At 45.7% G+C, this 57,671-nt stretch carries 54 protein-coding genes (2 of these 54 cut by a window edge); 20 read left to right on the top strand and 34 right to left on the bottom strand.

The window, feature by feature from the left end:
* The 3 genes in view from MKX59_RS26255 to MKX59_RS26265 are tightly spaced (each overlapping or abutting the next) and all read right to left on the bottom strand, a layout consistent with a single transcriptional unit that may run on beyond the window.
* Positions 1-472, bottom strand: partial view of an ABC-2 transporter permease gene (locus tag MKX59_RS26255; protein WP_209940819.1) — the 5' portion only. Its footprint begins 296 nt before the window's first position; 472 of the gene's 768 nt are visible here — the first part of the coding sequence; the start codon lies at positions 470-472; the stop codon falls past the left edge of the window.
* Complete coding sequence (locus tag MKX59_RS26260) at positions 469-1,182, bottom strand: ABC transporter ATP-binding protein (RefSeq protein ID WP_023986611.1); 714 nt, start codon at positions 1,180-1,182, stop codon at positions 469-471. Before MKX59_RS26260 ends, MKX59_RS26255 begins: the two co-directional genes overlap by 4 nt.
* Positions 1,179-1,592 carry a GntR family transcriptional regulator gene (locus MKX59_RS26265; protein WP_023986610.1) on the bottom strand — a complete coding sequence of 138 codons (414 nt, stop codon included), beginning with the start codon at positions 1,590-1,592 and terminating at the stop codon, positions 1,179-1,181. Before MKX59_RS26265 ends, MKX59_RS26260 begins: the two co-directional genes overlap by 4 nt.
* Positions 1,593-1,804: 212 nt before the next feature.
* Between MKX59_RS26265 and MKX59_RS26270 the strand changes: the two genes are divergently transcribed.
* On the top strand, positions 1,805-2,350 hold the full coding sequence (locus MKX59_RS26270) for a hypothetical protein (protein ID WP_160788852.1): 546 nt from the start codon (positions 1,805-1,807) through the stop codon (positions 2,348-2,350).
* A gap of 260 nt (positions 2,351-2,610) precedes the next feature.
* Positions 2,611-3,156: a GNAT family N-acetyltransferase gene (locus tag MKX59_RS26275; protein ID WP_028541950.1), complete on the top strand. Its 546-nt coding sequence runs from the start codon at positions 2,611-2,613 to the stop codon at positions 3,154-3,156.
* 51 nt (positions 3,157-3,207) lie between these two features.
* Here the strand turns inward: MKX59_RS26275 and MKX59_RS26280 are convergent, their stop codons facing one another.
* Positions 3,208-3,540, bottom strand: a complete 333-nt coding sequence (locus MKX59_RS26280; protein ID WP_013308359.1) for a hypothetical protein — start codon at positions 3,538-3,540, stop codon at positions 3,208-3,210.
* Positions 3,541-3,727: 187 nt separating this feature from the next.
* On the opposite strand from MKX59_RS26280, the gene MKX59_RS26285 reads away from it, so the two are divergent.
* Positions 3,728-4,546 (top strand): alpha/beta fold hydrolase, encoded by an 819-nt coding sequence (locus tag MKX59_RS26285; protein WP_075153571.1) that lies wholly within the window; start codon positions 3,728-3,730, stop codon positions 4,544-4,546.
* A 109-nt stretch (positions 4,547-4,655) separates the two neighbouring features.
* On the opposite strand, the gene MKX59_RS26290 is transcribed toward MKX59_RS26285, so the two are convergent.
* From MKX59_RS26290 to MKX59_RS26300, 3 genes are all read right to left on the bottom strand, one after another.
* Entirely contained in the window at positions 4,656-4,871 is a 216-nt protein-coding gene (locus tag MKX59_RS26290) for a cold-shock protein (protein ID WP_013308357.1), read from the bottom strand.
* A gap of 131 nt (positions 4,872-5,002) precedes the next feature.
* Complete coding sequence (locus tag MKX59_RS26295) at positions 5,003-5,203, bottom strand: cold-shock protein (RefSeq protein WP_007428290.1); 201 nt, start codon at positions 5,201-5,203, stop codon at positions 5,003-5,005.
* A 386-nt stretch (positions 5,204-5,589) separates the two neighbouring features.
* Positions 5,590-8,025 carry a LamG-like jellyroll fold domain-containing protein gene (locus MKX59_RS26300; RefSeq protein WP_076295737.1) on the bottom strand — a complete coding sequence of 812 codons (2,436 nt, stop codon included), beginning with the start codon at positions 8,023-8,025 and terminating at the stop codon, positions 5,590-5,592.
* A gap of 429 nt (positions 8,026-8,454) precedes the next feature.
* Between MKX59_RS26300 and MKX59_RS26305 the strand changes: the two genes are divergently transcribed.
* The 7 genes from MKX59_RS26305 (at position 8,455) to MKX59_RS26335 (ending at position 15,049) form a co-directional block, all read left to right on the top strand.
* Positions 8,455-8,799, top strand: coding sequence for a DUF805 domain-containing protein (locus MKX59_RS26305; RefSeq protein ID WP_023986605.1), 345 nt, complete (start codon positions 8,455-8,457; stop codon positions 8,797-8,799).
* A gap of 153 nt (positions 8,800-8,952) precedes the next feature.
* The gene (locus tag MKX59_RS26310) at positions 8,953-10,548 is read left to right on the top strand and encodes a spore germination protein (protein ID WP_076295736.1); all 1,596 of its coding nucleotides are present in this window, start codon (positions 8,953-8,955) and stop codon (positions 10,546-10,548) included.
* 36 nt (positions 10,549-10,584) lie between these two features.
* The gene (locus MKX59_RS26315) at positions 10,585-11,790 is read left to right on the top strand and encodes a Ger(x)C family spore germination protein (protein WP_023986603.1); all 1,206 of its coding nucleotides are present in this window, start codon (positions 10,585-10,587) and stop codon (positions 11,788-11,790) included.
* Between the two features lie 74 nt (positions 11,791-11,864).
* A complete protein-coding gene (locus MKX59_RS26320) occupies positions 11,865-12,116 on the top strand; it encodes a hypothetical protein (RefSeq protein ID WP_023986602.1) in 252 nt (83 codons plus the stop codon).
* A 15-nt stretch (positions 12,117-12,131) separates the two neighbouring features.
* Positions 12,132-13,283: a GerAB/ArcD/ProY family transporter gene (locus MKX59_RS26325; protein WP_023986601.1), complete on the top strand. Its 1,152-nt coding sequence runs from the start codon at positions 12,132-12,134 to the stop codon at positions 13,281-13,283.
* Positions 13,255-14,394, top strand: a complete 1,140-nt coding sequence (locus MKX59_RS26330) for a GerAB/ArcD/ProY family transporter (RefSeq protein ID WP_308457640.1) — start codon at positions 13,255-13,257, stop codon at positions 14,392-14,394. The genes MKX59_RS26325 and MKX59_RS26330 overlap by 29 nt, the downstream gene beginning before the upstream one ends.
* Before the next feature lie 256 nt (positions 14,395-14,650).
* The gene (locus MKX59_RS26335; RefSeq protein WP_023986599.1) at positions 14,651-15,049 is read left to right on the top strand and encodes a hypothetical protein; all 399 of its coding nucleotides are present in this window, start codon (positions 14,651-14,653) and stop codon (positions 15,047-15,049) included.
* 127 nt (positions 15,050-15,176) lie between these two features.
* Here MKX59_RS26335 and pyk read toward each other — a convergent pair whose 3' ends face one another.
* On the bottom strand, positions 15,177-16,592 hold the full coding sequence (pyk, locus tag MKX59_RS26340; RefSeq protein ID WP_023986598.1) for a pyruvate kinase: 1,416 nt from the start codon (positions 16,590-16,592) through the stop codon (positions 15,177-15,179).
* A 179-nt stretch (positions 16,593-16,771) separates the two neighbouring features.
* Here pyk and MKX59_RS26345 point away from each other — a divergent pair, with 179 nt between their 5' ends.
* On the top strand, positions 16,772-17,560 hold the full coding sequence (locus MKX59_RS26345; RefSeq protein WP_023986597.1) for a helix-turn-helix domain-containing protein: 789 nt from the start codon (positions 16,772-16,774) through the stop codon (positions 17,558-17,560).
* 98 nt (positions 17,561-17,658) lie between these two features.
* Here MKX59_RS26345 and MKX59_RS26350 read toward each other — a convergent pair whose 3' ends face one another.
* The 7 genes from MKX59_RS26350 to MKX59_RS26380 form a co-directional block, all read right to left on the bottom strand.
* Positions 17,659-18,063: a hypothetical protein gene (locus MKX59_RS26350; RefSeq protein ID WP_023986596.1), complete on the bottom strand. Its 405-nt coding sequence runs from the start codon at positions 18,061-18,063 to the stop codon at positions 17,659-17,661.
* 103 nt (positions 18,064-18,166) lie between these two features.
* Positions 18,167-18,754, bottom strand: coding sequence for a hypothetical protein (locus MKX59_RS26355; RefSeq protein WP_028541942.1), 588 nt, complete (start codon positions 18,752-18,754; stop codon positions 18,167-18,169).
* Between the two features lie 374 nt (positions 18,755-19,128).
* Positions 19,129-20,547 (bottom strand): sucrose-specific PTS transporter subunit IIBC, encoded by a 1,419-nt coding sequence (locus tag MKX59_RS26360; RefSeq protein ID WP_081326318.1) that lies wholly within the window; start codon positions 20,545-20,547, stop codon positions 19,129-19,131.
* Positions 20,548-20,614: 67 nt separating this feature from the next.
* Positions 20,615-22,090, bottom strand: coding sequence for a glycoside hydrolase family 32 protein (locus MKX59_RS26365; protein ID WP_028541940.1), 1,476 nt, complete (start codon positions 22,088-22,090; stop codon positions 20,615-20,617).
* A 184-nt stretch (positions 22,091-22,274) separates the two neighbouring features.
* Positions 22,275-23,297 carry a LacI family DNA-binding transcriptional regulator gene (locus MKX59_RS26370; RefSeq protein WP_023986592.1) on the bottom strand — a complete coding sequence of 341 codons (1,023 nt, stop codon included), beginning with the start codon at positions 23,295-23,297 and terminating at the stop codon, positions 22,275-22,277.
* 166 nt (positions 23,298-23,463) lie between these two features.
* On the bottom strand, positions 23,464-24,306 hold the full coding sequence (locus MKX59_RS26375) for an aldo/keto reductase (RefSeq protein ID WP_023986591.1): 843 nt from the start codon (positions 24,304-24,306) through the stop codon (positions 23,464-23,466).
* A gap of 31 nt (positions 24,307-24,337) precedes the next feature.
* Positions 24,338-25,534, bottom strand: coding sequence for an MFS transporter (locus tag MKX59_RS26380; protein ID WP_328801474.1), 1,197 nt, complete (start codon positions 25,532-25,534; stop codon positions 24,338-24,340).
* Between the two features lie 187 nt (positions 25,535-25,721).
* Here MKX59_RS26380 and MKX59_RS26385 point away from each other — a divergent pair, with 187 nt between their 5' ends.
* Entirely contained in the window at positions 25,722-26,087 is a 366-nt protein-coding gene (locus tag MKX59_RS26385) for a winged helix-turn-helix transcriptional regulator (protein WP_013308345.1), read from the top strand.
* A gap of 77 nt (positions 26,088-26,164) precedes the next feature.
* Here MKX59_RS26385 and adhP read toward each other — a convergent pair whose 3' ends face one another.
* The gene (gene adhP / locus MKX59_RS26390; protein WP_023986589.1) at positions 26,165-27,181 is read right to left on the bottom strand and encodes an alcohol dehydrogenase AdhP; all 1,017 of its coding nucleotides are present in this window, start codon (positions 27,179-27,181) and stop codon (positions 26,165-26,167) included.
* Positions 27,182-27,398: 217 nt separating this feature from the next.
* On the opposite strand from adhP, the gene MKX59_RS26395 reads away from it, so the two are divergent.
* On the top strand, positions 27,399-28,235 hold the full coding sequence (locus tag MKX59_RS26395) for a carbonic anhydrase (RefSeq protein ID WP_053324430.1): 837 nt from the start codon (positions 27,399-27,401) through the stop codon (positions 28,233-28,235).
* Positions 28,236-28,346: 111 nt separating this feature from the next.
* Here the strand turns inward: MKX59_RS26395 and MKX59_RS26400 are convergent, their stop codons facing one another.
* Positions 28,347-29,633: a Gfo/Idh/MocA family protein gene (locus MKX59_RS26400; protein WP_075153566.1), complete on the bottom strand. Its 1,287-nt coding sequence runs from the start codon at positions 29,631-29,633 to the stop codon at positions 28,347-28,349.
* A gap of 137 nt (positions 29,634-29,770) precedes the next feature.
* On the opposite strand from MKX59_RS26400, the gene MKX59_RS26405 reads away from it, so the two are divergent.
* Positions 29,771-30,607 carry a helix-turn-helix transcriptional regulator gene (locus MKX59_RS26405; RefSeq protein ID WP_068938343.1) on the top strand — a complete coding sequence of 279 codons (837 nt, stop codon included), beginning with the start codon at positions 29,771-29,773 and terminating at the stop codon, positions 30,605-30,607.
* Positions 30,608-30,686: 79 nt separating this feature from the next.
* Here MKX59_RS26405 and MKX59_RS26410 read toward each other — a convergent pair whose 3' ends face one another.
* The 5 genes from MKX59_RS26410 to MKX59_RS26430 form a co-directional block, all read right to left on the bottom strand.
* A complete protein-coding gene (locus MKX59_RS26410) occupies positions 30,687-31,790 on the bottom strand; it encodes a hypothetical protein (RefSeq protein ID WP_023986585.1) in 1,104 nt (367 codons plus the stop codon).
* 433 nt (positions 31,791-32,223) lie between these two features.
* Positions 32,224-32,952, bottom strand: a complete 729-nt coding sequence (locus MKX59_RS26415; protein ID WP_023986584.1) for a LytR/AlgR family response regulator transcription factor — start codon at positions 32,950-32,952, stop codon at positions 32,224-32,226.
* Between the two features lie 414 nt (positions 32,953-33,366).
* Positions 33,367-34,665 (bottom strand): ABC transporter substrate-binding protein, encoded by a 1,299-nt coding sequence (locus MKX59_RS26420; RefSeq protein ID WP_069080544.1) that lies wholly within the window; start codon positions 34,663-34,665, stop codon positions 33,367-33,369.
* 218 nt (positions 34,666-34,883) lie between these two features.
* Positions 34,884-37,556 (bottom strand): pyruvate, phosphate dikinase, encoded by a 2,673-nt coding sequence (ppdK, locus tag MKX59_RS26425; RefSeq protein WP_340859413.1) that lies wholly within the window; start codon positions 37,554-37,556, stop codon positions 34,884-34,886.
* Between the two features lie 271 nt (positions 37,557-37,827).
* A complete protein-coding gene (locus tag MKX59_RS26430; protein WP_254349129.1) occupies positions 37,828-38,385 on the bottom strand; it encodes a GNAT family N-acetyltransferase in 558 nt (185 codons plus the stop codon).
* Between the two features lie 177 nt (positions 38,386-38,562).
* Here MKX59_RS26430 and MKX59_RS26435 point away from each other — a divergent pair, with 177 nt between their 5' ends.
* Together MKX59_RS26435 and MKX59_RS26440 are read left to right on the top strand one after the other, a co-directional pair.
* Positions 38,563-39,438, top strand: coding sequence for a hypothetical protein (locus MKX59_RS26435; protein ID WP_231517208.1), 876 nt, complete (start codon positions 38,563-38,565; stop codon positions 39,436-39,438).
* On the top strand, positions 39,431-40,045 hold the full coding sequence (locus MKX59_RS26440) for a hypothetical protein (protein ID WP_068938347.1): 615 nt from the start codon (positions 39,431-39,433) through the stop codon (positions 40,043-40,045). The genes MKX59_RS26435 and MKX59_RS26440 overlap by 8 nt, the downstream gene beginning before the upstream one ends.
* Before the next feature lie 70 nt (positions 40,046-40,115).
* On the opposite strand, the gene MKX59_RS26445 is transcribed toward MKX59_RS26440, so the two are convergent.
* The 9 genes from MKX59_RS26445 to MKX59_RS26485 all read right to left on the bottom strand — a co-directional run bounded on the left by MKX59_RS26445 (position 40,116) and on the right by MKX59_RS26485 (position 49,837).
* Positions 40,116-40,571: a hypothetical protein gene (locus MKX59_RS26445; protein WP_028541927.1), complete on the bottom strand. Its 456-nt coding sequence runs from the start codon at positions 40,569-40,571 to the stop codon at positions 40,116-40,118.
* Positions 40,572-40,620: 49 nt separating this feature from the next.
* Positions 40,621-41,583, bottom strand: coding sequence for an ABC transporter ATP-binding protein (locus MKX59_RS26450; protein WP_319640919.1), 963 nt, complete (start codon positions 41,581-41,583; stop codon positions 40,621-40,623).
* Positions 41,576-42,613 carry an ABC transporter ATP-binding protein gene (locus tag MKX59_RS26455; RefSeq protein WP_071559474.1) on the bottom strand — a complete coding sequence of 346 codons (1,038 nt, stop codon included), beginning with the start codon at positions 42,611-42,613 and terminating at the stop codon, positions 41,576-41,578. The genes MKX59_RS26450 and MKX59_RS26455 overlap by 8 nt, the downstream gene beginning before the upstream one ends.
* 59 nt (positions 42,614-42,672) lie before the next feature.
* On the bottom strand, positions 42,673-43,518 hold the full coding sequence (locus MKX59_RS26460; RefSeq protein ID WP_013308329.1) for an ABC transporter permease: 846 nt from the start codon (positions 43,516-43,518) through the stop codon (positions 42,673-42,675).
* Positions 43,519-43,522: 4 nt separating this feature from the next.
* The gene (locus MKX59_RS26465; RefSeq protein WP_023986565.1) at positions 43,523-44,473 is read right to left on the bottom strand and encodes an ABC transporter permease; all 951 of its coding nucleotides are present in this window, start codon (positions 44,471-44,473) and stop codon (positions 43,523-43,525) included.
* A 72-nt stretch (positions 44,474-44,545) separates the two neighbouring features.
* A complete protein-coding gene (locus tag MKX59_RS26470) occupies positions 44,546-46,165 on the bottom strand; it encodes an ABC transporter substrate-binding protein (RefSeq protein ID WP_340859414.1) in 1,620 nt (539 codons plus the stop codon).
* A gap of 156 nt (positions 46,166-46,321) precedes the next feature.
* Entirely contained in the window at positions 46,322-46,684 is a 363-nt protein-coding gene (locus MKX59_RS26475; RefSeq protein WP_023986563.1) for a DUF1304 domain-containing protein, read from the bottom strand.
* A gap of 130 nt (positions 46,685-46,814) precedes the next feature.
* Positions 46,815-48,326: a methyl-accepting chemotaxis protein gene (locus MKX59_RS26480; protein ID WP_340859415.1), complete on the bottom strand. Its 1,512-nt coding sequence runs from the start codon at positions 48,324-48,326 to the stop codon at positions 46,815-46,817.
* Positions 48,327-48,583: 257 nt separating this feature from the next.
* On the bottom strand, positions 48,584-49,837 hold the full coding sequence (locus tag MKX59_RS26485; protein ID WP_023986561.1) for a cation:dicarboxylate symporter family transporter: 1,254 nt from the start codon (positions 49,835-49,837) through the stop codon (positions 48,584-48,586).
* A 211-nt stretch (positions 49,838-50,048) separates the two neighbouring features.
* On the opposite strand from MKX59_RS26485, the gene MKX59_RS26490 reads away from it, so the two are divergent.
* Both MKX59_RS26490 and MKX59_RS26495 read left to right on the top strand, forming a co-directional pair.
* The gene (locus MKX59_RS26490; protein ID WP_340859416.1) at positions 50,049-51,353 is read left to right on the top strand and encodes a sensor histidine kinase; all 1,305 of its coding nucleotides are present in this window, start codon (positions 50,049-50,051) and stop codon (positions 51,351-51,353) included.
* A 5-nt stretch (positions 51,354-51,358) separates the two neighbouring features.
* Entirely contained in the window at positions 51,359-52,288 is a 930-nt protein-coding gene (locus tag MKX59_RS26495) for a response regulator (protein WP_023986559.1), read from the top strand.
* Positions 52,289-52,491: 203 nt separating this feature from the next.
* On the opposite strand, the gene MKX59_RS26500 is transcribed toward MKX59_RS26495, so the two are convergent.
* On the bottom strand, positions 52,492-52,995 hold the full coding sequence (locus tag MKX59_RS26500) for a MarR family transcriptional regulator (protein WP_340859417.1): 504 nt from the start codon (positions 52,993-52,995) through the stop codon (positions 52,492-52,494).
* 319 nt (positions 52,996-53,314) lie between these two features.
* On the opposite strand from MKX59_RS26500, the gene MKX59_RS26505 reads away from it, so the two are divergent.
* Entirely contained in the window at positions 53,315-53,812 is a 498-nt protein-coding gene (locus MKX59_RS26505; RefSeq protein ID WP_023986557.1) for a DinB family protein, read from the top strand.
* A 203-nt stretch (positions 53,813-54,015) separates the two neighbouring features.
* The gene (locus MKX59_RS26510; RefSeq protein ID WP_068938350.1) at positions 54,016-55,215 is read left to right on the top strand and encodes an MFS transporter; all 1,200 of its coding nucleotides are present in this window, start codon (positions 54,016-54,018) and stop codon (positions 55,213-55,215) included.
* A gap of 23 nt (positions 55,216-55,238) precedes the next feature.
* On the opposite strand, the gene MKX59_RS26515 is transcribed toward MKX59_RS26510, so the two are convergent.
* Complete coding sequence (locus MKX59_RS26515; protein ID WP_068938351.1) at positions 55,239-56,060, bottom strand: endonuclease/exonuclease/phosphatase family protein; 822 nt, start codon at positions 56,058-56,060, stop codon at positions 55,239-55,241.
* Between the two features lie 5 nt (positions 56,061-56,065).
* A protein-coding gene (locus MKX59_RS26520) for a PTS transporter subunit IIBC (protein WP_068938352.1) crosses the window boundary here: on the bottom strand, positions 56,066-57,671 show its 3' portion. Its footprint extends 59 nt past the window's final position; the window shows 1,606 of its 1,665 coding nt (coding positions 60-1,665); its start codon lies off the right edge, out of view; its stop codon occupies positions 56,066-56,068.

A 57,671-nucleotide genomic window follows, 5' to 3' on the forward strand; every position in this document is an offset into this window, starting at 1 on the left:
CAAACCAGTTCAATCCAGCTATAATAAAGGACGCTGCATCCGCAAACGTATAAGGCTGGATGGTGGATGAGATGAACAGCGCGTACAGAGAACCTACCACAAACAGGGACAAGGTCACGACCACGGCTTGTAAAATAGCAGCAATCCATTTGGCGCTAATCAGCCACATACGCGGATAGGGCAGAGTCAGCCACCATCCGTAGGTGTCATTCTCCCATTCTCTTCTCAGACTTCCCGCACCCATGAAAATGATCATGTACGGCAAACCCAGGGTGACATACCACAGCCTTGTCAATTCGAGTTGGTTATGAAGCGCGAAATACAAGGAAATAACGAACGCCGCAATTAGAAATAATGAGAAATACACAAGTCTCCACGATCTCGGTAGTCGATTGCGGCTCTGCTTTCTCCAGCTTCCTTTATTTCGAAATTCATGGCGTATCAAATCTTTGAACAGCCCTGATGAATTCACGCCTTCCACTCCTTTTTGTACAAATTGCGGAACACCTGATTCAGCGAGCCATGCTCTGCACGCAGATCATCCGAATCACCAGACCATATGACCCGTCCGCGGTCCATCATGACCGTGTAGTCAAACAAGCCTTCCACTTCCTGAATATCATGCGTGCTAATGAGTATAGACTGCTGGCGACCCTCCAAATAATCAATAATCCCGGCCACGATCGCTTCTCTGGAGAGGACATCAATGCCCGCAAACGGTTCATCCAGGATCATGAGCGGAACCTCACGCGCCAGACATAAAATCAGTAGCACACGTGCCTCCTGTCCGCGACTCAACCCGGCCATTTTCAACTCCAACTCTACGTCCATATGATCAGCAAGTTTATAGGCATCTTTTATATTGAAGCCAGGCAAAAAGGATTCCCCCCACTCCAGTGTCTGCTGCACCGTATGATTAGGGTACCAGCGAGCCCGGTCAGGCAGATAGGATATGCCACGATTGGTTTCCCAACCTGGCTTTTGCCCCAATACCTGAAGCTCGCCCCCATCCGGCCGAATTAATCCGGTGATTGCTCGAAAGAAGCTGGACTTCCCACAGCCATTGGGTCCAAGCACCCCTACAATGCGTCCCGCCGGAATGACGACATCCAAGTGGTCCAGCGCTTTTTTACTTTCATATTGCTTCGTCAGATGACTCGCAACCACAATAGATTCCGTCATGCCCCTTCGCCTCCTCCCTCGTCATTTCCGTCCTGTTTGCTTCGTATATACTGCTGTACATCTTCCCACGATAACCCCAGGCTGCTCATCTGTCCGAGAAACTGATCTATATACGTTATAGCCAATTGTTCCCTAAAGCTGGCAATCCGTTCACTGGACGAAGTAACATAAGTGCCTAACCCGCGCCGCTTCTCAGTCAATCCGTCCCGCTCCAGCTCCTGATACGCCCGCATCACAGTATTCGGATTCATGCGTAGTTCCTGCGCCAGATCACGAACAGATGGCATTTTGCTTCCCATTTCGATCTCCCCTTTAGCAATGGAGCTTCGTACTTGATTTAATATTTGCTCATATAATGGCTGGCTGAAGTCAATTAAAAACCGGAACGAGCCAACCCGTTGTTCTTCCATGGGTGTTTCCCCCTAATCGGCTGCATCTATCGTGCCTGTAGTGTATTATATCACTTAATACACGTAATACAAGTACCATCTTACTAAAATGTTAGTCATGCTTCCAAATTTCATTCAGTAAATGCTCAGCTTGCACTCAGATAGCATTCAAGTTGATGCCTTATGATGTATCACGTACCAAACAAACCATAACCGAAAGGTGGAAAATGAAGATGAAGAGCACCAAGAAAGCAATTTTGGCCGGAACGATGGCCTTGGCATTTTTAGGAGGCGGTGCACTATACTCCACAAGCGCAGCCCATGCTGCTTCAACTACACCTGAGAAGGCTCCCATTGCAGACAAAGCACAAGCACCTAAGGGTAACCCCGGAGATGCTAACGGCCCTAAAATGGCAGGAGGAAACTATGCTGAGAACAAAGCTCTCCTGAAATTATTGAAATTGTCCTCCAGTCAGTTGGATACACAGTTGAAAGCAGGTAAATCCCTTGCTACAATCGCCAAAGCACAAGGTGTGAGCGTAAATTCCGTTATTGATGTGATGGTTTCAGATATGAAAGCGAAACTGGCTACGGAAAAACAAAACGGCAAGATTACAGCAACTGAATATAACCAACGTGTCTCTAATCTAAAAAAAATGATGACAGATATGGTGAATGGCGTAAAACCCTCCAAACCACCAGTAGATGGCGGTAAAGCGGATGCAGGTAAAGCTCCTGCTCAAGGTGATGCAGCCAAGGCTCCTGCTAAGCAGAAATAGCTACAGCTCCCGTTTTCCAAGAAGCCGTAGCTCAATAAGTCGCATTCATAAGAACCATTTGTTAATCTGGCACATCCACCCATGTATAATAAATCTCAATCCGGCTTCCCTGTACGGATTGAGAAATCAATAAGCTTGTCCCCTGCTGCTGATACAACAGGAGGGGACAAGCTTATTTGTCATGTAAACAAGATAATATGTGGTAGACTAACATGATCCAGAGGTCATTTTTCACTAAAATTCATAATAAGGAGAATGTAATGAAAATAAATAAACAGGAATTTGAGATACGAGGAATGAGCTATACGATCAGATCTGCCATGATTCAAGATGCGAAGAATTTGTCTGAAATCCGTTTGCTGATTGATGGAGAGACTGAAAATTTAGACAGAGAGAAGGGAGAAGCGTTTATAAGTACATCCGGTTTTGAACAGCTCATTGAATCAGATACAGAGAATAACAGAAACCTATTTTTAGTTGCGGTAGTTCATGATAAAATCGTCGGCTTTTCAAGATGTGAGGGCCATGTTCTGAGCAGATTCTCTCATAAAGTTGAATTTGGCGTATGCGTACTAAAGGATTTTTGGGGTTATGGGATCGGGACGAATCTTTTAAAAAAATCTATTTCTTGGGCTGACTCCAATGGCATCAAGAAAATAACTCTACAAGTTTTGGAAACGAATGATAAAGCCATTGAGCTCTATAAAAAACATGGATTTGAGATCGAAGGGTTATTAAAAAACGATAAGGTTCTTTCAGATGGAAAATACTACAACACCATAATCATGGGGAGATTTCATAAATAAAAAAAGACCCTGTTCAACAGGATCTTTCATCTTTGTATCGCCACACATCCCCTAGTAGCGATAATCATCATAAGGATTGCGATTACGATACTGATCACGCGGCTGCTGGGCTGCGGTAATCATCAAAAATATGCCTGAGATCAAATGCATCAACCAGCCCACAATCGGAATCCATCCAATAACCGAGGTCACGATCCCTAAAATAGATCCATAATAAGACTCTCTATTCGTCACCGATAGCACCAACGTAACAATGTGGAAAATCAGCATAAAGAACAATATAGTATACGCGGAATTTACGACGAGCAGCCCGCCCAAAACGGGAATAGCTAAAAACAGCTCCAATCCGCCTGTAATCCATTTTAATGTTTTTGATGGTGTCATTGTTCCACTCTCCCGATGCTGTTTCATTCCATAATTATATCCCATCCCTATCTAGGATGACATACATTTTTTAACATAATATATGCTTATATCGTGACAGTCTCATCCCTTTTTCGAATGAGCTAAGCCCTGGCTACATATATGTGAGAGAGAATGAAATTTCGTGATTTCTAAAGGGGTGAACACGATGGGATATTATATTGAGGTGGAACGCGGCGTGAAGCTGTATGTCGAGGATATTGGAGAAGGCATCCCTGTTCTGATGGTTCACGGCTGGCCGCTGGATCACCGAATGTACGAATATCAGGCCGCCTTGTTGCCTGCTTACGGGTATCGCTGTATTCAGGTTGATCTTAGGGGGTTCGGCAAGTCTGATCGACCATGGTATGGATACAATTATGATCGATTGGCGGACGATCTGCTGGCTGTTATGCAGGCGCTTCAGTTAAACCAGGTACGGCTGATCGGTTTTTCGATGGGGGGAGCTGTGGTCACACGCTACATGAGCAGGCACCGGGGATTTGGCGTCAATCAGTTGATCTTGATCGGAGCAGCTACGCCCCGATTCACCCCAACCAGCGACTTCCCTTACGGTACTCCTGTCACAGAGGTAGATAAACTCATCAAACAAGCCTATACAGATCGTCCACAACTGGTAACTTCTTTTGGCGAGATGTTGTTTGCGAATCCCGTTAGCCAGAGCTTACGCGATTGGTTACGTGATCAGGGTTTCGCGGCTACAGTTCATAGCATGGCTTGTACTTTGTATTCACTGCGTGACTCTGATTTGCGCGCTGACCTACCATGTATACACGTGCCTACTTGGATTCTACACGGCAAGCTGGATCGGGTCTGTCCTTTCCCCCTGGCTGTCCAAACTCAAAAAGGAATTGCCGGATCAAAGCTTATTCCTTTCGAACGAAGCGGGCACGGTGTATTTTACGAAGCGCTACCCGAATTTAATTCTATCTTACTGAGCATACTAGCCCCATCCTCCACACCATAATTGAAAACCTGTTCATTCTTATGTATAATTCATATTTATAAAAAACAAAAAAGACGCCTCAGCGCCGTTAATGGCTATGGGGCATCTTTCACTACAAACATTTATCCGTTTAGGATTGTTTGGTATGATTAAAGCTCGTATTATTTAAAACAGCCAGCTTTTTCTCGCCCTTCACCATGGCAGAACCGCAAATGGGGCATGTCGGCTCGACAGAAAAAGCGAAGTTATCCCGCATCCAGCCGTTACATGTATCGCTGGCGCAATTCCAGACAGTTGTAATTTCCTCAGGAATCTCATCCATTGGCTTTTTCCGTGAATTGTACATAAACATCCCTCTTTCTTCATGATTTATAAAGCGATAAGATGTAATCAGTTCAAAAACGGTCTTGTGAACAGATAAAAACAAATGCCCCAAACGCTATGTTCGGGGCATCTGAAGTAGGCTGTAATTTTAAATTACAGTTTTACAACGTTCTCAGCTTGTGGTCCACGGTTTCCTTCAACTACGTTGAATTCTACGCGTTGGCCTTCGTCCAAAGATTTGAAACCTTCGCCTTGGATTGCGGAGAAATGTACGAATACGTCGCTTCCACCTTCAACCTCGATGAAACCGAAACCTTTTTCTGCGTTAAACCATTTAACTGTACCTGTTTGCATGGAATTACCTCCAAAATGTATTTATATGACCTTTATTTTTGACAAATAAAAATTCACATATTGCACAAGGTTATTTCAACCTAAAACAATAACCCTCTACAATATGTGAATCTCAGGTCACAATTTCAATATACTCATATTACCATAAGTGTATTGAAAACGCAAGCACTGGTGAATTTAATTTATGCAGAGTGCTTATGTCTTCTATTGCTGCTTCAAAGCTGTGTTCATTCGGCGGGAGTGAGTCATTAACGCCTACTTAAAACATTATATCCGCAGTTGCTTCCTATTATACCAGCAATCAAGAAATAAATATACAAAACATTGTGCAGGAGACGAACTTCTTACTAAAAGCTCATCTCCTGCGTTTATTTGCTCATTTTGAATTACAATTCTGCCAGTGCTTTAATTTCCTCTGCTGTCAGCGCTTTGTTATACATTTGAACTTCATCCAGGCTGCCATTGAAGTAAGCATCGGCGGCAAAGCGGCTTTTGCCGAGATAAGCCTCACTCGTCAGCAACTCATTGGGATTAAAGGTAATGCTGTCATTAACGGCTACTTCCTCACCATTTACATACAGCTTTCCTGTATTCCCTTCCAGTGTAACCGCTACATGCGTCCACTGGTTTAGAGGTAATGATGATTTGGAAAGCAAGCTTTGATCCGTACCCTCATGGATTGTAAACTGGAGCACACCGTTTCCTTGGGAAGGGGTAAGAAACATATGCCGGGCTTGGCCGTTGCCGAAGTCAAAAATCCGTTGCCAAGCTGCACCGCCCTTCCAGTTCACCCAAGCGGAAAAGGTAAAATCCTTCGCATCTGTTACTGTATTTGGTAGTTGCACGTAACCATCCTTACCGTTTAGGACAAGCGCACCGCCAAGCTTCCCGTCTTTATCCCATGCAGCACCACCATAGGTCTTACCATCGAATTGATTGTATGTGCTGTCGACAACCGAAGTTCCTTGATCTTCACTCCACGAATAGCGTGCGAGCTGAGGACCTCGGGCCTGCCCGGGAACAATGGCTGTAAAGTTTTTCTTAGCTGTGGCTTTGTCCTTTTTGATGGTCGCTGTCAATGTAACTGTTACAGGCTGAGAGCCGGCTTCTGGACGGTATACTTCACCTGTCACAGAAATATTCTCCGGGTGGGTGGATTCCCATGAAATAGTGGTATCTTGTGCTGCTTGAGTAGGTAGCGTCAGATTATAAAGAACATTGCTCGTATCGCCCAGGCTCAGATCCTTCTGCACAGCAGCTACAATTTTGCTGGCCTTCAGGTCAGGCTTTAGCGAACCCCATACCGCAACACCCTTGGAGGACAACGCGGTAAAAGCAAGCGTCTTGGCACCTGTGTCTGGATCACGGTGCCGCAGGAATACACCTTTGTACTTCGTGCCCTCTGCTGTAATTTCCAGCTGATTGCCTGCCCCCAACTTCCATGTACCGTTCACTCCACCAGACAGCTTGCCGCCACTATCCAGACTGACGTTAACGGCTTGCTTAATATTTGCCGAAATTTCCTTCCCGTGATTTACATACGAATATTGACCGAGGACATCCTTTTCTGACAGCTTTTTCAGTGAATCTTCATCTCCCGAATAACGATAAGGAGCAACCACAGGCCAACCGTCAGCGTTCATGAACATTTCATGTACCCGCACTTCAAACTGTTCGCCTCTCCCCGGGAAACGGGAATGGAAAATGACAAAATGCTTTTTCGTCTTGGGATCATAATAAGCCGAGTTGTGTCCGGGTGACACATAACCTGCACCCAGTCCAGTACCCGGATCACCAATTTCTCTTGGAATCAGGTAATTACCTATCAGTTTGACACCGTATGGTTCAATGGAAGCGTCATCAAAAAGTGGTTTATCAGGATTCGCCTTGACCTTGATCATATCATTGCCTTCAGCATCGTAGAAAGGACCATCCGGTGTTTTGGACCGAGCCACCCGCAAGTTGTATCCGCCATCCGCTGACAATCCACCATAGGACAGGAACAAGTAATAGTAGTCCGTTTGCGGACTGTATTGTATGTACGGCCCTTCCATACGAGCATGATTACCGCCTGTCAGCTTTTTACCGTAGCCTTGACCAGGGAGCGGCTTCCCTGTTTTTTCATCCATCTGCATAATGAAGATGCCTCCTGAGTAAGAGCCATATACCATCCACAACTTGCCGTTTTTATCATAAAAGGTGTCCGGGTCTACGGCATTTGGATGCTTGGTTGCGTCATAGATCGTCCCATCCTCACTCGGTTGGTCCCACATGCCGGATTTTAGAAAAATGCCTTTATTCTTATAAGGCCCTTCAATTTTATCAGCAACTGCTAGGCCCATTGCTGAACGCGGTGAGTCACCCTTGCAAGCGTTATAATACATATAGAACCTGCCATCTGCCAGTTGAATGACATCAGCTGCCCACAGGGTGTCTGTCTGTGCCCAATCCAGTGCTTCCTTTAATTCTTCTTTGACGTTGGGAATCAATGCATTACCATTCGCCACTCCTGTAGCAATCGTATCCCAATTCATGAGGTCTTTGGACTTGGCAGCCGCCAGATGTGAGCCGAAAATGTAAAATGTGTCTTTCACTTTCAGGATGGATGGATCATGTACGGAAGTCTCCTTGAAAGAGACAGCCTTTTTACTTTGAATTGAAAAGTTTTCTAGGTCTTGAGCTTGAAGGGAAGTTTGCCCCACATTTTGAATTCCATCTGTATCTGAATTGAGTGTTTGCTCGGCGCCTACCAAAGAAGCAGGCAACAACAGTGCACCTGCCAGTGAAGCTGCCGTTACTTTACGAACAAATGATTGCTTCATAAATCAATCTCCTCTCGTTTTGAACATCCCTGATAACATAAAAAAATATTGAGAAAGCGGTCAGGATTATGTTTGTATTAACTTCTTCAGCCTCGAATTTAATGTTGCTCATCCCTCCTATTCATCATTAAAGCGCTTTCACTTGATTTGAAAATAAAAGCACCTTCTGTTAAGAAGGACGTTTCAAACCTAGCGGTTAACCGTACCTCTATATTATTCAATGGATATGGAAAATTCAATATGTAATTTTATATTTTTATAAATTATTCATCGAATTATTAACATTAATAAATGTATTGCGTAAATTTCTAGTTTAAAGTTATAATTTTACAAGTAAAATTTTATATGTTTCCTGCCGATATACCTAAAAGGACAATTTTACGGATACTGTAAAGAACCGTTTAGATTTTATAAGGAGGTGAAAAATATATGCAATGGTATTTAAATGCATTAAAAAACTATGTAGGATTCCAAGGTAGAGCAAGACGTACAGAGTATTGGATGTTTATCCTATTTAGTGTAATCGTTAGCTTTGTAATCAGTCTGATCGATAGTCTTGTTGGCTTATCACCGATATTGACTTACATTTATTCTTTGGCTGTCCTGCTGCCATCCTTGGCCGTCCTGGCCCGTAGACTGCATGATACAGGCAGAAGCGGATGGTGGATTCTAATCGCTCTGATTCCTCTGGTAGGGTCAATTATTTTGATTGTATTCACATGCCAAGACAGTCAGCCTGGCGACAATAAGTATGGGAAAAACCCTAAATTGTAATGGTTGTAGATGTCTAAAACCTCTTTCACTTTTGTGAAGGAGGTTTTTTTCATATCTGTATCTCCCCCATCGAAATTTCAGCAGTAAGTTTATCTGGAGACCCCTGCGTCCATACTGGATTAAAAAGTATCCTCAAAGAGAGGGAGAACGTTCATGCGTTTTCGGAAAAGAACCCCCCCTAACAAAGTTAAAAAGCCGCCAGTCCAGCACAGCGAAAGTAAGTCTGAGCATTCAGGAGAGCAGCTCAGTGCGAATATCGGAAGCAATCTTCAGCAAATCAGACAAGCACTCGGTAACAGCACTGACATCATCATAAGAGAAGTTCGTATCGGCAAAGATGGTGACCAGCTCATTGCAATTCTCTATACGGACGGTTTGGCGGACAAAAATATAGTCTCCGACTTCATTATGGAATCGATGATGCTGGATAGTAGCTTGTCCAGAGACGTAGAGTGCAGGCTCCAGAACTCCTCTAGTGTCATGCAAGTATTGAAAGATTATGCCCTAACCATTGGAAGCATCCGGGAGATTATCGACTTTGAAACCTTATATAACGCGCTGTTGTCCGGGGATGCTGTCATTTTGATTGACGGTGAGACACAGGGAATAGTAGCCAGCGCACGTGGATGGAAGGATCGCGGTGTCACCGAGCCTGCCTCGGAAAATGTCGTCCGTGGGCCGCGGGAAGGATTTTCTGAGACACTGCGCACGAATACGGCATTGATTCGGCGTAAGATTAAAGATCCGAATTTGTGGCTGGAAACCAAACAAATCGGTCGTGTAACCCAGACCGAAGTCGCTGTCATGTATATCAAAGGGATCGTGAACCCTAAATTGGTCGAGGAAGTGCATGAGCGATTGAATCGCATTGATGTAGACGGCATTCTCGAAAGCGGTTATATCGAGGAGTTAATCCAGGACGAAACTTTCACCCCTTTTCCAACAGTATATAACTCCGAACGTCCAGACGTCATCGCCGCCGAGCTGTTGGAAGGAAAAATCGCGATCCTGGTGGATGGGACCCCGTTTGTGCTTGTCGTACCTGCGCTGTTTGTTTCCTTCCTGCATGCGGCGGAGGATTATTATCAGCGTGCGGACATCAGCAGCTTCATCCGGGTTCTTCGTTACACCGGAGTTTTTATCTCCCTGTTAGGTCCGTCCCTATATATTGCCATCACTACGTTTCATCAGGAAATGCTGCCGACCTCACTGCTGATCGGTCTGGCAGCACAGCGGGAGGCCGTTCCCTTCCCCGCCTTTATCGAAGCACTCATGATGGAATTAACTTTTGAAATATTGCGGGAAGCTGGAGTTCGTATGCCGAAGTACATCGGGGCAGCCGTCTCTATCGTAGGCACACTCGTCATCGGGCAAGCTGCCGTCGAGGCGGGCATCATATCTGCAGCAATGGTTATTGTCGTATCGATTACGGCGATTTCAAGCTTTGTTCTCCCTGCCTATAATATGTCCATCGCTTTTCGTATGCTGCGGTTCCCCTTGATGGGACTTGCCGCTTCCTTTGGGCTGTTCGGGATTATCGTTGGAGGCATTGCCCTGGTCCTGCATATGTGCAGCCTTCGTTCGTTCGGTGTTCCCTATATGACTCCTTTTGCACCTCTAATACCGACGGACACCAAAGACACCATATTTCGGTTTCCTCACTGGATGATGACTTCACGTCCACGGTTAGTCGATCAGAAGAATGTCAAACGTCGAAACAGCGCTCCACCTCGCAAATCAAGGGAATAAAAGAAAAGAGAAACAGTCGGAAAGGAGTGGATAATCATGAAGCGGAAGATAGCGATTCTGTGCCTGATTCTTGCACTCGTTTTACTTCTGACGGGCTGTTGGAATCGCAGGGAGTTGAATGAACTTGCCATCGCCGTTGGTATGGGGATTGATAAACAAGGAGATCAATTCCGGGTCTCTCTCCAAGTGGTGGATCCTGGAAAAGCATCGGCCAAAAAAGGAGCAGGCGGTGGTGCTCCAGCCACCTTGTATACAGAAGAAGCGGATACCATATTTGAAGCGATCCGAAAAATAACAACGATTAGCCCCCGGAGAATGTATTTTTCTCATCTGCGTATATGTGTAATCGGTGAATCGATGGCCACCGAAGGAATGGCGAAATCTTTAGATTTACTCTCCAGATATCATCAATTCCGCACTGATTTTTATATTGTAGTGTCCAAGGGCACTAGTGCGGAGGATACGTTAAAAATTATGACACCTTTAGATCCGATTCCCGCAAACGACCTTTTCTCCTCTCTGGAAACATCACAAAAAAACTGGTCACCCAGTACGACAGTAACTTTGGATGAATTGGTATCAGCACTCACCAGTGAAGGAATGCAGCCTGTCTTGACAGGACTCCGAATCGTTGGCAATAAAGAAACGGGAGAAACAAGCGGCAATGTGCAAGAGATCGCCCCATCCGCCCGATTACAGTATTCCGGACTTGCTGTATTTAGAAAAGATCGATTAATCGGGTGGTTAAATGAAACTGAAAGTAGAGGCTACAATTTCATCCGCGGCAAAGTGCAGAGCTCTGTCGGCTTTGTAGCTTGCCCCAGAGGCGGCAAAGTCGTTTCGGAAATCATTCGTACCCAAACAACTATAAAAGGGAACGTTTATAGGGGGGAGCCCCAGGTCAATATAAAAATGCAGGTTGAGGCCAACGTGGGAGAAGTCGAGTGTAATGACCTGGATCTGACCCAGGTGGGGACGATTTATGACATTGAGAAGAAAGAGGAAGAAAAGATAGAAGAGATTATGAAAATGGCTGTCAGAAAAGCTCAAAAATCATACAAAGCTGACATTTTCGGATTCGGTGAAGCCATTCACCGCGCTGACCCGAGAACCTGGAAATCCATTAAAAAAAATTGGGATTATGAGCACTTTGCAGAATTACCCGTAAATATCAAGGTCAATTTCAAGATTCGGCGCTTGGGCACGATTGGCAGCTCATTTTTGAATGATATTAAGGAGTAAATCCCTTGTCAGATACGGCGGGGGATCTGGCTCCTGTATAGAACCTTACCCTACAAAAGAAGGTGTTTCCCAAGATGCTATCTCATATGGTGAAAGTTCTGGGCATATTACTAACCGCTGCTGCAATCAGCTTGATCGAGGTCCCCTACATGTGGAAAAAGGGGTTAAAAAAAGAGCTTTGGTTATTCTCCATCCTTCTCCTTTTTGCCGTCGGAATTTGCTGCGCCAAGGCATTAAACTGGCTTATTCCAACTCCTCTGGATTGGATAACAGCGGTATATAGACCTTTCAGTGATTTCCTGACCCATATCGGTCTAATAAAATAAGACGAGGTGAAATAGGTGCCCGCACAGATCAAAATCTCAGCACGCCAAATTATGATATTAACGGCTCTATTTACGATCGGGAGTGCAATCCTCATCATTCCTTCAGGCATGGCGTTGGTAGCCAAACAAGATGCGTGGATTGCCGCGCTCGTCGGGGTCGGGGCCGGGCTCCTTGTCTTGTATTTGTACAGCAAGATTGCAGCTCTGTATCCAGAGATGACTCTGATTGGGATTATGGAAACCCTGCTCGGAAAATGGTTAGGCAAAGCCGTCGGTCTTCTGTTTTTCACCACACTTTTCATCAATGCTCCCGCTCCCGTTTTATTTTATTTAGGGAATTTTATGACTACTCAAATGATACCAGAAACACCAATTCTAGCGGTAAATATCCTTTTTGCGCTTATTATATTGTTGGCTGTTCGGCTGGGCCTGGAAGTGCTGGTCCGTTCTGCCGAACTGATGTTTCCGTTATTTACTCTTCTTTATATTTCTTTTACAGGTTTAGTGGTGTCCAATATTAAATTAGAAAACATTCAACCTGTATTAGAGGCGGGATTGGGACCTATTTGGCCTGCTGCCCTGTCCTTTGTTAGCACTGTGTTTATACCTCATATTATTCTGCTCATGATCTTCCCGGCTTCTGTAAATCGTTCCGATCAAACCCGTAAAGCTTTTTTCATAGGCAGCCTAATTGGCGGATTAATGTTGGTCGTGGTGGTTGCACTGGCAGTTTTTGTATTAGGTCCTGATTTAACGGCAAGAAATATTTATCCTAGCTATGCGTTAGCCAAAAAAATTAACATCGGCAATTTTTTACAGCGTATCGAAGCAATTATGGCTACCATGTGGTTTATTTCACTCTTTTTCAGAATCACGCTGTACATGCACACTACTGTGACAGCAATAGCCCAAATCTTTCGTTTGAAAAACGACCGGCAACTGGTGCTTCCTCTCGGGATGATTTTAGTCATCATGTCCGTCATCGTGTATCCCAATGTCCCATATCAACAAATCTATGATACAAAGACGTGGGTTCCTTATTCACTATCAATCGGGTTGTTTCTTCCCTTACTGCTGCTCAGTATACATGCCCTGAAAAGGTTGGGGACAAAGAAGAATAACAAGCCGGATGATAAACGTGAAGATAGAGGTGAAGATGGTGCCTAAGCAAGTTAAAATCTCCACACGGCAATTGTTGATCTTAACGATATTATTTACAATCGGCACTGCAATCCTCGTCATCCCTTCCGTTATGGCCGCCACTGCTAAACAGGATGCATGGATCGCAGCACTCGTCGGAGTGGGCTCCGGGCTGCTGTTGATATGGCTGTACAACACGATTACCATCCTGTATCCACAGATGACCCTGATTGAAATCATGGAGACCCTTTTGGGCAAGTGGTTGGGGAAGTCTGTTGCTCTGCTGTTTATGGTTATGTTTTTTCTGGGGGGTCCTGCTGCGGTGTTGTATGATTCGGGGAATTTTTTGACTACTCAAATGATGCCGGAAACGCCGATGCAAGCGGTCAACATCCTCTTTGCGCTCATTGTATTGATGGGCGTGCGCCTGGGACTGGAAACGGTAGCCCGTTCTGCTGAACTATTGTTTCCCTTGTTCATTTTGCTGTATACAGCTTTTGTCATTTTAGTCGTATCCAATATCAAACTGGAGAACGCCCAACCGATGCTGGAGAAGGGAGGCGGACCCGTTTGGTCTGCCGCCTTGTCCTTTATTAGTATTGCGTTTCTGACCCATATTGTTTTTCTAATGATTTTTCCGTTTGTCGATCAGCCCGATCAAGCGCGCAGGGCTTTTTTAACAGGGGGACTGATTGGCGGGTTGATTCTGGTTGTGGTCATTGTATTGGCCGTTTTGGTTTTCGGCCATGAATTAACAGCAAGAAGTATGTATCCGAGCTATTCATTAGCCCAAAAAATAAACATTGGAAATTTTCTTCAGCGTATTGAAGCGATCATGGCCGCTATGTGGTTTATTTCGCTCTTTTTCAGGCTGGCTCTGTATATGCAATCGATTATGATAGCCATTAGCCAAATCTTTAATCTAAAAGATGATCGTCCGCTGATCTTCCCTATCGGAATGATCCTGATCGTCATGTCGGTGATCATATACCCAAATGTCCCATACCAGCAATCCTGGGATGCAAAAATATGGACACCTTTTTCCTTATCTATGGGCCTTTTTCTGCCTCTGCTGCTGCTCTGTATGCATGGGATACGAAAAATCTGGTCAAAGAAAAAAATAGGGACCGAAGGATAGATCACATCCATCGTACGAGCCCTCCTACGAGCATCGATGAAATTTTTTTGCTGTTACCTGTTTACATCCTCCTCTTTTAGTTTATTTTAAACGAGTATTAAGCTGGCGCTAAGATTGGGTGTGTATGATGTATATTAGAATCTGGTAATTACATAAAGCCGGATCGGCTAAAGGCATAAACATTACTCCCGTTGGATATCCATATAAGGCTCCACCCTGGCAGAAATTGAATGAAACACAAAGGAGATTTACACTTATGAATCGAAAACGAATTATGGTCATTTGTACACTGTTGCTGGCGTTATCTATTGGGCAGTCTTCTACTTGGGGAAGTCGGGCTAATGCTGCTACACTGGCTCCAGAGAGAGCCCCTCAGGTACAGGATAATGAAGCTTCCAAGGATGATGAACTTTTGAAAACACTGGGCGCATCCTCGGATGAGCAATTGTATGATGCGTTATATAACGGTCAAACCTTGGCAGATATTGCACAATCCAATAAACAGGACGCACAGGCTGTTGTTGATTTACAGGTAGCTCAGTTAACGGAGCAGTTGGATCAACGACTGGCCAATAAGAGCATTACGCCTGAGCAATACGAAGCCCATAAGGCAGAATTGACACAGGTCGTTGCTAAAAGTGTGTTCGGGCTGTAAGCAGTGACACACTTGGCCCGCTTTACGCCGTAGTCCATGACCCCTCAGAGGTGCTTCCGAATTCATGTCAAAAAGGCGCTCCCCGATGGGATGAGCGCCTTTTGGCTTGTCTATATTTTGTTTTAACTTACACTTGATATACTCGGATCAAGTTCGTAGTACCTGCCTCAGCGACTGGAACACCTGCCGACAGAACTACAGTATCCCCTTTATGGATATAACCTGCATTCAGCGCGTTACGGATGGAGGATTCGAACATTTCATCCGTTGTAGCTACTTTATCCCCTTTGATCGGGAACACACCGGATAACAGGCAAATTTTAGCGAATACCGTGTTATTCGGAGTAACCGCAATAATAGGTGCCTTCGGACGATATTTGGATACCATACGTGCCGTGAATCCGCTGGCAGTCGACGTAATAATCGCTTTCGCATCCAGTTCCAGGGACGAACTCACCGCTCCCTGACTAATCACTTCCGTAATGTTGGTGCTTTGACGTGCTCTGCGCTTATCGAACTGCTCCTGATAATCGAATTGTGATTCTGCTCTGGCAGCTACAGCGGCCATGGTCCGTACAGACTCGACAGGATATTTACCTGCAGCAGATTCGCCCGACAGCATAACAACATCGGCTCCTTGCATAACAGCATTAAACACGTCACTAACTTCGGCTCTCGTCGGACGTGGGTTCACCTGCATGGATTCCAGCATGTGGGTAGCTACGATAACGGGCTTGCCGACCAGATTACACTTGTCTATCATTTCTTTTTGCATCACAGGCACATCTTGAATCGGCACTTCGACGCCCAGATCGCCACGGGCTACCATAATGCCATCGGAAGCTTCGATAATATCATCCAGGTTTTCCATGCCTTCAGCATTTTCGATTTTGGAATAAATTTGTACATGCTCAGCATGATGTCCCTTCAAAATCTCACGGATTTCACGGATATCGTCGCCTTTACGCACAAAAGAAGCCGCAATAAGCTCAACGCGCTGCTCCACCCCAAATTGGATGTGCCTCACATCTCGCTCCGTCACGCCTGGAAGGGTTGTATGAATCCCTGGCAGGTTTACACCTTTTCTCGGCTTCAAAATACCGCCGCTTACAATATTACAAATCATTTCCGTACCCTCGATGGAGGTTACAGTCAGATCAACCAAACCGTCGTCAATGAGAATGCGGTCGCCTGGTTTGATGTCCTTCGGCATATCCGGGTAATTCACTGAAATACGATGCTCGTCCCCTAGAATCTCTTCTGTGGTCAGAATGAGCTGGCTACCTGGTTTCAACAGACAAGATGCCTCTCTCAGCTTGCCAATCCGTATTTCTGGTCCTTTAATATCCATCATGACAGGTATAAAGGTATTCATTTCCTTCGCAGCCTGCCGCACATTTTCGATACGTTTAACGTGATCTTCCAGTTCACCGTGAGCCATATTCAAGCGGGCTACAGTCATACCAGCCTGAATCATTTCTTTTAACAAATGAATGGAGTCACAGGCAGGTCCCATAGTACAAATAATTTTCGTTTTAAGCATAGTAATGTCATCCTCCTGAATGTCTTTACTGTATGGTTTTCTATTCCACTTTGCTTCTCTATCTACATTAAACTTATATGGCTCTATTCTACCTGTACCCGTGCACCAAGACTATGAACTATAGTATGATGAATGTACTACAGTATAATGAATATTGAAGACATCGGGGAGTGAGTTTCGTGATTACATTGGTGGATATACGGCAGGACAACGGTGTGGACTGGTATGAAAAGGCTAGTGCAAATAGCGACAACGATGACTTACTGTTCATTTTGGTCACCTTTGGCAAATGTGTATATTGGGTGAACGATTGCAAATTCATTCTCGGTAAGGGTGAAACACTGCTTTTACCCGGTCATCTGGATTACTATGGCAAGAGCATTCCTACGCTTTTTCATACCAAGTATGTGATACATTGTCGCAAAACATGTACGAACAGCACACTTCCCATACTGAATACTGACAAGCCGTTGTTGATCAAACCTGGATGCTACGATATGCTGCATGAACGGATCAAATCGATGTACTTTCAATGGACTGAACACCCTAGCTACTACACCATGATGGCTGACTGTCTGCTGACCGAGGCCATGATATATATGAATCAGGAATGGGACAAAGGCGCCATTTCTTGCGATCGAGAGCGACATGTAGAACATATGAAACAGTATATCCAGAACCATTACCGGGAAAAGGTAACCAAGGAGGAGCTTGGCGACGCCATCCGTAAAACCCCCAATTATGCCGCGACGCTGCTGCGTGAGGTAACACGCCAAACGATCAGTGAGCATGTACATACACAACGTATTAAAACCGCCATCTACATGCTGACCGAGTCCCGGCTAACGATTCGTGAAATTTCGGAGTATGTGGGATATAGTGATGTTTCCTATTTTCATCGAATCTTCAAACGGTTGACAGGCTGCTCGCCGTCCGAATTTCTGGATGAACGTTCCTCAATCGTTTAGAACTACAGAAATAGGATTATGGGAAGATGATACGAAGCAATTTTAAATTTGAAGCTAGAAAAAAGAACGCTCATTTTTTCGAGCGTTCTCTGGGAAAATTAGTTTTCTTCCTCTTTTTTTTCGTAGGTGAAATTTCTTAAAATGACCTGCTTTGTTTTAGTAGTTATTTCTTCCCCCTTATTATCCAAATTTGCAACCTGATCGCTTTGAAACTTGTTTGGAACCTTAACGGGATAAAAATCTCCGTGCTCAGTTAACAGGACATGGGGTTGTTTAGATTGAGCTAGATGAGTTAGTTCTTTCTTTCTCTCTGGTGAGAGCCAGTTAGAATCATCGGTTGCCTTAGTCTCAGTTTTGGTTACACTGGTTTTAGAATCGCCGGTTACTTTAACCTCAGTTTTAATTTCATTAGCAAAAGTTTGGCTTTGAATGACGGTTATAACCCCTCCGATAAGAACAGTTAGACCTAAAACAACAACACTTGTTCTTAGTCGCTTGTTCACACGCACACACCTCCCTTCCCAAAAGATGTATTACGTATTTTAAAAAATATTAGTATTATAACGAGTTCATAAAAAAACATAATAATCGTTAAATAAAATAGTATTAAAACGTAACGTATCCATTTCCTGAAATCGTATAATCATTGAGGTTAAGTACCATTACCTGATATTGTCCAAAACCTGGAGCTTTAATTTGAAAATCCCTATTTTCATCTGTATATCTTCCATAAACGGCAAAAACCTCTCCCAGATAATTTTTGTTCACGAGCAGGTAACCTACTTCAGGGCTAGACCAAGAACTACCATCTGCCCATTGTACTACATGGAAATTCAGGATAGCTGCGTTATTAACCGAAAACTTATTAGAGTAAATAGCCCCATCGTCTCGAGAATGGTGACTAAATGACCATGCTCCCAATGACATAGGAGAAATCTTTTGATCGAGTTGAGTCTTTTCTTTTTCAACAGCAATTGATTCTATGGGTTTCGCATTTTTGATAACTTCATTATATTCTTCAGGCGTCAAACCGCTCAATAGTGAATCCGAATTAGCAATTGAAGAATATGCTGGAAAAAAAGACTGTGGGGAAGATTCTTTAGCCGATGAAGAGGAATCTGCATAGGAGCTTGCTGGGGTCAATCCGATGGCTACCAGCATGACAACTAACATAGTTACAAGAAATTTTTTCACGAATAATCGCCTCCCAAATACTAAATTTTAACAACATTTATATAATAACACACAAAATACCCATAGTGTGCATACTATTTGTAATTTTTACCTCATTGGCACAATATTTTGTCTCCTTCCAGAAGTCTGACAGATAAAAATGGACAACCATTCGGCATAAGGGAACATTTTCAGTCTATTGAGCGTTTGAAAACGGACTAACGTCCAAAGTCAAATTACGTAACCGGATACGTAATGATAAAGTCTATAAAAAAAGGTCTCCCCACCTGGAAGCTTCTCTAGCATCCCTTTTCAACAAGGGCCAAGAGCGCTCCAAAGTAGGGCGACCGTTATAGTTCATTCATATGCGTATCCGTGCTTATTTTGAAATGATATTAAGTTGAAGAACCCGCTGTTTTGACCTCTTCCAACATTTTATCGTTATAGCCAAACATCCAGGTCAGGACAAACGCTACCACCATAGCAGCCAAGTTCGCCAAAATGTAAAGCGGAAGCTGATGATTCATGTAGAGCAACGTGCCCGGAATGACCGTAACTGCCATACCTGTAGCCGCCAAATGGAAGACCGAAGCGATAAAACCGCCAACCGCACCACCGATGAGGCCCATGACAAAAGGCTTCATGTATCTCAGGTTGACCCCGAAAATAGCCGGCTCCGTAATCCCTAGAAAAGCAGACAACGAGGAAGGAAGTGCTAACGCTTTCAGCTTGCTATTCTTCGTTTTCAGTCCAACCGCCAGACAGGCAGCACCTTGAGCAGCCATAGCGCAGGTAATGATGGCGTTAAAGGCGTTTACGCCGTTCTTTTCAAGCAGTTGAATCTCCAAGAAATTAAATATATGATGCACACCTGTAACGACGATAATCTGATGCAAGAAACCGATGACAATCCCTGCAATACCGAAAGGTAAATCCAGCACAAACGTTGTTCCGTGCAGCACCCATTCTTCGAGTGAATGGAAAATTGGACCGATGGCAAATAATCCCAAAGTGATCATGATTAACAGTGTTAAAAACGGTGTAAGAATCAGATCTAGCGCTTCAGGCACCCGTTTGCGCAGCGCCCGCTCCAGCTTGGCTCCGATCAAGCCCACGAAGAAAGCTGGCAATACTGAGCCTTGATAGCCCACCACAGGAATGAATCCGAACATCGTCAACGGGTGAGCTGAGCCGTCCGCAACACTATAAGCGTTGGGCAAGGCCGGGTTTACCAGCATCAGACCAAGAACGATACCCAGCACTGGACTGCCACCAAATACTCTAAAGGCTGACCATGCGACTAACGCTGGCAGAAAAGCAAAGGCCGTATCCGTTAATACTTGTGTGTATAATAGAAAATTGGGTGAAATGTCCTGTGGCGTCATGCCGAGTAGAGCGAGAATTTGCGGCTGAGTGAGCAAGCCACGTAGCCCCATGAACAGCCCCGTAGCAACCAGTACAGGAATAATCGGTACAAACACATCGCCAAAGGTACGGATGGAGCGTTGGAAGACGTTTCCTTCTTTTTTCGCCTGACTCTTCACCTCTTCTTTAGATGAACCGGTTACGCCAAGCTTTTCGACCTCTTCAAAAATTCGATTTACCGTACCCGTACCAAAAATAATCTGATATTGCCCGGAATTGAAAAAAGCACCCTTGACCTTGTCGATCTCCTCAACTTTTTTCTGATCAATCTTCTCCTTGTCATGCACCATAATTCGCAAGCGCGTCGCACAATGAGCAAAAGATGCAATATTTTCTTGCCCACCGATTGCCTGGATCACTTCTTTAGCTATTTCTCTGTTTTCCGCCATGATGTTCATCCTCTCGTTCATTCCGTTATGTTTGATGATTAACGAACCACTTGATGTTTTAGCCTGCTCATGTAAAATCCCATTTTACCGCCTGGAAGAGAGCCTCTCCCTTGTCGGCAAAAAAGCGTATTTCGTCACTCTCTGGATGCGGAAAAATACGACTGGTGAACACCTCTTCCCCATCATTGACGAAAATCTCAACTGAAGACGTATCTACAAACAAATGTAGTTTGATATGATCTTTATCCCATGAACACTGCCGTACCTCACCATACGAAGTGGCTACAGGCTCACCTGATTGCGAACGGTCCAATACAAGTTTGCGGCTGACGGCATTATATTTAATCACCGTCTTCTCAGTCTCACTCGCACGGAATTCAATACCAAACACCTTAGCGCTCAAAAGATCTACCTCACAGATCAGCTCATAGGCCGTACCTGTAAATCCTTCATAGGTTTTGCTCTCTGAGAATAACGTGTCAGCTACCCGATCCTCACGATTTCTACGTAGCGTAGTTAGCTCAGGGATCGGCCGCTGCAAGAGTTTGCCCTCATGAAGCGTAAGCTCCCTTGGTAATGTCAGACAATGAGCCCATCCGTTCGGATCTGTGGGATATTCGATATCCGGCAGGCCCATCCATGCCACCATAATACGCCGCCCCTGTGGGTCAATCATCGTCTGTGGCGCATAGAAGTCAAAGCCTCTATCGAGCTCGTGGAATGCGCCGTGCTCCAGTCTTCTTGTTCCGGTATCCAACGGCTTGCCGATTACGTAGCCCGATTGATAAATATTGTGATTTTCATCCCCAGAAGGCTCCAAGCCCTGAGGAGAAAAGACCAAGACACCCGCTTCGTTCAGTTCAAAATAATCTGGACATTCCCACATGTAGCCAAACGACTCCAGGCCTGTGCACAATTCTCCCTCAAACTGCCACGTACGAAGGTCGGTTGATCGGTAGAGGACGGCGCAGCCTGTTAAATTCGTTCTCTGGGCACCAATCACACAGTAAAAGCTATTGCCGTCTTTCCATAGCTTGGGATCACGAAAATGGTCTGTATACCCTTCTGGCACATTGGAAATAACGGGGTGCTCCCATTTAGTAATGTGACCATTCTCGTCCATAACAGCCATGCATTGATAAGGATGTCTGATCCAGTCTTCATCTCGTGCATTTCCCGTATACAGCATATATAACTTGCCCTCATGCTCCAGTGCGCTGCCCGAATAAGCCCCATGCGAATCAAAATAATCCCCAGGTGCGATGCCAATGCCGGCACTATTCCATGTGACCAAATCTTTCGATTTCAGATGATACCAGTATTTCATCCCATGATCCGTTCCGAGCGGAAACCACTGATAAAATAAGTGGTATTCACCTTGGTAATATGAAAAGCCATTGGGGTCATTGAGCAAACCTGTCGGTGGCTGGATATGAAACACCTGCCGCCAGTGACATTGCTCCACTTTCTCCTCCAAGCTGGCTATTTCACCGGGCTCTGCCTGCTCGATCATTCGATACTTTTGTTCTCTTGTCATTTTCATAGGTGTACCTCATTTTTATTAAAACTTTCGCCTCAGGAACCGGTTCCAAACCAATGAAAAAAATATTCTATCGGAACCGGTTCCCTTGCGATTAAAAATATATACTCATCCATGGATTTGCAACCGATTCCATTTGTGCCCGAATGCTATGGAACCGGTTTCGAAGAAATTATAATCCACTTGTTCAGCGTTTGTCAACGCTTTCTCTTTCGATAAGGGAATAATTCATGACCGTCACTTTTTCTACCGATTTATGTTCTACCAGCCGCATAATATTTTGCGCTGCTACACGTCCAGCCTCCATATACGGATATTGAACGGTTGTCAGGGCAGGGTGAATGACCTCCGTAATATCGTATCCCCCAAAGCCAGTTACCGACAAATCCGACGGGATGACAATCCCTCTGGAATAAGCCGCATTGATTACGCCCAGCGCGATATTATCCGTAGCACACACCATTAACGATGGCTTGAAATGGTCCAAAATGGCGGATGCAGCAATCCGTGCATCGGACATTTTAAATCCGGTCTCATAGTATCTGATATCATACCCTGCTGCTCGCATCGCATCGTCCGTATGAGACTCAGCAGGCAATGCATCGCGAACAGCCTGCCTAAAGCCCTCCTTGCGTTGCACACCGACGGCAACATCCTTTTCAGTAACACCAACGTAGGCAATTTCGCGGTGTCCCTGTGACAAAACGTACGTGCCGATATCATATCCTGCACGATAGTCATCATGGATAAGGCTATGAAGCTGCTCGTGCTGCTGGCCCACCAGCAACACCGGAATACCGATGTCACGAATCGCGGTCAGATGGTCGTCTGTGATTTGAGCAGCCAGCAAAATGATACCCGAAATCTTTTGTCGGCCCAGCTCATAAATAGCTTCAATTTCACGCTGTACATCCTGGCTCGTATTGGAGATCAGCATCTGATAATGCTGAGAACGCAGCTCCTCATCAATCCCCATCAACGTATGGGATGTCGCAAAAGAATCCAGACGCGGCACAACGGTGCCGATAATGTTGGTCCGCTTCGCCTTAAGACTCTGGGCAAAGGCATTGGGCACATACCCCGTGGCTTTAACCACTTTTTCAATTTTACGTTTCGTATCCACGCTGACAGACCCGCCGTTCAAAAAACGGGATACCGTGCTCTTGGATACACCAGCCATTTGGGCTATATCTGCAATCGTCTTATTCATGAAGTCCCCCGGAGATTTTTCATATTCATATGCTTCCAAAACGTCTCTTTTCACATAACCCTATAATACCATATGGCGGGATTGGATTGCTGTGGCTCCAGACCCATCATGCACAAAACGCCGTCCCTTCTGAAGAAGGAAACGGCGTATCATAATGAACGTAATTTTAAAAATCAAAGTTATCCGGATCTGGACCTACTCGAAGATCGGCATTTAACGCCTGAATTCGATCCATATCCTCGCGCGTCAGTTCGAAGTCAAAAATGTCGGCATTTTCGACGATCCGATGCGCCTTGGTAGACTTGGGAATGGTGACAACTCCCTGCTGCACATCCCAGCGTAAAATCACTTGCGCCACCGATTTGCCATACTTGGTCGCTATGTCTTGCAGTACCGGATGATCGAGCAATTGGCCTTGCATTAACGGAGACCAAGCTTCCATTTGAATGTCATTCTTTTGACAGAATTGCAACAGCTCGGCTTGGGTTAATTGTGGATGGAACTCCACCTGATTGATCATTGGCTTAATTTCAGCATCCTTCATGAGATCTTCCAAATGATGAATCTGGAAGTTGCTGACTCCAATCGCCTTAATCCGTCCTTCTTTATACAAGGATTCCAAAGCTCTCCAAGCTTCTTTATACTTTCCTTGAACTGGCCAATGAATCAGATATAGATCCAGATATTCCAGACCCAGCTTGTCCAGACTGGCTTCATAAGCTGCTCGTGTCTCTTCATAGCCTAAATCTGCATTCCACACTTTGGACGTGACGAACAGATCTTCTCTGGACAGATTATTTTCCTGAAGGGCTTCCTGAATAGCCTGCCCTACACTGCTTTCATTCGCATAGATTGCAGCTGTATCTATACTGCGGTAGCCATGCTTTACAGCAGCCTTTATAGCATCGACCAGCTCCGAACCTTCTTCCACTTTAAATACCCCAATGCCAAACCAAGGCATGTGAACTCCGTTGTTTAACAATGTTGTGCTTTGTAAGTTTTGTGTCATTTTGTATCTTCCTCTCTATTTTTTAAAAGCTTTAACCTGTAATGGGGGTTGTATCCCTTTTTTCGAGCATACGACTCCAGCCTGTGAGCAGAACCGCAACGAAAACCATAATGCTCCCGATCCAGGCCGTATGAATGAGACCGAGTGAATCCGTTACAATCCCGCCTACATAAGCTCCGATGGCTATCCCTGCGTTGAAAGCTGCAATATTAACAGCAGAGGCAACATCGACAGCTTTGGGTGCAAACCTTTCGGCCAACATGACTACATATACCTGTAGCCCGGGCACGTTCATAAACGCAAGCAATCCCATAAAGAAGATCGTAATCAGTCCTGCCGTTTTAAAAGGTGCCGTGAACAACAGGAGAAAAAGGATCACTGCTTGAATCAAAAACATGTAAAACAAAGCTGAAAGCGGCTTGCGGTTGGCTGCTTTTCCGCCAATGACATTACCGATAGCAATCGCAATTCCATACAGCAAAAGTATAAACGTTACCGTACTTTGCTGAAATCCGGTTATGTCGTGAAGTAATGGAGATAAATAAGTAAATACCACAAATGTGCCTCCATACCCCAAAGCTGTAATGATAAATGCGAGTAGCAAGCGACCATTGGTAACCAGTTTGACCTGCTCGCGGAAAGGAGTCTTGTTCCCTTTGCGCAGCGTAGATGGCAGCAGAATCAGATTGGCGATGAGTGCCACTACACCGACGACCACAATCGCCATAAATGCTGCCCGCCAACCCCATTGCTGCCCAATGTAGGTACCCAAAGGTACGCCTGTAACCGTGGCTACGGTCAAGCCGGAGAACATAATGGAAATCGCACTCGCTCGCCGATCATCCGGCACAAGATCGGCCGCGATGGTGGAACCGATGGACATGAACACCCCATGGGCGAACGCCGAGATCACACGTGCAATCAGCAGCAAGACAATTCCGCTAGAGACCGCAGCGAGGCTGTTACCTGCAATAAATATAATCATGATCCACAGCAGCAACGTTTTACGGGGAACACTTGATGTTAATGAGGTCAAGACAGGTGCCCCGATGGTGACCCCTAATGCATACAGCGTTACAGTTAGTGCAGACATCGTTACAGATATGTGCAAGTCTTCAGCAATCAGGGGAAGCAGTCCCACGCTGATGAACTCGGTTGTTCCAATCGCAAAGGCGCTTACGGCTAGAGCCAGTAATGGCCAGATACTTCGTTTTGATTCTGGCGACATGTTTTTCACTCCTATCTATAGAAATCTTCGACCAGCAGATGTTATTATGAGTTATTCAAGCAAATATGAACAGTACGTACTTTTTAGTGATATAGGTACTAAAAAGTACCCTAAATAAAGTTCTTTTTGATCAAAACAGACTGTTAAGGTATGTATAACAGAAGCGAAACACATGGGGGGATCGGCATTGGGGAAGAAAAAATACAATATTTCTGTTGAGGCGACGTTAGAGGTGATCGGAGGGAAATGGAAATGCGTGATTCTGTGTCACTTGACACATGGAAAGATGCGGACAAGCGAATTAAAACGGATGATGCCTTCCATAACACAAAAAATGCTGACTCAGCAGCTTCGTGAATTAGAGGAAGACGGCATTGTCAATCGGATTAGCTATAATCAGGTTCCACCCAAAGTGGAGTACGAGCTTAGTGAATATGGATGTAGTCTGAAAGGCATTTTAGATTCTCTTTGTGCTTGGGGAGAAAGACATATTATTAAAGAATACGGGGATAAGTCTGCGGTTTTGGAAGATAACATTCTGAATAAGCTGTAAAGCCAAAAAGAGCGCCTGCAATACATCAGCAGGCGCTTCTCTCTCCGAATTCCAAGGGTTACGAATTGGACATCATTTTAATTTGTGAAATCGATGACCATGCGTCCTTGGATTTTGCCCTGCTCCATCTCCTCGAAGATCTCATTAATGTCTTCGATCGGACGTTTTTGTACAAGAGGGACGACTTTACCTTCTGCAGCGAACTGGAACGCTTCTTTAAGGTCTTCACGAGTGCCGACCAAGGAGCCAATAACTTGAATGCCGTCCAGAACCAGACGTGGAATGTCCAGATCCATCTTATCAGTTGGAAGACCTACAGCTACAACACGCGCGCCAGCCTTTACAACGTCGATGGCCTGGTTGAAAGGTGTTTTGGCAACAGCAGTAACCACGGTTGCATCCAGACCAGCACCGTTTGTTAGCTCCTTAGCTCGGGCGACCGGATCTTCTTTCATGCTGTTAACGATATAGTCAGCACCAATTTGTTTAGCCAGTTCTAGTTTTTCATCACTGATGTCAAAGGCTACAACTTTAGCATTGAATACATTTTTGGCATATTGCACAGCCAGGTTACCCAAGCCACCAATGCCGAAGATACCGATCCATTGTCCTGGTTTGATTTCACTTACTTTAACTGCTTTATATGTTGTAACCCCTGCGCAAGTTACACTACTTGCAGCAGCAGGGTCAAGACTATCTGGTACTTTGACCGCGTAGTCAGCTGTGACAATACATTGCTCTGCCATTGCACCGTCTACCGTATATCCGGCATTTTTAACTTCACGACACAGCGTTTCCCGCCCGGTTAGGCAATATTCGCAGTGACCGCAGCTTTCGAACATCCAGGCAATACTTACGCGATCACCAATCTTAAGACTGGTTACTCCTTCGCCTAATTCAATGACTTTTCCAATACCTTCATGCCCCAGAACTCTGCCTGTGACATCACCGAAATCTGCATTTTTCACATGTAAATCTGTGTGGCAAACTCCACAGTATTCGACTTGGACTAACGCTTCCCCATGCTTCAGGGAGCGTAAAGGTTTCTCTTCTACACTGACTTTCTTGTCTTTTGTAACAATTGCTGCTTTCATGTAGATCTCTCCTTTAATTAGATATGGAATTATTTTGTAATGCACACTTCATTATTATAGTAATTTTTGCCCAAAAAGGACAAATATAAATCTAACTTAAAACTATTTAATCGAAAAACGCTTCTTTCTAAGTCCTTGGACCCTTGTAGGAACTTTGTACAATAATTTACAATGTAAAAAGTTTCACATACTCTATTTGGAAGAAGGATAAAGAAACATGAAAAAAAACTGGAAAGGTTGCCTGTTCAGCATATTTGCCATTATCTTGGTCGCGTCGGTAACAGGATGCAATTCACAGCCCGCCATTTCTAGTACCACCAGCACTTCATCCTCATCGGCTAACAACGCTCATGCAGTTGTTCAGAAAGGCCCACACTGGTCCTATGCAGGAGAAGAGGGACCCGAGCATTGGGGAGAGCTGGAAAAAGATTTTGTTGCTTGTGGTAACGGCCACGAACAATCTCCTGTCAATATAGAGCATACCCATCTTGAAGCATCGCAAACGCAGCAACCTCTGCAAGTTCATTACACCAATACGAAAGCATCCATTTTAAATAATGGGCACACTGTGCAAATCAGTGTTGCCGATGCCAACAATAACATCGTGCTGGACGGTACTAAATTCACTTTAAAGCAGTTTCATTTTCATCACCCGAGCGAACACCAAATAGATGGTAAAAATGCTGAAATGGAGCTTCATTTTGTCCATCAAAGCGACAACGGAAGCACAGCAGTCTTAGGGGTCCTTATCCAAAGTGGCAAAGAAAACAAGGCTTTCAACCGCATCTGGTCCAAACTGCCGAAAGATATTTCCCAAGAAGCAGCTCTGGATGAAGAAATAAATCTCGCTACGCTGCTGCCAAAAGACCTGCACTCCGTTCGTTACAACGGATCGCTGACTACCCCGCCATGCACAGAACATGTCAATTGGACAGTGCTGGAGCAGCCTATTGAAATGTCCGCAGACCAAATCAACCAGTTTGCTGCCATTTTCCCCGATAACCATCGTCCTGTACAACAGCTGGGAACCCGGGAACTGACTGCCGATAAATAATAAAATAAAGTGCCGTAAGATGTAAGGTGCATTCTATATATAAATACAACCCAAAAGCCCCCTCTATTCATCTAGTTAGAGGGGGCTTTTCGGTATTAAATTTACTGCTCATTACAAGCGCACCAGTTCCTCCACCTTCACCGGCTGACCTGTACGCATAGAACGGTTGGCGGCGATGCCTGTTAAAATGGACCATGCACCGTCGATATGTGAGGCCGCACGATGAAACCGATCCTCTGCCGGCTTATCAAAAATATCACGCAGCATAACTGGATCTCCTCCGCCATGCCCCCCCTGGCCTTCCTCCACTTCGACCTCATAAGGTGCTGCAAAGTGGGGATAGATGGTGATGGTCTTCTCTTTTAGTGCACCCTCATCTGCCTTGCTGCCGCCGGAATTAACATAGGATTGCTCGGATACCCGAACCTCCATCCGTCCCTTTGTGCCGTTAAATACGATGATAAAGCCCTCCCAAGGCATGTAAGCATTCAGTGAATAGTTCATCACCGTCTTGTTCTGATACTTCACCATGACACTCAGCGTATCTTCAATGCTGATATTGTCGCCAAATACGCTTTGATCCCGCACATAGCCATCCTCATGCTCAGCATCCAGATACATGCTTTTTAGATGTTCGTTACGGTCCAGATGTAGCGCAAAGGGGTCATTTTCCGCTGCCTTGCTGCCGTAAGCCCGTTGATAAAACTCCGTCACGCCACGCTGCTCCGCATTTTCCCGTCCGTAAAATTTCAGATCCCCCATCGCATACACCGTCTCCGGTTTTGAGCCAAGCCAGAAGTTCATCAGATCAAAATGATGCGTCGACTTGTGCACCAGCAAACCGCCGCTATTGCGCTTGTCCCGGTGCCACCGACGGAAATAATCGGCGCCATGCTGTGTATTCAGCAGCCATTCGAAATTGACCGACAGCACCTCTCCGAGCGTCCCGTCCATGATCAGCTCACGGATTTTCGTATTATGTGGCGCATAGCGGTAGTTAAAGGTGACGCGCAGTTTCCGTCCCGTGCGGTCTATGGCATCCAAAATGTCTTGGCATTTATCTTCATCCACCGTCATCGGCTTCTCGGAAATGACATCACAGCCCAGCTCCATCGCCCGGATAATATACCGATGATGCACCCGGTCAATGGTCGTGACAATGACGATATCTGGCTTCGTCTCCGCGATCATCCGATCAAACTCGTGAGCTTTATAGGTCGGAATCGGCTCATGCTCGTATTTCTCCTGCAACAGCCGATTGGCATAATCCATTCTCGTCTGATTGACGTCACAGAACGCGATCAGCTCCGAGGTATCTTTGAAAACGGTAACAACTTCACCGTAAAAAAATTCGGCTCTTCCTCCGGTACCCACAAGTGCATATTTGATTTTAGGCAATTGGTTCACACCCTTTACATGAATTGCTTTTATTTTATAGTATAAGAAAGAGCGAAATCTTCGCTTTTATTATGATTTTTCCCGTAAAGTGTACATATATTATCCTTATGCATTTTTTATTAAAGGAGACTATCGATATGATCGCTACACCCCGTTTTGCCATCGAGCAAGCACTGCGGAAGGTGCCATTCAGCATGTCTGCCGACCATGTCCACCAAGCGCACGAAATCTATTATTTGCTGGCAGGAGAGCGCTACTACTACATTAATCAGCGGGTATACGCGCTCCAGAAGGGCGATCTGATTTGGATCAGCAAACATGATTTTCACCGTACGAGTAACAAGGGTAGTGGTAGCCATGAACGGATTTTGATTAACTTTGATGAAGAATTTGCAGCCTCGTCAATGAATGTCTCTCCCTCCAGCGATCAGAACCAGCTTCTTCTGCCAGAAAAAAGCTTTCTGCTTCGCCCCTCCGCGGAAGAACAATGCGAGCTGGAGCATCTATTCCGGCAAATGCTAGATGAATACCACCAAGAACATGCCTACCGCCAACTATATCTCCAAAGCTTGCTACTCCAGCTCCTTATCCGCATCCGGCGCATACAATCGGCCACTGCCGATACCATTGCACCGGAACGTAGCGAAAAGCAGCAGCGCGTGTACTCGGTCATTGCATACCTGCATGCTCATTATGACGAGAGCCTGTCGCTAGATCAGCTGGCTGAGCATTTTTATATTAGCAGCACATATTTGTGCCGTATTTTCAAGCAGACAACAGGTTTTACTTTAGTAGAATATCTTCAGGATGTGCGGGTGCAGCAGGCTCGTGCGTATTTGAGAGAAACGAGCTGGAAAGTAACCTCCATTGCTGAAAAAACGGGCTTTGACAGCATTGCTCACTTTGGTCGTGTATTCAAGCATCTTACCGGGCACACCCCGCTACAGTACCGAAAAAAATACAAAAAGGAGTAGAGGAATGCCCCTACTCCTTAACTCCCATCAAGGTGATGCCTTCAATAATTTGCTTTTGGACAATGATGAAGATTTCGATTTAAGATATTTTTTGTAGCTTGGTAAGCGAATAGGTGCGGCCACCATCTGAAGTATAAAAATAATTGAATGGACTTAAGAACTCGCAAACCTGGAATGTGTCCAAATTAATAACGATGTAATTAGGACCATACGAAAAATCGGCTTCCCCTGTTCCAAAGGTTCTCGGAGTTTGAAGACCCGAAGGATCGGTGTAATCCATAATATGGGTTACATCTCCTTTTACATTACGATAATAGCTGTTACTATACAGCCATGACCCCTTATTGATTTCAATCAGTAATGCATTTGGAGCAGAATAGGGTGCACTACTGGAGAACGACCCCAAATATACGCCCTTTACTTCAGCTACTGAAATGCTCATATCTCTAGCGGAATACCCATTTGGGGTATACCAGGTTTCGTGGTTTTCCCAATTGAGTCCCGTTAAGATATTATCTCCGTTGCTGCGGATCGTTGAAAGATCATAATACAATACGACTCTGGAAAGGTCAGCTGTACAATTGATAATGGCAGAGGCACCCGATGGATTGGAAGCATTCCACATCAATTTATAGCTGCCTTTTTCTTCACCTGTCGCAGAACCAATTACAATCGCATATTTACCTGCCGGGATATTAATGTATGCTTGACCTCCGTTTGCTTTAACACCCCATCCAGTAGAACTGCCTAACGAGCCGTTGGCATTGACATTGTACAGAATAGCCAACAGATTTGGATTGCTGGAATCCAGCTTTAGGAATGATAGCTGCTTTGCAGTGAGAGAAACCGCGTAGCTATCAAATGAATCACTGAGAGTGCCATCTCCTACAAATACAGGTTCAGAGATACCCCATGCGCTTTGCGGTTTAACGGTTCTGCTCTGGGTTGAATCTGTGGAAATCTTTTTCGCTTCGTCCGGAGATATTTCATCTAGATTTTCAAATTTTTGAGTATCCATTGCAGAATACGGTATCGAGGACATGGATTGAATTTCTGCCTTCTTCGTCTCTTCCTTAGCCGCTTGCGACGTTGTTTCACTTGCCGCGAAAGAGGGAACTACTGAAACACTGTACATGAGCAGTATTGCCAAAATAAAACTAACACTTTTTCTGACAAATTTCATAATGTACTCCTTTCACGATTGAGATACTTATTTTCAAAAAATTAGTAAGCTTCGTTCTAGGAAGTCATCTACATGATCATCTCTAAGATGCATAACGTAAAAGTCTATATCACTCGCATTCTCCTTTCGTAGTTTTGAATATGAGTCAATCGTTTCTTCTGTTGTGTCTAGATTATTAAATAGTACAGAAGAAATTTCAATGGACTGGCGTAGATAGTATGTTGATGTCGTAAACAGCATGAAATACGAGTAAATTTCCGTCCGGACAACTAAAAGAGGGTGTCGCAAACCAGCTGTAAATTAGCTGTTTCGCGGCACCCTTCATTAATTTGGGCATGCCTTTCTGATGATAGGACTGATTACGCCAAGGGTATCAGTACGACGCTACATTTCGTTCAAAAGACTTCAAGGAAGCATACTGTATTTATAATATTCACTGCAATACATCATCTGAATATACCTCAAGCAGGTTAGTAATATAATTCCTGCTCACAGGGAGATTGGTAATCTCATGACCATTAAAAATATCGACGGAATATGGATAAGTTATTTTTACTCTGTAGATTTTAGATTTTGCAATTACATACGACCTATGTATCTGGATAAAATTTTCACAGCCTAATAACTGCATCACTTTGTTTAAGGTTCCTCTAAGATAGATTTCCTCTTTTGTTGTATGATAGATTATCGTATGATTATTCACTTCCACAAAAACTATATCACTTTGACGAACACTATTTATGGTGGACTCTGCTATGATAGTGAACACTCGCTCCGGTTTTTTTTGCTTCACTACTCTATCCAAAAATAGCGAAAGTCGCTTCTCGTCAATAGGTTTTTTCAAGAAGCCCATTGCTTCCACTAAATATCCGTCAATAGCACGAGCAGAATCAACGGTAACAAAAATGATAGGTACCCGATTGCCCATTTTTCGGATATGCTTTGCTGTAGTCATCCCATCAATATCTTCTTCACTACTTAGCGAAATATCGAGCAAAACTACGTCTATATCTATGTGAGCATTAAGATATTGAATTAATTTCTGGGACGAATAAAAATCAGCACATTGCAGCTCTATATTTTTATTTAAAGCCCACCGAGATATAGACGCTTTTAACGCATCGCGCCAATAACATTCGTCTTCACAAATTACGACCTTCACGGCATACCACTTCCTTCATTTGTACAGTTAAGATACAAGTGTTGAAAATTTATGGTCGGTGGCTACAGCCTGCGGGGCTTTACCGAATTGCTTGATATGTGATTCTATGACGGGGACGGGCAATTCATCTTCAGACGGGTTTCCTTCATAATACGGCGTAGCACGAGACGACTTATTTGGAATCTTTTTTCCCTCGACAACAACAACTTCTACATGGGCGACTCGAATTCCTTGCTTGTTTTTAAGGCGAAACTCTGACTTTTTAAGGGGTAACTAATCAGAACCTGGAAAACAATTTTTAACAAAAGCTTAACAGACCCAGAAGCTGGGGGCCAATGAAAAGGCAGCCCCACAGCGCTTGATGCTTTTTCTGCATCTTGTCACCTTCCTCCCCGGTCACAGCCCATCCCGTGCCTACTTGACCGCCTTGGATATGATCTGATTCAACTTTTCAATGGTTGCCGCAGCATCCTGCTTGCCCAGGAACATCAGGTCGATGGTTTCCGTGATATCCGAGTTCAACCCCGGCACCTGAGCATCATAGGCCAGTGCAGATCCATGAGCATGCCCTATGTTACATCCTTCAGTCAAATAGCTTGAATGCTCAATTGTCGCCTTTTTCTTAATGCTCTCATCTGCCGCAGCAAGTGTACCCATGGCATTCCCGCCTTCAACTAGCCGCGCCTCCTGCCCCTTCACAGAGACGTAGAATGCTGCCAGCTTCATGGCCTCTTGCACATGCGGACTATTTTTGTTTACAGCTACATAGGCAACCGGAATGGCGACGGGCTCATTCTTACCGGTATTGGATGGCCAGTAGATATAATCGAAGTCGAGGCTTTTATTTTGACTAAACAAGGGCTCCAGCCATCTTCCCGCCGCCAGCATGCCGACTTGATTGGACATGAACATCGCGTCAGCCCCTTGCCCTTTGGGAAGCGAGCCGAGATATACCGCATTTCCCTTTTTCACCATATCGTACATAAAACTGAAGGCTTCCTTGCCCTTTTCATTGTGGTCCAGCACATATTTGCCTTGTTCATCAAAGATCTGACCGCCATTCGACCACACCCATGAATACCAGTGAGCCCACCAGTTTTCCGCAATATAACCCTGCTTTCCAGCTGCCTTCAGCTTGGATGTAACCTCCTCAAAAGCATCCCAGTTCCACTTGCCTTCGTCATAGTATTCTTGCGGCGTCTTCACGCCTGCTTCCTTAAATACCTTTTTGTTGTAATACATGACCATCGGGTTGGAGTCGGGAGTGACCCCATAGATTTCCCCGTCACGCTTTGCCGGTCCCCACAATCCTTCCGGAAAATCCTCAGCCTTCACATCACTCGCATCACTATTTAAAAACTCACCCAAAGGCTGCACCTGCTTCGCCCCGATCAAACGCGCAATCGTCGGTTCATACGCATAAAACACATCCGGTCCGCGACTTTCCTGAAGCTGTGTCAGCAGCTTTTGCTCATATTGGTCTCCCGGCACAGGCACCAGCTTAACCTCGATATATGGGTTTTCCTTTTCAAATGCATCCAGCGCCCGCTGATACACCTTCACCTCCGCAGGATTACCCCAAGCCAGCATCGTAAGCCGCACTTTTTGCCCGTCTGTGTTCTTTATTTTGGGAGAGGTACTGCATGCCGCTGCAAGCAAAAACAGAACGCTGAGGAAAAATCCAATCTTTATCCAGCTCATGTAATTGTCCACCTTAACCGCCTCCTGTAGCTTCACTTGGTTGTATGTCTTCTTTTTTTGAAACGCTTACAAAACTTTCCCTATCATCATATGTAGGAGGGCGAGACACGATATCCCCATTTTCATTTCTATATAAAATTTATTGTTCTCGACGAGATCTGCATATCAATGTTGCTGTAAAACGAACAAGGCAGCCTTTGAAGCAAGGCTGCCTTGAATATGCTAATAAGCTACAAAGCGGACAACGATCCCTCAGGTTGTTCCGCTCTGACAAGCAAAGCTGCTTGGGCAGCGGCAATGCGGGCAAATGGCACCCGGTACGGTGAGCAACTGACATAGTCCAGTCCGCTGCGGTGACAAAAGAGAATAGACTCACTATCCCCGCCATGCTCGCCGCAGATACCTGTCTCCAGAAAAGGCTTTTTTGCCCTGCCTTTGACAACAGCCCATTCGATCAGCTTGCCTACGCCATCCTGATCCAACACCTGAAAAGGGTTCGTTTCCAGTATGTTTTTTTCCATATAGGAGCCGAGGAATTTACCTTCAGCATCATCTCGACTGTAACCAAAGGTCATTTGCGTCAGATCATTGGTTCCAAAGGAGAAAAAGTCCGCGTACTGGGCCACGCTATCTGCCAGCAGGGCTGCTCTTGGAACCTCAATCATGGTGCCCACCCGATACTTGAACCACTTAAATTCCTCGCTAAGCACCTGAACGGCTACCTTATCAACCAGTTCCCTCATTTGCTTGAGTTCATTGGAGTGACCGACCAGCGGAATCATAATCCCCGGTCTCACATCCACGCCCCTGCGTAGTGCCGCTTCCGCGGCCTTAAAGATCGCTTCAATCTGCATGTCGTATATCTCTGGAAACAGAATGCCCAGCCGAACACCGCGCAGACCCAGCATAGGGTTAATTTCCCGTAGTTCATGAACCTTGGAGATAGTGCTTTTAAGACGCTGGAGCTCCTCCGCATGGCCGCCGGAAAGCACAAGCTCCCGATGTCGCTCCTGAAGCTGTTCCAGATTCGGCAGGAACTCATGTAACGGCGGGTCCAGCAGGCGAATCGTCATCGGTAAACCGTCCATCGCACTGAACATAGCCTCAAAGTCAAATTGTTGCATTTGGAGCAGACGATTCAAATGAAGAATCCGCTCCTCCTGATCATCGGCCAAAATCATCGCCTGAACGATAGGTAGACGATTGCCAGAGAAAAACATATGCTCCGTCCGACATAGCCCGATGCCTTCGGCTCCAAATTCACGGGCTTTGACTGCGTCGAGTGGCGTATCCGCATTAGTGTAGACCTTCAACGTCCGAATGCCGTCCGCAATCTCCAGCAGCTTCAGTAACTCCGGTGTAATAACCGGCTCATTGAGCGACAGACTGCCTTGGTACACCTGTCCGGTGGTCGAATCGAGTGAAATATCCTCCCCTTCCTGAAAGGTCAGGGTACCGATACTGACGCTCCGACTGCTCAGATCAATGCTCAGCGCTTCACAGCCGCAAATGCAGGGTTTACCCATGCCCCTTGCAACCACAGCAGCATGGCTGGTCATCCCACCTCGACTCGTCAGCACCCCTTCGGCGGCAATGATTCCGTGAACATCATCGGGTGAGGTCTCCACACTGACCAGGATGACTTTTTGCCCATCCTTCGTCCAGTTCACTGCCGTATCCGCGTCGAATACAATACGCCCACTCGCTGCGCCAGGCGAGGCTGGCAAACCTTGGGTAATTGCCTCCAGCGGTGTGGAAGTATCAATGGAGCGATGCAGCAGCTGGTCCATGTGGGACGGTTCGATCCGCTGGATAGCCTCCTCTTTGCTGATAATCCCTTCCTCCACCAGATCCACAGCTATTTTTACAGCCGCCTGCGCCGTTCTTTTGCCGCTGCGCGTCTGTAGCAGATACAAATTGCCTTTTTCAATCGTAAATTCGATATCCTGCATATCCCGGTAATGACACTCCAGCAATGAGGCCAGCTCTTCCAGACGATCATAGACTAGCGGCAGCTCTTCCAAAAGTTGTGGAATAGGGTTAGGCGTTCTTATTCCTGCCACGACGTCCTCTCCCTGAGCATTTACCATATACTCACCGTACAGTTCCTTCACACCTGTGGAGGGATTGCGGGTGAAGAGCACTCCGGTTCCGCTATCGTTGCCGAGATTGCCAAACACCATGGCCTGAATGCTCACTGCTGTTCCTTGTTCATCTGGAATGCCGAAAGCCTTCCGGTAAACCTTGGCACGCATATTGTTCCAACTGCGGAATACAGCCTCCACCGCCAGTTGCAGTTGCTGATACACATCCTGTGGAAACGGCTGTCCACTCCGCTCTGCGACAAGATCTTTATAATTTGCGATCAGTTCCTTCCATTCTCCTGCGCTAACCTCTTGGTCACTGACACGCCCGTTGGTTTGCTTGCTCTGCTCCTGAAGCTGATTAAAATGGATGGAGTCTATCCCTAGCACGACCTCGCCGAACATTTGAATAAATCTGCGGTAACAGTCATAGGCGAAGGTTTCATTTCTCGACTGTTCTGCCAATCCACGCACGGTTTCATCATTCAGACCCAGATTCAGAATCGTATCCATCATACCGGGCATTGAGGTTACCGAGCCTGAACGGACAGATACCAGCAAAGGCCGCTCCGTATCTCCGAATATAGCCGACTGCGCTTCCTCAATGTCGTGCAGGGCGATTACGATCTCCCCCAATAAGCCCTCCGGAAGCTTGCCGCCTGAAGCAAAGTAGGCTCGGCACGCCTCGGTGGTCACCGTGAAGCCGGGAGGGATCGGGAGACCCAGTGTCGTCATTTCCGCGAGATTAGCGCCTTTTCCTCCTAGTAGCGCTTTCATCCCCAACTTACCTTCGTTAAATGAGTACACTCTTTTCAGCATTAAATTCATTCCCTCCACTTATCGAGATACATGCCTGAATTAATCTATATGTCTATTTAAAGTTGTAACACAAATCAGGAGGAAATTTCAATATATATGACGTAATATATACCTATAACATTCATTTATGATGTTTTAATTAATGAATAAACTTATTTATAAAACACTTTAATTCGGAATTAGACGTATATCGGGATAGAATGACACGACTTAAAAAAACAAAAAGGACATCTGTTTAGACGTCCCTTTGCTCAGCTCAGATTTTATTTTTCTACATCTCTGTTAGCCTCTTTTCAAAAATATTATAGCCGTTCGTTTCGCCTATATACGTATAACCGCATTGTCTGTAAAACTCGCTAAGCTTGTCATTGCCCGCAATACAGTCTAAACGGATTCGATCCTTGCCTGTGAAGTGGATGCCTTGTCCAATCCATTGCATCAGCTCACGGCCTAGCCCTTTCCCAGTGCTATCGCGATCCACAACCAAACGATGCAGATATACTGAGGTTCCTCCTTCAGAATCCGTTTCGTCTAGTCCCCACAACTTACGGTCCCATGCACTGGGCTGCTGCTGCAAGATCACTGCGCCTGCCAGGCTATGATCCTCTGATGCTCGGAAAATAACCACTTCTCCGCGTGCAATAGCGCCGCCCAAGTTGTGATCATCTTTTCCTTTTAGTAAGCGTCCCCATTGTGTGGAGCCTTTGCTGTGCAGCCATCTGGCCGTCTTTAAAATTAACTCCTGAACCTCAGCCTGATCTTCAGTGCTTGCCTGAAAAGCCATTAATTCTGGTGTGACGGATGATTTGACAATAGTCATTGATGTCATGCTGCACCTCAACTCTCAAATTTTCCTTATGTATAAAATATAGCATAAAAAATGAGCGTCTAAATCTACAAAATCATCCTCTTCATTACCTCTATAATATAAATACGGCTATACTCTTATCGATCATTTATGGTGAAAAATGTAACCTTTCTAATCATTTTAACCGATGATATCCGTATGAGAAAAGATGGAAAGGTTGTGAATGAGGTGCCAAGCCGTAATCCATATCTCCTCAAAAAGATATTTGGCATAAACAAAGAACGTATACTCATCTTCGCGCTGCTGCTGATCCCGGCTATCGCTGCCTTTATTGGAACACGGCCTATGCCTGCACAGTATATTTTGCAAGGAGAAATGCATCCGGTCAAAGATCTTGGCGTTCAGGGAAGCGTGTTTTTTGCGTCTGTTCAAACGGGTATTGCTAACAATCTCCTGGAGCGTTGGAATGTATATTCCAGTGAAAATGTATCCGGGGGAGCGATTACATTTGAACCCCTTGCCCCTGATGAAGTGGACTCTTATTTGAAGGACCTCACAGAGACGGACACGCTAAAATATTCTGCCATGCAAGCCGTACATGCAGCGACGGAATTAAGCGTAGACAGCGACACAGCTGAGGCTACGGCGACGTTCTCGAATCTTAGCAAATTGGAGGATGCTCGCTATGCGGAGCTATTGACTCATTTGCAGGATCTTTCGGGAAATTCCTTGGGTCTGATGACAGGCATCGGACTGTATGAGGAAGCCAATAACATCGACTTTTCAGATGGCGGACGTCACAAAATCGCAGGCTCTGGCACGATGGAAGAATACGGAGATGTCGGATCGGTCGGTGGACTGGAGCAAAAGCTGCTGGGAGCCGAGGCTGCAAAGGTTGATCTATTTTTCGTACCGGCAGATTATGAATGGTACGGTGAGGAAGGCAACGAAGCAGAAGCTGCCCGAGTCCAAAAGGAGCATGGACTCAAGCTACGCATTATCCCCGTAGAAACACTGGAGGATGCTATCGTGTATTTGAAGCAACTAGACTGGGAGGAAGTACATCTTGAATGATTCAGATTCCAAAGCATTCCCGTCCAAGACAGCTGGCAGTGTACATCAAGCCTTACTAGCAGTGGGCACTATGGGTGAATTTCTCATCCTTATTTTTACGTTAGTGTATATTTACGCAAATGATTTTTATTACGATCATCTATACGAGCTGGAGCAAAAATTTACAGTTTTTAGCTTTGTTCTGTACTACATGTGTTTTGTAACCTATCTGATCTGGCTAGTTCAAGTACATAAAGCCATCCGGCAAAAGCATTCCGATTATCCGATTCGTACCGTGGGAGCCATTGCTCGCATGATTCCTTTTATTAACTTGTGGGGATTCTCCAATACATTCACCCATATTTATAGGTACTTTGCGCTCCACCCCGAATTGGAGCGCAAAGCCCGTTATATTCAAAAGATGATTGTTCCGCTATATTTTGTCTGGTTTGGTGAAGGGATTATTAACCGGATTCTTATCTTACATTTTTCCCATATGGAGTCGATGTCCATGTTGCTGGGAGCTATCATGCAAACCACCAGAATGGCCTTCTTTTACTGCATGACACGGGTCATTCACAATAGTCTGGTCATGCTGAATAAAAAAGATGAAGAAGGATTGCATTAAAAAAACGAGCTGACCTCCACGGTCAGCTCGTTTCAATTTCCGGTAAAGTGCGTTACTCCATAAACAATATTTAATTCGTCTGTGCAGCAGGTACAATTCGGTATAATCCTGAAGTCTCGCCAGCCGCGGGACGTAATTCCTGGATGAACCATCCTAACGACAGCACTCTCTCCAGCCGATCATACTCAGCCTTCGTCAGTTCGGATGTAACAGCTTCGCTTCCTTCCTCCAGTGACAGCTCAGGCTCCCGCCCGAACGCAACGGCAATCCACGAACGAATGCCCCGGATCGTATTGTACTTGATCTGATATCCGTCCGTTACCGCGCTGACAAACACCTCCGGCTCTTTGGACGCCAGTCCGGTGACAAGCTCTGTATAATCAAAATCGGATGGTCCGTCCGTTGGCAGCTCATTTTGCTGCACCCGACGGATTAATTCGTCTTGGGACCAGCCTAAAGAGCGTAATGATTCCAGCAAGAGTGCGTCCCATTGGGAAATACGTACTCTTTTCGTCAATTCAGTCATCGTTTTTTACCTCCTTTGGGTCATGCACATCGTACAACCGCTCTTAACCCTAACGGTTAACCGGGTATGCTACATAATGGCCGGGACTGATTTCTCTCAACTCGGTTGCACTGTTGTTATCCTTGTCCCATACTAATGAGCCGTCTGGTTGGGCCAAGCCTCCCCCCAGTCCCTCCCGCTCTCCGACTGCTCTCGGATCGGGCACAGGGATGGAGGACAGCAGCGCCTGCGTATAAGGGTGAGCGGGCTGCTCATACAACTCATCTGCATCAGCTACTTCTACCAGTCGTCCATGGTACATCACACCGATTCGGTCTGAAATATGCCGCACCATCGACAAGTCATGGGCGATGAACAGGTACGTCAGCCCGAACTCCTGCTGAAGATCCTCCAGCGTGTTAATGACCTGCGCCTGGATGGACACATCCAGTGCCGAAATCGGCTCGTCACAGACGATAAACTCGGGGTTCACGGAGAGAGCACGAGCGATGGAAATCCGCTGGCGCTGCCCGCCGCTGAACTCGTGCGAGTAGCGATACAGATGTTCCCGCTTCAGCCCTACCTTTTCAAGCAAAGCCACTACAGCATCCTTACGCTCACTCCCCTGATGCAATCTGTGAATATCCATCGGCTCACCGATCAGGTCAAGCACGTTCATACCCGGATTAAGAGAGGAATATGGGTCCTGAAAAATGCTCTGAATGCGCCGACGCAGCGGCTTGAGCTGTTTGTCGTTCAGCTTGGAAATATCCTGACCGTCAAAGCGTACCGTACCTTCTGTATAATCGTATAACCGTGTCAGACAGCGTCCAACCGTTGATTTCCCACTACCTGACTCACCAACCAGTCCGAACGTCTCACCACGCTTGATTTGAAAGCTCACGCCATCCACCGCCTTGAGCACCTCAGAGCTACGCCCTAACAAATCCTTTGCGGTCACAAAATGCTTCTTAAGCTGGTGTACCTCTACCAAGGGCTGATGCTCATCCAATACATCGTTTGCTTCACTCACCGTTATTCCCCCCTTCCGCTTGCCCCGCTTCGGGCATCTCGTAGACTCCAGCAGGCACTGCGTCCGGCTCGTTCAACCAGCAGGCTGCTCGCTGATCCGGGCGCAGCTCCACCATCGGCGGCCGCTCCACACAGCGGGCAAACGCATGCGGGCACCGTTCCATGAACGGACAGCCCGATGGCGGGTTCAGCAGGTCTGGCGGCGTGCCCTCAATCGGCACCAGCCGCTCGCGGAAGCCGTTCGTGCGCTGGGGCACAGAACGCAGCAGGCCCTGCGTATACGGGTGGCCCGGACGATAAAAGATATCGTCCACGCGCCCCTCCTCCATCACCATACCGCCGTACATGACGATGACACGGCTACACACCTGGGCGACGACGCCCAGGTCATGGGTGATCAGAGCAATCGACATGTCGGATTGCTGCTTCAGCGTCTTGAGCAGCTCCAAGATTTGCGCCTGAATCGTCACGTCCAGCGCTGTAGTCGGCTCATCTGCAATCAGCAGCTCCGGGCTGCACGAGAGCGCCATGGCAATCATCACCCGCTGGCGCATCCCGCCACTGAATTGATGCGGGTATTGGTTCATTCGGCGCTCCGGCTCGGTAATGCCTACTTGTCGCAGCAGTTCTACAGCTGCTTGCGTAGCCGCTTCCTTGCTCAGTCCTCGATGTCTGCGGATCACCTCAACCAGGTGATAGCCAACCTTTTTGACCGGATTCAGTGAGGTCATCGGGTCCTGAAAGACCATCGCAATCTGGTTTCCGCGTATTTTGCGCCATTGCTTTTCCGTCAGAGCGGTCAGACTTTGTCCCCGATAACGGATATCGCCGCTCAGCCGCTTGCCCGGCGGGGCGATCATCGACATGATCGCTTTCGCTGTAACACTTTTGCCGCTGCCGGATTCTCCTACGATTCCTACCGTTTCTCCAGCATCAATATGAAAACTAACCCCTCGAACTGCCTGATTTTCCCCTTCACGAGTGAAAAAGGAGACTTCCAGCTGTTCGACGGACAGTAGATGTTCTGTCATTGTGTTTTCGCTCCTTCCTGTCGCTCCTGGAGCCATTTGTAATGGATCTGTGCTATGAATCATCGTTTTACTAATTTGGGTTCAAAGCCTACACGAAGCACATCCCCCAAAACATTAAAGCTCAACACAGTCAGTAAAATAAGTAGACCCGGGAATAATGCCATATATGGGGCCTGTGCAATATATCCTTGGGCATTATTCAGCATACTGCCCCACGTAGCATTCGGCAGCTGAACACCAAAGCCGAGGAAGCTCAGTGACGATTCCATCATAATCGCTGAAGCGATATTGTTCGTCGCCCCTACGATAATTACCGGAATCAGATTCGGTACGATGTGCTTCATAATAATACCAAACGTACTTTGTCCCGAAGCTTTGGCGTATAGTACATACTCCCGTTCGCGCAACGTCATTGTCTCTGCACGAACCACCCGGGCAATGTTCATCCACATGAGCAGGGCGATAATGACAATGATATTGCCGACGCCCGGCTTCAAAAACACACTCAGCAGCAAAATAACCAAGAAAGACGGAATCGACATGATCAGCTCCAAAACCCGCATAAGCAGATTGTCGATCCATCCTCCAAAATATCCGCTCACAATACCTACCACTGCACCGATACTGGTCGCAATAATCATGGACGCAAAGCCTACCAGCAATGATACACGTCCACCGTACAGTGCTCTTGTAAAATAGTCCCGCCCATAATCATCCGTCCCAAACCAGTGTGCCGCTCCCGGCGGTTGGAGACGCTCTAGCACGTTCAACTTATTTGGGTCCTGCGGCGATAAAAATGCGAAAATCGCCCCCAGCGAGAATACGATCAATAGTATGAGGGCGACGGCGCCCATTTTGCTCGTCATCAGCTCGATCCCGATGTTGCGCCATTTGCTCCGATTCATGAATTCACCTCGTTGATTTAATTCTCGGGTCCGCAATGCTGTATAAGATATCTGCAAGCAGATTACCCAGGATCAGCAGCAGAGCGGAAAATAAAGTAATCCCCATGATGACGGGATAATCCATCCCTTTCACCGCCGTCATACCCAGCGAGCCAATGCCCGGCCAGGAAAATACCGTCTCCGTCACAATGGCTCCAGCCACCAGGTCCGCAACCGACATTCCGAGCAGCGTAATGATGGGCAATAGCACATGCTTGAGCACATGTCGAAACAAAACCAGTCTTTTTCCAGACCCGAACGCGTATTGAATCTGCACATACTCTTCCTTGAGCTGCGTAATCGTGCTGGAACGGATGTACCTCACATACACAGACAGAAAGCCGAAAGCCAGTACAAAACACGGTAAAATTCCATGCTTAATCACATCCAGCACCGAGTCCGTACCGATGGTACGCATCCCTGTACTCGGAAGCCAGTGCAGATAAATCGCAAATAAATAAATAAGTAAAATACCGAGCCAAAACAGCGGAACAGAAATCCCGATGTACGACATCAGATTAATGAGCTTGTCGATCCAGCGATTCCGATTAGCCGCAGCCGTCAAACCGAGTGGAATTGCAATCAGCACAGCCAGTATGATAGATGCGCCCATTAACCCGGCTGTAGCCGGTAGACGATCGAGAATCTGATCCAGCACAGGCTGGTGATTAATTAGCGAGTAGCCGAGATCACCCGTTAGGCTCTTTTTAAGCCATAATATGTACTGCACATAAGCGGGCTGGTCCAGCCCCAAGCTATGCCTCATTCGTTCAATGTCTTCCAGATGCATATTCGGTGTAACAAAAGAGAGAACCGGATCACCTGGAGCCAGCTTGATCAAGCCGAAGCAGACGATGGACACAAAAAATAGCATCGGTATAACTTGCAGCAACCTTCTGGCGATGAGTTGTCTCATACGTTTCCCTTCCCCTTGCTGTTTTCGAAAAAAATAAGCTGGTTAGCCCAGCTTATTTTTGAAAACCCTGTCTTATTTGTGATAAATTTTGGACAAATCCTCGAAAATCACGACCGCCTTCAACACAGCCTGATCAATACCGCCATACTGCTTGTCGAAGGCTACAATAGTCTTGGTGTAAGCAATCGGGTAGATGACAGCATCCTCAGCCAGCAGCTCCTGTACCTTTTTATAAATTTCTCCACGTTTAGTCGTATCCGACTCACCCGCGCCCTCTTCCAGCAGCTTATCCACTTCTTTATTTGAATAATGCGAATAATTGGAGGACGATCCGGTGCTATACAAAATACGATACGCGTCAGGGTCATACCCCATGATATAGCCGCTGATCGCCAGATCGAAGTCCTTGGCATTCGTATCGACGAACTTTTGTGACCATGCTGAGGAATCCATGCTGTTCACGTCCAGCTGAACGCCTATGTCCTTTAACTTCTGCTGGATATAGAGCGCTTGTGCTTCCTGTACCTTGTTGCCGCCCGGAATGATAATGCGCAGCTTCAGTCCTTCAGCTCCAGCCGATTTCAGCAGCTCCTTCGCCTTGTTCACATCATTATTGAAAAATGCAACGTCGTTCGTGTGATACAGTACATCCTGTGTCAGAGCAGATTTCGCAGTATCTGCATAATCCTTGGAACCATAGGAGACTTGAATCAATTCATCCTGATTCAATGCATAAGAAAGCGCCTGACGCACTTCTTTTTTGTTCAACTGCTTCGTATCACTGTTTTCATTAAACATCAGATAAGCCAAGCGACCTTCGCTGTAAGGGAAAATGTCAAACTTATCTGTTGCTTTAATGGTCTCTACATTTTGCGGATCGAGATAGTTTACATTGATCTCACCATTTTGAAGGGCCAAATTCGCAGCATTCGAATCTTTAACAATCCGGTATGTTACTGAATCCAGATGCGGCTTGCCGCCAACATAGTTATCGAACCGTTCGAGTGTAACGTACTCACCAGTTTTGTACTCTTTAAATTTGAAAGGACCTGATCCAATCGGAGAGTCGTTTTTCGTGCTTTTCTCAATATCCGCTTCATTCTCGAAAATGTGCTTCGGAATCGGGGATACCTGTACCAGTGCTGCCTCAAAAGCAGGAGCTGGCTGAGGAAGCTTGAAATCGACCGTTGTATCATCAACCTTGCTCGCCTGTACCGGTTTGCCATTAACCATAAAATTACTTCTCAAAAAGCTGTGCTGCTTCTCGTCCAAAATTTTGTTAATGGTGAAAACGACATCGTCAGCTGTCAGCTTCTCGCCATCATGCCAAGTCAGATCTTTTTTCAGTTTTAGTGTATAAGTCAGCTTGTCTGCTGAAGGAGTCAGACTGTCTGCCAAATAAAATGTCTTTTTGCCATTGTTCACTTGAAACAATGGTGCGAATATCGCCTGGTCTATCGTCAGACTTACCCGATCACCCGCATAGTTTGGATTCAGCACCACCGGATCAGCTTGTACGCCAATGATCAGGCTGCCGCCATCTTTAGGCTGTCCGTTATCAGCTGTTGTGGTAGCTGTACCAGGCGTATTCCCATTCGTCTCAGACGTAGATCCAGAATTCCCGCCGGAGCATGCACTTACAACCAACATTAATACAATTAATACCAATACACCAGTCAAATTACGACGCATCGCTCTAGCCCCCGTGTCCTCTTAGTATGTAATAAATTTATTATAAATCGGAATAGTCGGATTTACAATCGATCAAAAACTGTTTATTCCCCTTGTCATTAGCATTCCAGACATTATGTGATCGAATCTAGAAAAAAACACCCGGTAAGGGTGTCTTCAGAGTATCCACAAACTGATCAGTGCCAGGATGGCAGGCAGGCCTTGCTTTAATAAAATAGACTTATTAGCAGTTAATGCACCATACAACGCAGCCACTACCACACAAATGACAAAGAATAATTGGATTTGCCGCCCGATCACAGTATCCGGATAGAACAAGCCCCACACCAATCCGGCTGCCAAAAAGCCGTTGTACAGCCCCTGATTTGCAGCCAAGGATTTGCTTGCTTCCGCCAGCTCCTTCGAGGTGCCGAACGTACGCATCGCCCGCGGAGTCGTCCACAGAAACATTTCCAATATTAGAATGTACACATGCTCCAGAGCTACAATTCCGACCAATATTGAACTAAGTAAGCTCAAGTATATTCCTCTTTTCCACATAAAGTTACTATGAGGTGATTTTTAGATCTATTCTCGAAAAGTATAGTTCATCTTCCAAAAACAGTAAAGAGACCGAGCCTAAGGCCCGGCCTCATTTCTACATGAAGCCTTACATCGTTCTCGCAAAATCCAACAAAGATTTGGACATGCTGTTGATCTCGTCCGTAGACGCATTCACTTGCTGCGTTAGCGCGGCTTGTGTCTGTGTCAGCGTAGACATGTTACCGATATTGTGCAAAATCCGCTCGATGAGTGTCTTCATTTCGTCCAGACTAGTCTCGATATTTCCGGTCGCATCAGCACTGTGAATGGCAAGTTTTCTCACTTCATCTGCGACTACCGCAAAACCCCGCCCCTGCTCGCCCGCACGCGATGCCTCAATGGCAGCATTCAGACCCAGCAGATTTGTTTGATTCGCAATCTCTTTAATGAAGTTGGAAATGTTTTGGGTTTCTTCTGCACTGACTTTGGCTTGATTCGCTGCCTCTGTCGATTGCTCCTGAGCCGTTGCCAGCTCCTGCGCCTGGTTACTAACCGAGTTAACGCCGTTCACCATTTCCGTAATGGAATCGGAGAGATGCTGGATTTTGAGCGTAAGCTCATCCGCGACAGCCTGCTTTTCCTTTTCCACTGTGATATCACGAATGGTCCCGGCAATACGAATAGGCACTCCCTTGCTATCGCGTATGCTTCTTCCACTGTTTTGATACCAGCGATATTCGCCATTTTTACTTTGCAAGCGACACACCATGTCATATGGCGTACGATCTGAATAGTCATTTAAATGATCAACTACAGCCTTAAACGCATGCTCGGCATCGTCAGGATGTATACGCGAACTCCAACTGCTTAGTACACTCGGGAAGTCCTGCTCATCCTTAAAGCCCAAGATGTGGCGGAATTGCTGGGACCACCAAAATATATTATCCGGGTTCTCAATGTCTCCATCAGCCAGAATGACATCATATGGAGCCTCCACCAAAACACGATTGATGAGATCATATCTTGTAACTAGAGCCTGCAACTCCTCGGACTTGATCTTCTGGTCGTGCACATCCAATAGAGCACCCGCAATTCGAAGCGGCACTCCCTGCTGATCGCGGATCGTCGTTCCGGTAGCCCGGAACCAGCGGTATTCTCCATGCTTCAGCTTCAAACGATACTGTACGTCATAAGGAGTCTTTCCCGTAAAATCCAGCAAATGATCTGACAAAGCCGCCAATGACCTGTCATGATCTTCGGGGTGCAGCCGGGATGCCCAGCTGTTTAATACATTTGGGAAGTCCTTTTCGCTCTGATACCCCAGCATAGCACGAAATTCTTCTGACCATGTGAACGTATTACTTGGATTGACGGGATCACCCGCAACCACCTCCATGTCCCATAAGCCAATCTCTATAGCCTTGGTAACAAGCTTCAGACGGATGTCAACATGTTGAGCATCCTTTTTCATGGACTCAAGCGCTTGGTTGACATTGTTTGCGATTTCTTGAACCTCGGAAGATTTGGATGAAACTTGTATTGCGGCGGAATAATCCTTCTGCTGTATTCTTTGTGAAAGTTTGCGGCTTTCTTCTACTAAAGGAGCAAGTGAGTGGGTCTCATTTTTTTTAAAAAACATATATGCTCTTCCCTTCTAAGCCAATATATAAAACGATATAGTTTAATATCGGAATTTTATTAAGAATCATTATAAATAAATCTAAAATTGCATAGGTAATAAGAATCATTTTTATGTCCATATACCTATATGTTCATACAAAAAACATCGAAAAATGTCGAAAAAGGAAAGATCTTAATAAGTCTGGAGACGAAAAGAGCACCTTCGCAATACTTCACAAAGGTGCTCTTTCTGTCAACTATTCAGTTCGTCGCATCTTATTTAATTGAAGCAACGTATTCTTCGCCCTTTTCTTTATCATATTGGCCTTCCCATTTGGACATGACCACAGCGGCAAGCGAGTTGCCTAATACATTGACTACCGTACGCGCCATATCCAGAATGCGATCAATACCAGCGATAAAAGCCAAACCCTCCAGCGGGAGGTTCACTGCTCCAAGTGTAGCGAGCAAAACGACAAAGGAAGCACCCGGCACCCCTGCAATACCTTTGGATGAAATAATCAAAACTAGCACCAGCGTGATTTGTGTCGTGATTGGCAGGTCAATGCCGTACATTTGGGCAATGAAAATCGCAGCCAGTGCCTGATACAGGGTGGAACCGTCCAGATTAAAAGAATACCCAATCGGAATGACAAAGGAAGTAATTCCTTTAGGACATCCGAACTTCTCCATCTTCTCCATGATCTTAGGCAGAACACTTTCCGAACTGGCCGTCGAATATGCAAGCAACAGCTCACTTTTCAAAATTTTAATCATGGTCCAGAGACGGGTACCGCAAAGCTTGGCGATAATTCCGAAAACAATCACAATGAACAGCGCCATGGAGCCGTACACCGACAAAACAAGCTTCAATAATGGCCATAACGACGCCAATCCAAACTTGGCCACTGTCGTTCCAATCAGTGCGAATACTCCGAACGGAGCCAGGCGCATGACCTGATTGGTTACCCAGAACATGGCGTCGGCTACGCCTTCAAAGAAATTCAGCACGGGCTTGCCCTTGTCACCAATCGCCGCTACCCCTAGTCCAAACAGTACGGAGAAGAATATAATAGCCAGCATATCTCCCTCGCCCAGAGCTTGAATAATATTGGTAGGAACAATATGCACAATCGTATCTATAAAGCTATGGCCTGACTTCTCTGCAGTCTCCACATAGGAATGAATATCACTCTTGGCCAGGTGGGACATATCCACGCCGTCACCCGGTCGAACCAAGTTGGCAACAAGCAGTCCGAAAAGGATGGCGATTGTCGTTACAATCTCAAAGTACAGAATAGACTTGCCGCCAAGTTTACCTAGTTTTTTCATGTCTCCCACGCCGGCAACGCCGATAATGAGTGTTGAGATCACAATAGGCACGACAATCATCTTGATCAAGCGGATGAAAATATCGCCGATTGGCTTTAAGTAGACTTCCACCCCTGAATTGCCGTAAAATAAGGCACCAATAATAATACCTAAAGCCAGACCGATAAAGATTTGCATCGTCAAATTAATCTTTTTCATTTCGTGTCCCCCCTGGCTGATTTGTATATTTTTGCAGTATGCTGTTCTTAATATTCAAATGATGTTATTTATACTACAATCTGATCTATAAAAAACGACAATTATCTACAGCCACATTTATTTTTTTCTATAAATTCACAAACTTTAACGGCGAGCCTGTGAATTTAGCTCACATTGCCTTTCTGACTGAATACCCAGGAGGTGAATATGGATGAAGTTGAATACGCTCCTTTTCCTGCTCATGCTTGTATTTGTACCGCTCGCAGGTGAGCTGAATATTCACCCGTTCGCTAATACATTCCGTCTTAGCTTTGGTACGCCTGTATTTTTTTTCTTTCTGTTATCTATTCGTCATATTCCGCCTGCATTATCGGGAGTGCTTGCAGGGATAGCTGTAGTGGCCTTTCGCATCTTACTCAATCATTACACTCAGCCCGATCTTCCCTTCGAAGAGTTGCTGACACTACATGGCCCTACCTTTTTTTATTACATGGTCTACGGTCTGCTCTTCCAGGTCCTTAACATTAATGCTGAGCCTTACCGCGCGCTCCGCGTGGGCATCCTCTCTGTAGGGATTGAGGTTGCCGCAAGTGTGTCGGAACTTAGCGTCCGGTGGAGCATGGACGGCGATTTCTGGGACATCGTTAAGATCAGCAAAGTAGCTTTCATGGCTATGATCCGCAGCTTCTTCGTGCTTGGGTTTTATAATATGATTCGGCTAAATCAATCGGTTCAGCATGAAGAGGCACAAAGGCAGCAGACAGAGCGAATTTTACTCCTTGTATCGGACTTGTATGAGGAGTCGGTCCAGTTAGGCAAAACACTATCACATGCAGAACAAATCACTCGTGAAAGCTACGAGCTGTACCGTGAGCTACAGCAGGATGAATCTCTGAAGGATAGAGAACATTACGCCAGACAGGCACTTCGTATTTCCGGACAGGTTCACGAGATCAAAAAAGACAGCCAGCGGATTTTTGCTGGTTTGTCCAAGCTGATTGATGCCGAAAGCGGAGTCCATTACATGGCTTCTCAAGAGCTTGGGGAGCTAATCATCCGAACGAACAGCAAATATGCGCAATCGCTGGACAAGTCCATTCGTTTTACCCTAGATGTCGATCCTTTGTTACCCAAGCTGCATGTTTATACCGTTTTGACACTTATTAATAACCTGACAGCCAATGCGGTTGAAGCAATGAAGGACAACGGAAGGATCGACGTTTCCATTCGTTGTCTCCCGGGAAAAGAGGATATAGCTTCCTTTAGTGTTACCGACAACGGTCCGGGTATTCCTCAGCGGAAACGGGAAACGGTCTTCACACCGGGGTATACGACCAAGTATGATGAGGAAGGACAGCCGTCGACCGGTATGGGATTGTTTTATGTGCGTGAGGTCGCGGAGAGCCTTGAAGGAACGATTGAACTGCAACAGGATGAAGAAGAGAATACGGATAGATTACAGACCACTTTTAGAATTACATTGCCTTTACGGAAACTGACGGAGAAAGGAAGATAGCCCGGATGCGTTTTTATATTGTGGATGACGATCAGGGAATTCGTTCTATGCTGGCAGATATTATTGAAGACGAAGGTCTAGGGGAAGTCATCGGGGAAGCAGAGGATGGTACCTACGTGAATAGCGGCCTCCTGGAGTTGAACCGGATTGATGTATTGCTGATTGACCTGCTGATGCCGCTTCGTGACGGCATTCAGACCGTGCGTGCACTCGGCGATCAATTCAGCGGCAAAATCATTATGATTTCTCGCATCGAATCCAAAAACATGATCGGCGAGGCGTACTCGCTCGGTATTGAATATTATGTGGCCAAGCCTTTGAATCGACTGGAGATTATTGCAGTTATTCATAAGGTGGCTGAGCGTCTGCGCATGCAGCAATCGATTACGGATATCCAGCGCACGCTTCAAGGGTTGTCGATGTTCACATCGAATAACCCAACGGCAACAATTGAACCGACCCGAAACATCGTAACTTCCGGGCAGTTTCTGCTCTCTGAAATGGGGATGATCGGGGAAGCCGGGAGTATGGATCTACTGGACATGCTGGAATTTCTGGACCAGTATGAGGAGGAAACAGGCAATCTATCTCCCTACCTGTTCCCGCCGTTGAAGGATATATTTGCCAATGTGGCGTCCAAACGGTTGGGGGCTTCAGCCTCAGCAGTAGAGCTGAGTAAGGAAATCAAAGCATCGGAGCAACGTGTCCGCCGCGCTATTTTCCAGACGCTAAGCCATATAGTATCGCTCGGATTGACCGACTATACGCATCCTAAATTTGAAAATTATGCATCCAAATTTTTTGATTTTACAGAAATCCGCAAAAAAATGCTGGAGCTGCAAAACAATGTGGAGCCTTCACTGTCCCAAGCCCGCATTAATACGAAAAAGTTCGTACAGGTGCTCTATATGGAAGCAAAACGGCTATTACACTAAGCATTTTGCATAAATCCCAAGAGTATTCACAAATCAGCAATATATAGATCGGAACGGGTTAGTCCGTCTAAATATTGTACCTTCGAGCGTTGGGAATCGAATTATGCAAACTGCTGACATTAAAAGAAAAGCACCTGCATCTCCCCATGTATCTATTACTCGGAGATAAAACAGGTGCCCATCGTTGATGATTCGATATCCCTTTAGTCCAGACTCTTGTCCTGCCACTCCATAGTTTCTAAGAGATCTACACCATCGGACAGCAGACGTTTCAAGACATTCAGTTCTTCCGAGCTATAACGATTTAAAAATTGAAATAACTGCTGCTGTACCTTAACATGCAGTCGTTCATGCACAAGAAAGAGTCTTTTCCCCAACGGGGTTAACCGAAAATAAATTTCTTTCTTGTTGTCGTTAAGCTGGGTTCTGCGAATCCAGCCTTCCTTGAGCAGCTTGGTGCTGACTTTCGAAACTGTACCCTTGCTCAGCTCAATTCGATCCGCTAATGTCGTAACATTAATCGGCTCATGCCTCCCGATACAGTCAATGACGTGCACATCCGTCAGATTGAGCGAAGCAATTCCATCAAAATGCTCGTGGATTTCTTCGAGAATAGTCATGCTCTCTCTCTGCTGATGCTGCTCCAGCTGGTGATTCATCTTAATGAGCAAATCATAAACATGCTGAACTGATGTCGCTTTCTCCATACGAACAAATGGTCACTCCTTTGGCATACTCCTCCTTTCATTATAGCCCATTTTTGTTTCATAGAAAACAATATATGTATACGGAAAGCTCCCCTTTAACATTTCCGTATATATGCAAAATATATCTAGTGTAGATACTTTGTTTCCCTTGAAACAATTTTATTTTAGTGAAATTGAGAATGATTATCAACCCTTTTTTAAAAGTTATTTCTGTTTCACTCCAAACTAAGTAGGTATTTTCATTTTGAAAAATATAATTGTATAATCGTAAAATGAGAATAAGCTAGAAACAAGTTCTCCATAGAAGGGATGATGATACATGTCGGATGCAAACCAATTATTCGGTCAAGCACTGGTTAAATCACTGGTCGGGGAACGTGGACATATTCGAGTAGCTCGGGCTTTACCAGACATCGACGTCGAGCTGGCAGGGAAGAAAAATGCAGAAATGCCTTACAGCATTTACCAACTGCTGAAGCATATGATTTACTGGCAGCAATTTATGTTGGAGCATTTGGAAGGACGGAAGCCCCAGCTTCCGGGGAATGTCATGGAAAGCTGGCCCGAAGAGACTGGACCGCAAAGCGAAGAGGCATGGCAGGCTGTTATTAATGAATTTTTACAGGGCGTGGATCAGGCTGTGCAGATTGCCGAAACCGCGCAACTGGATGATTCACTAGCTCATTTCCCAGGTGAAACGAAAGCAGGACTTCTGCGGAATATCGCTTCCCACAATTCATATCATTTGGGTGAAATCGTACTGCTACGCCGGATTTATGGAGCTTGGCCACCACCAGGAGGCGGCTTTCCCGCTTAAGGCAACACCACGCTCTAATCAAGATTTCCCCCATCCGCTGCTTCATACCTCCATCATTGCATTGGGATTTAGGCACCACGAGGAACTCGCTTGCGTACCCTATATGGGAACCCGCTAACTCGACCTGAAGCCGTTTATCCGTAATCAGGTGCAATCCGAATAACGGTTCCCATGATGCAAGATCAAAGAGAGGTTTCGAGGTTATGGTGAGACACTTATATTTAAATCGTAATATCGCCTGTATGATCGTGATCAGCCTTATTGCTAACATGAGTGGGAGTATGATCCTTCCACTCTTTGCTATTTATGTAGAGCAATTCGGGATATCTACACTCGGCATGAGTATTTTATTTTCTCTGTTTTATGTGGGAAGATTTCTTGGTGGAGGCATGGCAGGACGAATTTATGAAAAGATTGGCGCAAAACGCTTGGGGTTGAGCCTACTCATTGCCGAAATCGCTTGTATGCTCCTGTTTCCGATTGCAACAAGCTTCATCATTCTATCCATACTGAGACTCCTCCAAGGCTTGGTAGCTATAGGGCTAACCGTCTTTGTAAGAGTCACGATCAACCATATGAGCACCGCAGAGAATCGAGGCACGCTCAATGGATATATCAGCAGCAGTGAAGGTGCCGGTATGATTTTAGGGCCTCTTATGAGTGGAGCTATTGTTTCTTATTTTTCTTTATCCATTCCGTTTTATTTCGTTGCTATTTTCTCATGTATATCCTTCGTTGCCGTTTCAAGAATGACTTTCCTCAGTTCTCCCTTAAAGCCACAAGAACAGCATTCGCCCCCTCTGAAACCCAAAGGAAAAACCATGTTAACGAAACCGTTACTTGTCTATTCTACCGTTCATTTTCTTGAAATGAGTGCATTCGCTATATTTTTAACGTACTTCTCTGTATATGCAACCTACAAGCTCCATTGGAGTCCCGCAGAAATTAGCTTAGCTTTTACAATTATCGGCATATCAACCTTCATATCAGCACCCTTTATTGGCAAAATATCTGATCTACTTAAGGATCGCTTGATGCTTTGTATCATCGGTCTATTGTTGATCATGGTGGAAATCATCTTATTTCTTTGGTTCACAGAACCATGGATCGTATACTTAGCGATGTTCATCGGAGGTATAGGAGGAGCCAGCTATCTGGATTCCTTTTACTCGCAACTAGGGGATGTTATTCCTGAGGAAAATAGAAGCTCATTTATCGGCAACGTCGTATCTTTGTCCGAATTGGGGGCCATTGTGTCTCCGATCATCGCAGGTGCACTCATGGAACGGTTTAGCATCAACACTCCCTTTTACTACAATTTGATTTTGGTGTTGATCGCTATAGTTATCCAATATGTCATTCGATTTAAGTCGAAATCTATAAGAAAAAGGCCAATTGCATAAGCAACTGGCCTCCTTTCTTCTCATCACAGCTCCAACTCAACTGCAACTCCAAAATGATCCGATACAACTGGTCCTGTTTTTCCGTTCAGTACAACGGTTGAGGATTGTACCTGTGCAGCCTTATTGGAGAAGATAAAGTCAATGCGGAGCGGCTCCGCATTACTTTCCCAGCCAGCAATAGCTTTAATCACCGTGTGGCCTTCGTCACGTACTGCTGCATTCGGATAGGTGTCCGACCAGCCGGATTGCAGTACATAGTCATATCCTTCTCCGCGTACTTCAGCCGCGTTGTTGAAATCACCCATCATGAACACAGGAGTCGGAGCAAAAGAATTTAGCACTTTTGTTGTACGATCCCATAGTCCACGGAAGGATTCTTCATCATTCCACCAGTTATAATGTCCACTTACAAACCAGGTCTGCACTCCGCCCACCACAGTTTGAATGCCGACAATTTTACGCGAGCGGTAGTTGTCATAATCCTGTAGCGAGGAAACATATTCGTTCACCGTAGCTGTAATTGGTGTTTTGGACAGAATCGCCAAACCCTCGTCGTATTTGGCAAAACCAACATGCGCGGGAGCCCACGTCCAATGATAGGCGTTGGACAATAGCCCGTTCAGCACATAAGCATAGTTATCACGCTTAATGACAACTTCAGGATCTGCGCTATAGTAAGCGCCCAAATCGTCCGGCGACAAAGGAGTCTCTTCCATGGACTGGTTCACTTCCTGCAAAGCAATGACATCAAACTGCTGTTCATCAATAAAAGCAGCCAGTTGCTTTAGCTTATCGTGCTGGTTTTCTTCCATCCAAGCATGTGCATTTAAGGTTAACAACTTCAAAGTAATCACCTGTTGAGTATGTCTTGTATATCTGATTTAAGCACATCGGCCTTCGGTCCGTAAACCGCCTGCACCCCATTATCTACTTTTATCAAGCCCAAGGCACCCAGCGCTTTCCACGTCTTTTCGTCCCCAACGGCATCTGTATCCTTCACCGTCACACGCAGACGGGTCATGCAAGCGTCCACCTCGACAATGTTCTGCTCACCCCCAAGCGTCTTGATGATATCCGTAGCCAGTTGATTTTGAGTGGAAACAGCTGCCACACCTTCTGTCTTCGTATTCCCCACCTCGGAAGTGCCCTGAGGCTCCTCATCCGTATAGTTCCCCAGTCTTCCCGGCGTAGCCATTTTGAATTTACCGATCATAAAATAAGCGATAAAGTAGGTTGCTACCGCAAACACCACACAAGTCAGCACGAAGTTAATAATATCCTGCACCAAACCCGCATTTATAGACAACGGCAATCGGGTCAGCAGTTCAATCATACCAAACGAATGTAAACGCAAATGTATGATGTCGGCCATTCCGAACGCAATACCGGTAAGAATAGCATAAACCACATACAGCACAGGTGCTACGAACATAAACATGAATTCCAGTGGCTCCGTTACCCCTGTTAAAAAGACAGCTGCGGCTGCCGAAAAGATCATCGACTTGTACTTGCTGCGTTTATCTTTGTCTACACGGCGATACATAGCCACCGCTAGTCCCATAAGGATTCCTGCTCCACCGATCATTTGTCCTACCTTGAAGCGGGCAGGCGTCACGCCTTCCAACAAGCTATTGTAGGCTGTCGGATCGGTACCACGAAGCGCACTCAGGTCACTTGCCCAAGCCAGCCACAGCGGGTCTTGCCCGGCAACGACGCTTCCTGCCCCGGAACCCGTAAGTGTCGTGTAAACGCCACCAAGTTGAGTATAGTTAATAGGAACAGTCAGCATATGGTGAAGTCCAAAAGGAATCAGTAGTCTTTCCAGTGTACCATAGACAAATGGCGCTACAAAAGGAGCCGACTCTCCCGAAGTCGCCAACCAAATACCGAACTGATTAATCCCCCCCTGAACAAATGGCCAGATGGCAGACATGATCAAACTTACGATGACAGACCATAAAATCACGACAAAAGGAACAAAACGTTTACCGTTAAAAAAGGCTAAAGCGTCTGGCAGCTTACGGTAATTGTAGTACTTGTTAAATACCACGGCCCCGACAAATCCGGAGATGATACCGACAAACACACCCATATTAAGTGCAGGCGCCCCTAAGATAGAGGTAAAATAGCCACTAACCGGAATGGATGCACCAAAAAGAGTGTGGGTGGTGGCACCTTCCTGGGTTAGCATTTTCGAGGACACACCCAAAATCGTTCCTGTTGAAATATTAATGAGAATAAAGGCAATTAAGGCAGCAAAAGCCCCGCCCGCTCGTTCCTTAGCCCAGGAACCACCAATCGCCACTGCAAATAGAATGTGTAAATTATTGATAATACCCCAACCCAAATTCTCCATGACCCCGCCGACAGTCAACCAGAAATGGATATCGCCAGCCAACATCGCCACTACTTTACCGAGCGAAATCATAATCCCTGCTGCCGGCATGACAGCAACA

This window comes from Paenibacillus sp. FSL R7-0340, assembly GCF_038002205.1.
Classification (GTDB): Bacteria; Bacillota; Bacilli; order Paenibacillales; family Paenibacillaceae; genus Paenibacillus; species Paenibacillus polymyxa_B.

Excerpts from the sequence above, each read along its gene's own strand:
- MKX59_RS26260 (WP_023986611.1), bottom strand. The coding sequence starts at position 1,182 with ATGACGGAATCTATTGTGGTTGCGAGTCATCTGACGAAGCAATATGAA.
- MKX59_RS26265 (WP_023986610.1), bottom strand. The coding sequence starts at position 1,592 with ATGGAAGAACAACGGGTTGGCTCGTTCCGGTTTTTAATTGACTTCAGC.
- MKX59_RS26270 (WP_160788852.1), top strand. The coding sequence starts at position 1,805 with ATGAAGAGCACCAAGAAAGCAATTTTGGCCGGAACGATGGCCTTGGCA.
- MKX59_RS26275 (WP_028541950.1), top strand. The coding sequence starts at position 2,611 with ATGAAAATAAATAAACAGGAATTTGAGATACGAGGAATGAGCTATACG.
- MKX59_RS26280 (WP_013308359.1), bottom strand. The coding sequence starts at position 3,540 with ATGACACCATCAAAAACATTAAAATGGATTACAGGCGGATTGGAGCTG.
- MKX59_RS26285 (WP_075153571.1), top strand. The coding sequence starts at position 3,728 with ATGGGATATTATATTGAGGTGGAACGCGGCGTGAAGCTGTATGTCGAG.
- MKX59_RS26290 (WP_013308357.1), bottom strand. The coding sequence starts at position 4,871 with ATGTACAATTCACGGAAAAAGCCAATGGATGAGATTCCTGAGGAAATT.
- MKX59_RS26295 (WP_007428290.1), bottom strand. The coding sequence starts at position 5,203 with ATGCAAACAGGTACAGTTAAATGGTTTAACGCAGAAAAAGGTTTCGGT.
- MKX59_RS26300 (WP_076295737.1), bottom strand. The coding sequence starts at position 8,025 with ATGAAGCAATCATTTGTTCGTAAAGTAACGGCAGCTTCACTGGCAGGT.
- MKX59_RS26305 (WP_023986605.1), top strand. The coding sequence starts at position 8,455 with ATGCAATGGTATTTAAATGCATTAAAAAACTATGTAGGATTCCAAGGT.
- MKX59_RS26310 (WP_076295736.1), top strand. The coding sequence starts at position 8,953 with ATGCGTTTTCGGAAAAGAACCCCCCCTAACAAAGTTAAAAAGCCGCCA.
- MKX59_RS26315 (WP_023986603.1), top strand. The coding sequence starts at position 10,585 with ATGAAGCGGAAGATAGCGATTCTGTGCCTGATTCTTGCACTCGTTTTA.
- MKX59_RS26320 (WP_023986602.1), top strand. The coding sequence starts at position 11,865 with ATGCTATCTCATATGGTGAAAGTTCTGGGCATATTACTAACCGCTGCT.
- MKX59_RS26335 (WP_023986599.1), top strand. The coding sequence starts at position 14,651 with ATGAATCGAAAACGAATTATGGTCATTTGTACACTGTTGCTGGCGTTA.
- pyk (WP_023986598.1), bottom strand. The coding sequence starts at position 16,592 with ATGCTTAAAACGAAAATTATTTGTACTATGGGACCTGCCTGTGACTCC.
- MKX59_RS26360 (WP_081326318.1), bottom strand. The coding sequence starts at position 20,547 with ATGGCGGAAAACAGAGAAATAGCTAAAGAAGTGATCCAGGCAATCGGT.
- MKX59_RS26365 (WP_028541940.1), bottom strand. The coding sequence starts at position 22,090 with ATGAAAATGACAAGAGAACAAAAGTATCGAATGATCGAGCAGGCAGAG.
- MKX59_RS26370 (WP_023986592.1), bottom strand. The coding sequence starts at position 23,297 with ATGAATAAGACGATTGCAGATATAGCCCAAATGGCTGGTGTATCCAAG.
- MKX59_RS26375 (WP_023986591.1), bottom strand. The coding sequence starts at position 24,306 with ATGACACAAAACTTACAAAGCACAACATTGTTAAACAACGGAGTTCAC.
- MKX59_RS26380 (WP_328801474.1), bottom strand. The coding sequence starts at position 25,534 with ATGTCGCCAGAATCAAAACGAAGTATCTGGCCATTACTGGCTCTAGCC.
- adhP (WP_023986589.1), bottom strand. The coding sequence starts at position 27,181 with ATGAAAGCAGCAATTGTTACAAAAGACAAGAAAGTCAGTGTAGAAGAG.
- MKX59_RS26395 (WP_053324430.1), top strand. The coding sequence starts at position 27,399 with ATGAAAAAAAACTGGAAAGGTTGCCTGTTCAGCATATTTGCCATTATC.
- MKX59_RS26405 (WP_068938343.1), top strand. The coding sequence starts at position 29,771 with ATGATCGCTACACCCCGTTTTGCCATCGAGCAAGCACTGCGGAAGGTG.
- MKX59_RS26410 (WP_023986585.1), bottom strand. The coding sequence starts at position 31,790 with ATGAAATTTGTCAGAAAAAGTGTTAGTTTTATTTTGGCAATACTGCTC.
- ppdK (WP_340859413.1), bottom strand. The coding sequence starts at position 37,556 with ATGCTGAAAAGAGTGTACTCATTTAACGAAGGTAAGTTGGGGATGAAA.
- MKX59_RS26430 (WP_254349129.1), bottom strand. The coding sequence starts at position 38,385 with ATGACATCAATGACTATTGTCAAATCATCCGTCACACCAGAATTAATG.
- MKX59_RS26435 (WP_231517208.1), top strand. The coding sequence starts at position 38,563 with ATGAGAAAAGATGGAAAGGTTGTGAATGAGGTGCCAAGCCGTAATCCA.
- MKX59_RS26445 (WP_028541927.1), bottom strand. The coding sequence starts at position 40,571 with ATGACTGAATTGACGAAAAGAGTACGTATTTCCCAATGGGACGCACTC.
- MKX59_RS26455 (WP_071559474.1), bottom strand. The coding sequence starts at position 42,613 with ATGACAGAACATCTACTGTCCGTCGAACAGCTGGAAGTCTCCTTTTTC.
- MKX59_RS26460 (WP_013308329.1), bottom strand. The coding sequence starts at position 43,518 with ATGAATCGGAGCAAATGGCGCAACATCGGGATCGAGCTGATGACGAGC.
- MKX59_RS26465 (WP_023986565.1), bottom strand. The coding sequence starts at position 44,473 with ATGAGACAACTCATCGCCAGAAGGTTGCTGCAAGTTATACCGATGCTA.
- MKX59_RS26470 (WP_340859414.1), bottom strand. The coding sequence starts at position 46,165 with ATGCGTCGTAATTTGACTGGTGTATTGGTATTAATTGTATTAATGTTG.
- MKX59_RS26480 (WP_340859415.1), bottom strand. The coding sequence starts at position 48,326 with ATGTTTTTTAAAAAAAATGAGACCCACTCACTTGCTCCTTTAGTAGAA.
- MKX59_RS26485 (WP_023986561.1), bottom strand. The coding sequence starts at position 49,837 with ATGAAAAAGATTAATTTGACGATGCAAATCTTTATCGGTCTGGCTTTA.
- MKX59_RS26490 (WP_340859416.1), top strand. The coding sequence starts at position 50,049 with ATGAAGTTGAATACGCTCCTTTTCCTGCTCATGCTTGTATTTGTACCG.
- MKX59_RS26495 (WP_023986559.1), top strand. The coding sequence starts at position 51,359 with ATGCGTTTTTATATTGTGGATGACGATCAGGGAATTCGTTCTATGCTG.
- MKX59_RS26500 (WP_340859417.1), bottom strand. The coding sequence starts at position 52,995 with ATGGAGAAAGCGACATCAGTTCAGCATGTTTATGATTTGCTCATTAAG.
- MKX59_RS26505 (WP_023986557.1), top strand. The coding sequence starts at position 53,315 with ATGTCGGATGCAAACCAATTATTCGGTCAAGCACTGGTTAAATCACTG.
- MKX59_RS26510 (WP_068938350.1), top strand. The coding sequence starts at position 54,016 with ATGGTGAGACACTTATATTTAAATCGTAATATCGCCTGTATGATCGTG.